This window comes from Pseudoalteromonas lipolytica (assembly GCF_001306915.1).
GTDB classification, from domain to species: domain Bacteria; phylum Pseudomonadota; class Gammaproteobacteria; order Enterobacterales; family Alteromonadaceae; genus Pseudoalteromonas; species Pseudoalteromonas simplex.
Genome location: NZ_LJTC01000010.1, coordinates 114,518 through 171,823, shown reverse-complemented (window position 1 = coordinate 171,823; position 57,306 = coordinate 114,518). Strand labels below are relative to the sequence as shown.

Annotated in this window: 59 protein-coding genes and 1 tRNA gene (2 of these 60 only partly in view); 38 read left to right on the top strand and 22 right to left on the bottom strand. The window is 40.1% G+C overall.

Annotated elements, in window-relative coordinates; genetic code table 11:
• On the bottom strand, positions 1 to 854 hold the 5' portion of the coding sequence (gene pyk, locus AOG27_RS15640) for a pyruvate kinase (RefSeq protein WP_054553939.1). Its footprint begins 580 nt before the window's first position; 854 of the gene's 1,434 nt are visible here — the first part of the coding sequence; it begins with the start codon at positions 852 to 854; the stop codon falls past the left edge of the window.
• A 424-nt stretch (positions 855 to 1,278) separates the two neighbouring features.
• On the opposite strand from pyk, the gene gndA reads away from it, so the two are divergent.
• Positions 1,279 to 2,652, top strand: a complete 1,374-nt coding sequence (gndA, locus tag AOG27_RS15630; RefSeq protein WP_054553937.1) for an NADP-dependent phosphogluconate dehydrogenase — start codon at positions 1,279 to 1,281, stop codon at positions 2,650 to 2,652.
• Between the two features lie 54 nt (positions 2,653 to 2,706).
• Here gndA and ansA read toward each other — a convergent pair whose 3' ends face one another.
• Both ansA and sppA read right to left on the bottom strand, forming a co-directional pair.
• On the bottom strand, positions 2,707 to 3,717 hold the full coding sequence (gene ansA / locus AOG27_RS15625) for an asparaginase (protein WP_054553936.1): 1,011 nt from the start codon (positions 3,715 to 3,717) through the stop codon (positions 2,707 to 2,709).
• A 59-nt stretch (positions 3,718 to 3,776) separates the two neighbouring features.
• Entirely contained in the window at positions 3,777 to 5,642 is a 1,866-nt protein-coding gene (gene sppA, locus AOG27_RS15620; protein ID WP_054553935.1) for a signal peptide peptidase SppA, read from the bottom strand.
• A 199-nt stretch (positions 5,643 to 5,841) separates the two neighbouring features.
• Between sppA and AOG27_RS15615 the strand changes: the two genes are divergently transcribed.
• The 7 genes from AOG27_RS15615 (at position 5,842) to AOG27_RS15585 (ending at position 11,073) form a co-directional block, all read left to right on the top strand.
• Positions 5,842 to 7,803 (top strand): FAD-dependent oxidoreductase, encoded by a 1,962-nt coding sequence (locus AOG27_RS15615; RefSeq protein WP_054553934.1) that lies wholly within the window; start codon positions 5,842 to 5,844, stop codon positions 7,801 to 7,803.
• Between the two features lie 61 nt (positions 7,804 to 7,864).
• On the top strand, positions 7,865 to 8,575 hold the full coding sequence (locus AOG27_RS15610) for a DoxX family protein (RefSeq protein WP_054553943.1): 711 nt from the start codon (positions 7,865 to 7,867) through the stop codon (positions 8,573 to 8,575).
• Positions 8,576 to 8,638: 63 nt separating this feature from the next.
• A complete protein-coding gene (locus AOG27_RS15605) occupies positions 8,639 to 9,187 on the top strand; it encodes an NAD(P)H nitroreductase (protein ID WP_054553933.1) in 549 nt (182 codons plus the stop codon).
• 199 nt (positions 9,188 to 9,386) lie between these two features.
• Positions 9,387 to 9,764 (top strand): hypothetical protein, encoded by a 378-nt coding sequence (locus AOG27_RS15600; RefSeq protein ID WP_054553932.1) that lies wholly within the window; start codon positions 9,387 to 9,389, stop codon positions 9,762 to 9,764.
• Between the two features lie 73 nt (positions 9,765 to 9,837).
• Positions 9,838 to 9,928, top strand: a tRNA-Ser gene (locus tag AOG27_RS15595).
• A 52-nt stretch (positions 9,929 to 9,980) separates the two neighbouring features.
• On the top strand, positions 9,981 to 10,382 hold the full coding sequence (locus AOG27_RS15590) for a hypothetical protein (RefSeq protein ID WP_054553931.1): 402 nt from the start codon (positions 9,981 to 9,983) through the stop codon (positions 10,380 to 10,382).
• 73 nt (positions 10,383 to 10,455) lie between these two features.
• A complete protein-coding gene (locus tag AOG27_RS15585) occupies positions 10,456 to 11,073 on the top strand; it encodes an FKBP-type peptidyl-prolyl cis-trans isomerase (protein WP_054553930.1) in 618 nt (205 codons plus the stop codon).
• 68 nt (positions 11,074 to 11,141) lie between these two features.
• On the opposite strand, the gene fur is transcribed toward AOG27_RS15585, so the two are convergent.
• From fur to AOG27_RS15560, 5 genes are all read right to left on the bottom strand, one after another.
• Positions 11,142 to 11,585: a ferric iron uptake transcriptional regulator gene (fur, locus tag AOG27_RS15580; protein ID WP_054553929.1), complete on the bottom strand. Its 444-nt coding sequence runs from the start codon at positions 11,583 to 11,585 to the stop codon at positions 11,142 to 11,144.
• 190 nt (positions 11,586 to 11,775) lie between these two features.
• The gene (fldA, locus tag AOG27_RS15575; RefSeq protein ID WP_054553928.1) at positions 11,776 to 12,303 is read right to left on the bottom strand and encodes a flavodoxin FldA; all 528 of its coding nucleotides are present in this window, start codon (positions 12,301 to 12,303) and stop codon (positions 11,776 to 11,778) included.
• A gap of 14 nt (positions 12,304 to 12,317) precedes the next feature.
• Positions 12,318 to 12,596, bottom strand: a complete 279-nt coding sequence (ybfE, locus tag AOG27_RS15570; RefSeq protein WP_004586673.1) for a LexA regulated protein — start codon at positions 12,594 to 12,596, stop codon at positions 12,318 to 12,320.
• A 2-nt stretch (positions 12,597 to 12,598) separates the two neighbouring features.
• Complete coding sequence (locus tag AOG27_RS15565) at positions 12,599 to 12,820, bottom strand: DUF2788 domain-containing protein (RefSeq protein ID WP_036968243.1); 222 nt, start codon at positions 12,818 to 12,820, stop codon at positions 12,599 to 12,601.
• A gap of 99 nt (positions 12,821 to 12,919) precedes the next feature.
• Positions 12,920 to 13,684, bottom strand: coding sequence for an alpha/beta fold hydrolase (locus tag AOG27_RS15560; RefSeq protein WP_054553927.1), 765 nt, complete (start codon positions 13,682 to 13,684; stop codon positions 12,920 to 12,922).
• A 131-nt stretch (positions 13,685 to 13,815) separates the two neighbouring features.
• Between AOG27_RS15560 and seqA the strand changes: the two genes are divergently transcribed.
• The 6 genes from seqA (at position 13,816) to AOG27_RS15530 (ending at position 21,245) form a co-directional block, all read left to right on the top strand.
• A complete protein-coding gene (gene seqA / locus AOG27_RS15555) occupies positions 13,816 to 14,418 on the top strand; it encodes a replication initiation negative regulator SeqA (RefSeq protein WP_054553926.1) in 603 nt (200 codons plus the stop codon).
• Between the two features lie 16 nt (positions 14,419 to 14,434).
• On the top strand, positions 14,435 to 16,072 hold the full coding sequence (gene pgm / locus AOG27_RS15550) for a phosphoglucomutase (alpha-D-glucose-1,6-bisphosphate-dependent) (protein WP_054553925.1): 1,638 nt from the start codon (positions 14,435 to 14,437) through the stop codon (positions 16,070 to 16,072).
• 79 nt (positions 16,073 to 16,151) lie between these two features.
• The gene (gene astE, locus AOG27_RS15545) at positions 16,152 to 17,207 is read left to right on the top strand and encodes a succinylglutamate desuccinylase (protein WP_054553924.1); all 1,056 of its coding nucleotides are present in this window, start codon (positions 16,152 to 16,154) and stop codon (positions 17,205 to 17,207) included.
• Between the two features lie 269 nt (positions 17,208 to 17,476).
• The gene (locus AOG27_RS15540) at positions 17,477 to 18,691 is read left to right on the top strand and encodes a thiamine pyrophosphate-dependent dehydrogenase E1 component subunit alpha (protein ID WP_054553923.1); all 1,215 of its coding nucleotides are present in this window, start codon (positions 17,477 to 17,479) and stop codon (positions 18,689 to 18,691) included.
• Entirely contained in the window at positions 18,691 to 19,668 is a 978-nt protein-coding gene (locus tag AOG27_RS15535) for an alpha-ketoacid dehydrogenase subunit beta (protein WP_054553922.1), read from the top strand. The genes AOG27_RS15540 and AOG27_RS15535 overlap by 1 nt, the downstream gene beginning before the upstream one ends.
• An 8-nt stretch (positions 19,669 to 19,676) precedes the next feature.
• On the top strand, positions 19,677 to 21,245 hold the full coding sequence (locus tag AOG27_RS15530) for a dihydrolipoyllysine-residue acetyltransferase (RefSeq protein ID WP_054553921.1): 1,569 nt from the start codon (positions 19,677 to 19,679) through the stop codon (positions 21,243 to 21,245).
• Between the two features lie 51 nt (positions 21,246 to 21,296).
• Here AOG27_RS15530 and AOG27_RS15525 read toward each other — a convergent pair whose 3' ends face one another.
• Positions 21,297 to 22,469, bottom strand: coding sequence for a putative manganese transporter (locus AOG27_RS15525; RefSeq protein WP_054553920.1), 1,173 nt, complete (start codon positions 22,467 to 22,469; stop codon positions 21,297 to 21,299).
• A 71-nt stretch (positions 22,470 to 22,540) separates the two neighbouring features.
• Positions 22,541 to 24,166, bottom strand: coding sequence for a M28 family metallopeptidase (locus tag AOG27_RS15520; RefSeq protein ID WP_054553919.1), 1,626 nt, complete (start codon positions 24,164 to 24,166; stop codon positions 22,541 to 22,543).
• 110 nt (positions 24,167 to 24,276) lie between these two features.
• On the opposite strand from AOG27_RS15520, the gene AOG27_RS15515 reads away from it, so the two are divergent.
• From AOG27_RS15515 to AOG27_RS15505, 3 genes are read left to right on the top strand one after another with little or no spacing between them, the layout of a single operon-like run.
• A complete protein-coding gene (locus tag AOG27_RS15515; RefSeq protein WP_054553918.1) occupies positions 24,277 to 25,089 on the top strand; it encodes a DUF3025 domain-containing protein in 813 nt (270 codons plus the stop codon).
• Positions 25,086 to 25,874: an ABC transporter ATP-binding protein gene (locus AOG27_RS15510; RefSeq protein ID WP_054553917.1), complete on the top strand. Its 789-nt coding sequence runs from the start codon at positions 25,086 to 25,088 to the stop codon at positions 25,872 to 25,874. The genes AOG27_RS15515 and AOG27_RS15510 overlap by 4 nt, the downstream gene beginning before the upstream one ends.
• Positions 25,867 to 27,075 (top strand): ABC transporter permease subunit, encoded by a 1,209-nt coding sequence (locus AOG27_RS15505; protein ID WP_054553916.1) that lies wholly within the window; start codon positions 25,867 to 25,869, stop codon positions 27,073 to 27,075. The genes AOG27_RS15510 and AOG27_RS15505 overlap by 8 nt, the downstream gene beginning before the upstream one ends.
• A gap of 49 nt (positions 27,076 to 27,124) precedes the next feature.
• On the opposite strand, the gene AOG27_RS15500 is transcribed toward AOG27_RS15505, so the two are convergent.
• The 6 genes from AOG27_RS15500 to AOG27_RS15475 all read right to left on the bottom strand — a co-directional run bounded on the left by AOG27_RS15500 (position 27,125) and on the right by AOG27_RS15475 (position 33,774).
• Positions 27,125 to 27,958, bottom strand: coding sequence for a UDP-2,3-diacylglucosamine diphosphatase (locus tag AOG27_RS15500; RefSeq protein WP_054553915.1), 834 nt, complete (start codon positions 27,956 to 27,958; stop codon positions 27,125 to 27,127).
• A 140-nt stretch (positions 27,959 to 28,098) separates the two neighbouring features.
• A complete protein-coding gene (locus AOG27_RS15495) occupies positions 28,099 to 29,823 on the bottom strand; it encodes a proline--tRNA ligase (protein ID WP_054553914.1) in 1,725 nt (574 codons plus the stop codon).
• 113 nt (positions 29,824 to 29,936) lie between these two features.
• Positions 29,937 to 30,641, bottom strand: coding sequence for a tRNA (N6-threonylcarbamoyladenosine(37)-N6)-methyltransferase TrmO (tsaA, locus tag AOG27_RS15490; protein ID WP_054553913.1), 705 nt, complete (start codon positions 30,639 to 30,641; stop codon positions 29,937 to 29,939).
• A 107-nt stretch (positions 30,642 to 30,748) separates the two neighbouring features.
• Positions 30,749 to 31,321, bottom strand: a complete 573-nt coding sequence (locus tag AOG27_RS15485; RefSeq protein WP_054553912.1) for an outer membrane beta-barrel protein — start codon at positions 31,319 to 31,321, stop codon at positions 30,749 to 30,751.
• Positions 31,322 to 31,559: 238 nt separating this feature from the next.
• Positions 31,560 to 32,024 (bottom strand): acyl-CoA thioesterase, encoded by a 465-nt coding sequence (locus AOG27_RS15480; protein WP_054553911.1) that lies wholly within the window; start codon positions 32,022 to 32,024, stop codon positions 31,560 to 31,562.
• Between the two features lie 103 nt (positions 32,025 to 32,127).
• Complete coding sequence (locus AOG27_RS15475; protein ID WP_054553910.1) at positions 32,128 to 33,774, bottom strand: electron transfer flavoprotein-ubiquinone oxidoreductase; 1,647 nt, start codon at positions 33,772 to 33,774, stop codon at positions 32,128 to 32,130.
• Positions 33,775 to 33,967: 193 nt separating this feature from the next.
• On the opposite strand from AOG27_RS15475, the gene AOG27_RS15470 reads away from it, so the two are divergent.
• Both AOG27_RS15470 and AOG27_RS15465 read left to right on the top strand, forming a co-directional pair.
• Positions 33,968 to 34,717 carry an electron transfer flavoprotein subunit beta/FixA family protein gene (locus AOG27_RS15470; RefSeq protein ID WP_054553909.1) on the top strand — a complete coding sequence of 250 codons (750 nt, stop codon included), beginning with the start codon at positions 33,968 to 33,970 and terminating at the stop codon, positions 34,715 to 34,717.
• Positions 34,718 to 35,644 (top strand): electron transfer flavoprotein subunit alpha/FixB family protein, encoded by a 927-nt coding sequence (locus AOG27_RS15465; protein ID WP_054553908.1) that lies wholly within the window; start codon positions 34,718 to 34,720, stop codon positions 35,642 to 35,644.
• 70 nt (positions 35,645 to 35,714) lie between these two features.
• Here the strand turns inward: AOG27_RS15465 and AOG27_RS15460 are convergent, their stop codons facing one another.
• On the bottom strand, positions 35,715 to 36,644 hold the full coding sequence (locus tag AOG27_RS15460) for a PstS family phosphate ABC transporter substrate-binding protein (RefSeq protein WP_054553907.1): 930 nt from the start codon (positions 36,642 to 36,644) through the stop codon (positions 35,715 to 35,717).
• Between the two features lie 150 nt (positions 36,645 to 36,794).
• Entirely contained in the window at positions 36,795 to 38,192 is a 1,398-nt protein-coding gene (gene asnS, locus AOG27_RS15455; RefSeq protein ID WP_054553906.1) for an asparagine--tRNA ligase, read from the bottom strand.
• 259 nt (positions 38,193 to 38,451) lie between these two features.
• Between asnS and AOG27_RS15450 the strand changes: the two genes are divergently transcribed.
• Positions 38,452 to 38,886: an ATP-binding protein gene (locus AOG27_RS15450; protein WP_054553905.1), complete on the top strand. Its 435-nt coding sequence runs from the start codon at positions 38,452 to 38,454 to the stop codon at positions 38,884 to 38,886.
• A gap of 297 nt (positions 38,887 to 39,183) precedes the next feature.
• On the opposite strand, the gene bioA is transcribed toward AOG27_RS15450, so the two are convergent.
• On the bottom strand, positions 39,184 to 40,476 hold the full coding sequence (gene bioA, locus AOG27_RS15445; RefSeq protein ID WP_054553904.1) for an adenosylmethionine--8-amino-7-oxononanoate transaminase: 1,293 nt from the start codon (positions 40,474 to 40,476) through the stop codon (positions 39,184 to 39,186).
• A gap of 98 nt (positions 40,477 to 40,574) precedes the next feature.
• Between bioA and bioB the strand changes: the two genes are divergently transcribed.
• From bioB to htpX, 5 genes are all read left to right on the top strand, one after another.
• Positions 40,575 to 41,615, top strand: a complete 1,041-nt coding sequence (gene bioB, locus AOG27_RS15440) for a biotin synthase BioB (protein WP_054553903.1) — start codon at positions 40,575 to 40,577, stop codon at positions 41,613 to 41,615.
• 7 nt (positions 41,616 to 41,622) lie between these two features.
• A complete protein-coding gene (locus tag AOG27_RS15435; RefSeq protein WP_054553902.1) occupies positions 41,623 to 42,756 on the top strand; it encodes an aminotransferase class I/II-fold pyridoxal phosphate-dependent enzyme in 1,134 nt (377 codons plus the stop codon).
• A complete protein-coding gene (locus tag AOG27_RS15430; RefSeq protein ID WP_054553901.1) occupies positions 42,753 to 43,544 on the top strand; it encodes a methyltransferase domain-containing protein in 792 nt (263 codons plus the stop codon). The genes AOG27_RS15435 and AOG27_RS15430 overlap by 4 nt, the downstream gene beginning before the upstream one ends.
• Positions 43,545 to 43,557: 13 nt before the next feature.
• Positions 43,558 to 44,241 carry a dethiobiotin synthase gene (bioD, locus tag AOG27_RS15425; protein ID WP_054553900.1) on the top strand — a complete coding sequence of 228 codons (684 nt, stop codon included), beginning with the start codon at positions 43,558 to 43,560 and terminating at the stop codon, positions 44,239 to 44,241.
• A gap of 174 nt (positions 44,242 to 44,415) precedes the next feature.
• On the top strand, positions 44,416 to 45,276 hold the full coding sequence (htpX, locus tag AOG27_RS15420) for a protease HtpX (protein ID WP_054553899.1): 861 nt from the start codon (positions 44,416 to 44,418) through the stop codon (positions 45,274 to 45,276).
• A 41-nt stretch (positions 45,277 to 45,317) separates the two neighbouring features.
• Here the strand turns inward: htpX and AOG27_RS15415 are convergent, their stop codons facing one another.
• Entirely contained in the window at positions 45,318 to 45,518 is a 201-nt protein-coding gene (locus AOG27_RS15415; protein WP_054553898.1) for a hypothetical protein, read from the bottom strand.
• Between the two features lie 80 nt (positions 45,519 to 45,598).
• Between AOG27_RS15415 and AOG27_RS15410 the strand changes: the two genes are divergently transcribed.
• From AOG27_RS15410 to AOG27_RS15380, 7 genes are all read left to right on the top strand, one after another.
• Positions 45,599 to 46,078 carry a GNAT family N-acetyltransferase gene (locus tag AOG27_RS15410; RefSeq protein ID WP_054553897.1) on the top strand — a complete coding sequence of 160 codons (480 nt, stop codon included), beginning with the start codon at positions 45,599 to 45,601 and terminating at the stop codon, positions 46,076 to 46,078.
• 82 nt (positions 46,079 to 46,160) lie between these two features.
• Positions 46,161 to 46,592, top strand: coding sequence for a DUF3859 domain-containing protein (locus AOG27_RS15405; protein ID WP_054553896.1), 432 nt, complete (start codon positions 46,161 to 46,163; stop codon positions 46,590 to 46,592).
• Positions 46,593 to 46,613: 21 nt separating this feature from the next.
• Entirely contained in the window at positions 46,614 to 47,024 is a 411-nt protein-coding gene (locus AOG27_RS15400) for a GFA family protein (protein WP_054553895.1), read from the top strand.
• A gap of 5 nt (positions 47,025 to 47,029) precedes the next feature.
• Complete coding sequence (locus AOG27_RS15395; RefSeq protein ID WP_054553894.1) at positions 47,030 to 47,341, top strand: antibiotic biosynthesis monooxygenase family protein; 312 nt, start codon at positions 47,030 to 47,032, stop codon at positions 47,339 to 47,341.
• A gap of 284 nt (positions 47,342 to 47,625) precedes the next feature.
• Positions 47,626 to 47,985, top strand: coding sequence for a group I truncated hemoglobin (locus tag AOG27_RS15390; RefSeq protein ID WP_054553893.1), 360 nt, complete (start codon positions 47,626 to 47,628; stop codon positions 47,983 to 47,985).
• Positions 47,976 to 48,860: a GGDEF domain-containing protein gene (locus tag AOG27_RS15385; protein WP_054553892.1), complete on the top strand. Its 885-nt coding sequence runs from the start codon at positions 47,976 to 47,978 to the stop codon at positions 48,858 to 48,860. Before AOG27_RS15390 ends, AOG27_RS15385 begins: the two co-directional genes overlap by 10 nt.
• 319 nt (positions 48,861 to 49,179) lie before the next feature.
• Positions 49,180 to 49,563, top strand: a complete 384-nt coding sequence (locus tag AOG27_RS15380; RefSeq protein WP_054553891.1) for a nuclear transport factor 2 family protein — start codon at positions 49,180 to 49,182, stop codon at positions 49,561 to 49,563.
• 65 nt (positions 49,564 to 49,628) lie between these two features.
• Here the strand turns inward: AOG27_RS15380 and AOG27_RS15375 are convergent, their stop codons facing one another.
• Positions 49,629 to 50,837, bottom strand: coding sequence for a porin (locus tag AOG27_RS15375; protein WP_054553890.1), 1,209 nt, complete (start codon positions 50,835 to 50,837; stop codon positions 49,629 to 49,631).
• 171 nt (positions 50,838 to 51,008) lie between these two features.
• Positions 51,009 to 51,530, bottom strand: coding sequence for a TetR/AcrR family transcriptional regulator (locus AOG27_RS15370; RefSeq protein WP_054553889.1), 522 nt, complete (start codon positions 51,528 to 51,530; stop codon positions 51,009 to 51,011).
• A gap of 204 nt (positions 51,531 to 51,734) precedes the next feature.
• On the opposite strand from AOG27_RS15370, the gene AOG27_RS15365 reads away from it, so the two are divergent.
• From AOG27_RS15365 to AOG27_RS15340, 6 genes are all read left to right on the top strand, one after another.
• Positions 51,735 to 53,321: an ABC-F family ATPase gene (locus AOG27_RS15365; RefSeq protein WP_082389293.1), complete on the top strand. Its 1,587-nt coding sequence runs from the start codon at positions 51,735 to 51,737 to the stop codon at positions 53,319 to 53,321.
• Positions 53,322 to 53,732: 411 nt separating this feature from the next.
• Positions 53,733 to 54,215 (top strand): 5-(carboxyamino)imidazole ribonucleotide mutase, encoded by a 483-nt coding sequence (gene purE / locus AOG27_RS15360; protein ID WP_054553887.1) that lies wholly within the window; start codon positions 53,733 to 53,735, stop codon positions 54,213 to 54,215.
• A gap of 1 nt (position 54,216) precedes the next feature.
• A complete protein-coding gene (locus AOG27_RS15355; protein ID WP_054553886.1) occupies positions 54,217 to 55,365 on the top strand; it encodes a 5-(carboxyamino)imidazole ribonucleotide synthase in 1,149 nt (382 codons plus the stop codon).
• A gap of 143 nt (positions 55,366 to 55,508) precedes the next feature.
• The gene (locus AOG27_RS15350; RefSeq protein WP_054553885.1) at positions 55,509 to 55,739 is read left to right on the top strand and encodes a DUF2798 domain-containing protein; all 231 of its coding nucleotides are present in this window, start codon (positions 55,509 to 55,511) and stop codon (positions 55,737 to 55,739) included.
• Positions 55,736 to 56,668 (top strand): YeiH family protein, encoded by a 933-nt coding sequence (locus tag AOG27_RS15345; RefSeq protein WP_054553884.1) that lies wholly within the window; start codon positions 55,736 to 55,738, stop codon positions 56,666 to 56,668. The genes AOG27_RS15350 and AOG27_RS15345 overlap by 4 nt, the downstream gene beginning before the upstream one ends.
• Before the next feature lie 35 nt (positions 56,669 to 56,703).
• Positions 56,704 to 57,306 carry the 5' portion of an endonuclease/exonuclease/phosphatase family protein gene (locus tag AOG27_RS15340; protein ID WP_419177739.1) on the top strand. 522 nt of this gene lie beyond the right edge of the window, so 603 of the gene's 1,125 nt are visible here — the first part of the coding sequence; the start codon lies at positions 56,704 to 56,706; its stop codon lies beyond the right edge, outside the window.

Genomic DNA, 57,306 nt, shown 5'->3' with positions numbered 1-57,306 from the left:
TCCATCATTTGTGTTGCAGTAACAACAGTACGGTTAAGTGAACGAGCACGGCTAATGATAAGCTTTTGTTTACCAACAAGCGCTGCATCACCAATTTCAACACCTAAGTCACCACGCGCAACCATCACTGCGTCAGAAGCAAGTACGATATCATCAATTGCTTCAACAGTTTCAACGGCTTCTGCACGTTCGATTTTTGCTAATAGTTGTGCGTTTGAGCCAGCAGCTTCTGCTAAAGAGCGAACATAACGCATGTCATCACCACTGCGTGGGAACGAAACGGCAATATAATCAACACCAATCTCAGTGGCTGTGATTAAATCTTCTTTATCTTTATCAGTGAAAGCAGGGGCTGTTAAACCACCGCCTAAACGGTTGATACCTTTGTTATTTGAAAGTACGCCACCAACAGTAACAGTTGTGTGCACTAGGTCACCGTCAACGCTATCTACCGTTAATTGGATTAAACCGTCGTTTAATAACAGTAAGTCGCCTGTTTTAACGTCGTTAGGTAGCTCTTTATAGTCGATACCTACTGCATTAACGTCGCCTTGGCCTTTTTCCATTTTCGCATCAAGGGTAAATTTTACGCCAACTTCTAGGTTTACTTTACCGTCTTTGAAGGTTGATACACGAATTTTAGGACCTTGTAAGTCTGCAAGGATAGCAACGTGTTTGCCTAAACGCTTAGCAATGCTGCGTACCGCTTCAGCGCGGTCTTTATGATCTTGTGCTACGCCATGTGAGAAGTTCAAACGAACCACATTTGCACCTGCACGAATAATTTTTTCTAGGTTGTTATCGCGATCGGTTGCCGGTCCAAGGGTCGCAACAATTTTTGTGCGTCTTAGCATCAAATTCTCCTGTGCGCTCAAATATATTAAGCGAATTGATGGTTATCTATTAAAATGTCGTGCTATAAACCTTTAATATAGGCTTATACATAAGCACAATGTAGAACTCATAAGTAAAAAATGATTGTTTTTACTTATGAGAATCTGGCTCTTTGTATTAATTATAGAGTATACAAAGTGTGAATGACGTTATTATGACACCGGTGTCAGGTAGCGTCAATACACATACCTTTTTAAAGGGTATTATAAAAATCTGGTCCGATGCCTTGGTTATTTTGATATACTGGGGGCCAACGTCGCTTCATGATTTCGATGATTTATCTCAAGTTGGCTGTCAAGCTCGCATTTTTGGGCTGCTTGGGTATAATGCGCGCGTAATTATTTTGATTAACTAACCAATAGTTGTTACCGAGGAGGACACTAAATGCAAGTTGCATTAGTAGGGTTAGGCGTTATGGGTAAAAATCTTGCCCTCAACCTGATTGAAAAAGGGCTGACATTAGTAGCTTACGATAAAAACCCAGATGCGGGTGCCGAGTTACTAAGCTGTGCGAAAGCATTAGGTTTGGCAGACCGTTTACATATTGTGTCTGATTTAAATGATATGGTTAGACGCTTAGAGCCGCCTCGTTCGATTCTTCTTTTAGTTCCTGCTGGTGAATTGGTTGATAAAGTATGTACAGAGCTTGCAGAAGCAGGTGTTGACTGTGATGACATTATCGTAGATTGCGGCAACAGTAACTACAAAGATGGCATTAGCCGTAAACTTAAATATCAAAACAAATTTGAATTTGCCACTATGGGTATTTCTGGCGGTGCAGAAGGCGCACGTCACGGTCCTGCAATGATGGCAAGTGGTTCAGAAGGCGGCTGGGAGCGTGTCGAGCCGTGGTTTGAAAAAGTAGCGGCAAGCTACAAAGGTGAGTCGTGTTTTGCACGTGTAGGCCAATCTGCAAGTGGTCACTTTGTGAAAATGGTTCATAACGGTATTGAATATGCGTTAATGCAATTAATTGCAGAAATGTATCAACTATTACGTTTAGGTACTAATCGTTCACCAAAAGAAGTGGCTGACATTTTCAATGAATGGTCTGAAGGCACTTTAAATAGCTACTTACTGTCAATTTCAAGCCATATCTTAAGCCTTGAAACGACAGAAGGCGAGCCGCTAGTTGATTTAATCGACAATAAAGTTGGCGCGAAAGGCACGGGTTTATGGACTGCACAAAATGCTCTAGAGCTTGGTATTGCAGTGCCATCACTCGTTGCGGCTGTTCAAGCACGTCACTTAACAAATACGTGTGATACGCATGCTGCTAAAGAAATGACTTACGCTGCTAAAGCAACTGATACCGTTGATTTAGACTTAGCAGAGCTAAAAGATGCATTCACATTGGCAAGTTTACTTGCTTACCGTCAAGGTTTAGCCCTTATCAAAGGTGCATCTCGTGCGCATCAGTGGAAAGTAGATCTTTCTAAAACGCTACAAACGTGGCGCGCAGGTTGTATCATCCGTGCAGATTACTTAGACAATGTCGCTGAAGGTGTAGAATTTATTGATTCTATGCAGCGTGAATCAGCAGCATTACGTAAGGTAACGGGTGCAGCAGTTGCATCTGGTCTTGCATTCCCAGTGTTAACAGCAACGCAAACTTACATTGCGACGTTAACAACACCAAGTAATGGTCACCTTGTTCAAGCACAACGTGACTACTTCGGTGAGCATGGTATTAAAACTCACAGTGGTGAGATTTGCCACTTAACAGACTTAGTTGAGATTGACGAAAAAGTTCGTTAATTATCAAAAAGCATAAAAAAGGCACCAATTGGTGCCTTTTTTGTATTTGCTGCATTAACGACTTAGCTCACCGCGCAGGTTGTCTTGCATCAAGTGACGAATTGTTTCTACTTCCAGCTTTTGACTAAATAAGTAGTGTAACTTGGTCAAACAGGCTTCTAATGTCATATCGTAGCCACTGATCACACCACAATTCAATAAGGCATTACCGGTTGCATAACCGCCCATATTAACTTGGCCTTTTAAGCACTGTGTTAGATTAACAATCACCATACCGCGTTTACTTGCATCATTAAGTATGTCTAAGAACGCCGGATCTTGCGGGGCATTACCCACGCCAAAACTTAATAACACAAGAGCTTTGATGTCGTCATTAACTAGACTTTTCACCACTTTTGGGCTGATCCCAGGATAAAGATAAAGCACACCAATAGGTTGTGGCGTGATATTCGATACCTGTAGTTCGTTATCAACATATGGGCTAAGTTGCCCTTTAATAAGTTGAATATTAATTCCTGACAGTGCTAATGGTCCAAGGTTCGGTGATGCAAAGGCATCAAAGCCATCAGCATGGGCTTTTGTTGCACGGTTACCACGGAATAACTGGTTATTAAAAAACAGGCTTACTTCAGCAATTGGGTAATTTGCGGCTAAATACATGGCATTAAGTAAGTTTACTTGGCCATCAGAACGAAGTTGCGACAATGGAATTTGTGAGCCTGTCACAATCACAGGTTTTGTCAGGTTTTCGAACATGAAAGACAAAGCAGAAGCTGTATAGGCCATAGTATCGGTACCATGCAGAACCACAAAGCCATCATAGTCTTGGTATTTACTCTTAATATCGTCAGCAATTAATTGCCAGTGGGCAGGGGACATATCTGAAGAATCAATGAGCGGGCAATATTCGTGAATATCAAACAAAGGCATTTCATCACGATTAAACTCTGCATTATTGACCACTGTTTCGGTTAAAAAACCTTCTGCCGGAACATAGCCACGGCTCGATTTTTTCATACCGATAGTACCACCCGTATAGGCGATATATATACGTTTACGTTTCATAAAAAAAGCCCAGTTAAATAACTGGGCTTAGTATACCTAAAATCGCTTAGCTAAGTAACTTATTGAATTACATTACACACTAAACAACGAGCGTAAACGCCTTGTGGATCGTTGTAATCTTTTAGATTATCGATCTCACTACTTAACTGATTAATAAGGCTTTGTAAGTTAGCTTGTGTTGCGAGTACTGATTGTGATGAATCAGACTTAGCAAAGAAGCTCTTAACAGCCGCGGTGCCAAAGATATCTTGCAGCATTTGCTCTTGTGGTGTTAATGACTGTTTGATGGTCTTAACATCATAATGATTAAGCTTAGCAAGCTCAGCTGCCGCCTTAATTGCATCTTGCTTATCGCCAAGTTTATCAACTAAACCCAGTTCTTTTGCTTGAGTTGCAATCCATACACGGCCTTGGGCAATTTTATCAACTTGCTCAGGCGTCATGTTACGTGCTTCAGCCACTACATTTAAAAAACGTTTATATGCATTTTCAACGCTCATTTGAATGATGTCTGACATTTTCTCGTCAAGTGGGCGTGCAATAGAGAAGCCAGCAAGGTCAGTTGTTGCAACACCATCTGAGTAAATACCTAATTCAGCCATGGTATTTTCAAACGTCATGAAAGTACCGAATACACCAATTGAACCTGTAATTGTGCTAGGAGCTGCCCAAATTTCATTGGCTGCAGATGCAATCCAGTAACCACCTGATGCAGCCACTGAGCTCATTGATGCGATAACCGGTTTTCCTGCTGCCTTAAGTGCTAATACTTCAGCGCGGATAACTTCAGAAGCAAACATACTACCGCCACCTGAATCGATGCGTAGTACAACGGCTTTCACTTTGTCATCAAGACGCGCTTTACGAAGTAGGGCTGCTGTTGAGTCACCACCAATTTCACCTGCTTTACGTTCACCATCAACTATGGTGCCTTTAGCTACAACGACAGCTACTTTTTCAGTAATTGGGTTATCGAACTCAACAGGCGGTTTTACCAGAGATAAATACTCACGGAAGCTTACTTGCTTAAAGGTTTTACCTGTTTCTTCTGCACCAACTAACTCAATAAGTTGCTGGCGAATTTGTTGTGATGTTTTTAAAGAATCAACCCATTGATTATTTAACGCGTACTGACCTGAGTTACCGTCAACTGCTTGCATTTTTGCAAGGTAAACATCCATATCTTCATCGAAGTTACTTTCATCGAATGGACGGCTCGCAGCAACGTCAGTTTTGTACTCGTTCCAAAGTGCAGTTAACCAAACGCTGTTCGCTTCTTTTGCCGCATCTGACATGTCATTACGAATAAATGGTTCAACCGCTGATTTATAAGTACCCACACGGAAAATATGTTGAGTCACTTTTAACTTTTCAAGCGCGTCTTTGAAGTAAAGTGGGAACATACCATAGCCTTCAATGCTCACACCACCATATGGGTGCATAGACACTTCATTGGCATGGGCAGCAATATAATATTGTGCTTGTGTATAGTAGTAGCCCGTTGCAATAACTTGCTTGCCTGCCTCTTTAAATGCATCAATTGCTTTCGTTATTTGTTTTAGCTTATTGATGTGTGCACTTGGCATTTTTTGTAGGTCAAGAAGCATAACACTGATACGATCATCTTTAGTCGCTTGGTTGATCACTTCAATGACATCATCAAGAAGAATTTCTGATGGTGCTTCTTTACCCATAGTTGCATCGTTGATTGCTGCTTCTACAGGATCAACATAGGTTTTTTCTTCAACAATAGGGCCATTTAAGTTTAGGCGTAGCACGGTTCCGTCTGCTACTTTTACTTGGTCTTCTTCACCTGTGATGGCAACAAAGAAGAGTATTACTAGTAATAGAAATAATATGTTTAGGACCAAACGGCGGGAAAAATTAATCCCGGTCCAAATGCCTTTAAATATCTTTGCTAGCAAAATAAATCCTTAATTCAGTACAGCTTAGTAGTGAACTCATCTTAGCTTAGAATAACTTTAAAATTAACTGTTAAATAGTAACAGAGTGTTTAAAACGATAATTTGCTACCGATTAATTAGCAGTGAAAAGTTGATTATTCTAAGTTATTGCCGCAGAATCTATTTCAAATAGAGGTTCGACCAGTTAACGGGGCACACAATGTTAGAACAAAAATTACAATTACCGCATACCGAACTTCGTAATCGTTTGGTTATGGGATCAATGCATACTGGCTTAGAAGAAGGCTGGCATAACCGCAAACGCTTACGTGCATTCTACGAGGCACGTGCCAAAGGCGGCACGGGTTTAATCATTACAGGTGGCTACAGCCCAAATATTCGTGGCAAGCTATCTCCGTTCGCATCAACATTTAATTCATTTTATGATGTGATCAAACACAAAGCATATACTGATGCAGTGCATCAACATGGCGGAAAAATTTGCTTACAATTATTGCATGCAGGTCGCTATGCGTATCATCCATTCAATCAAGCGCCAAGCTCAATTCAGGCACCTATTAATCCGTATAAACCTAAAGAAATGTCGTTAGGTTCAATTAAAAAAACCATCAAAGACTTTGCTAACTCAGCAAAAATGGCTGAAAAAGCAGGTTATGACGGTGTTGAAATCATGGGTTCTGAAGGTTATTTGATTAATGAATTCATGGCTAACCACACCAATAAAAGAACAGACAACTATGGTGGTAGTCTAGAAAACCGTATGCGCTTGGCTGTTGATATTGTTAAAGCTGTACGCGCTAAAGTAAGTCAAAAGTTCATTATTGTATTTCGTTTGTCTGTGATGGATTTAATTCCTAATGGATCATCGCCTGATGAAGTAAAGCAACAAGCCCTGGCACTTGAACAAGCTGGCGTTGATATCTTTAACACCGGTATTGGTTGGCACGAGGCTCGTGTACCAACGATTGCCAGTATGGTCCCAGCAGGTGCATTTAAAGAAGCATCAAAACGCTTAAAAGATACAGTATCAGTGCCAGTTATCGCGGTTAACCGTATTAACACGCCGGAAATTGCCAATGGAATTTTAGAAGCAGGCGAGTCTGATTTAATTTCGATGGCCCGTCCTTTATTAGCAGATCCAGAGTTTTTCAATAAATACGTTAATAATAAGTCTGAACAAATCAATATTTGTATTGGTTGTAATCAGGGTTGCTTAGACCATGTGTTTAAAAATAAACGTGCCACCTGTTTGGTTAACCCACAAGCGGCTTTTGAGTTAGATTACAGCCTTGAAAAAGCTCCATCTTCTCGATTAGTTCTGGTTGTGGGTGCTGGCCCTGCTGGCCTTGCTGCAAGTTGTTACTTAGCAGCGAAAGGTCACAAAGTGACTTTAATTGAACGTAAAGAACAAATGGGTGGCCAATTTAATTTAGCCATGCAAGTGCCGGGTAAAGAAGACTTTAACCATACCCTTAACTACTTTACTAATGAATTAAAGCGTTTAAATGTCGATTTACAGCTCGGTACTGAATTTACTGACAATATGCTCAATCAATACGATGATGTGGTTTTTGCAACAGGCGTACGTCCGCGCGAAGCCAAAATAGAATGCGGTGATGGCAAACGTGTATTCGCTTATGATGAAGTAATTCGTGGTGAAGTAGAACTCGGTGAGAAAATTGCGATTCTAGGTGCAGGTGGTATCGGTTTTGATATGGTTGCCTTTTTAAGTGAACACAAAGGACAAACAATTGAGCAGTTCAAAACTCAATGGGGTATTGAATGCGAAGCTAGGCCTGAAAAAGACAACCGCCAAATTTATATGCTTAAGCGAAGTGCAGGGCGTTTTGGTAGTGAACTTGGTAAAACAACGGGTTGGATCCACCGTCAAGTTGCCAAACAACACGGTGTTAAACAAATCGCTGAGTGCCAATATCTAAGCTTTGATAAGCAAGGCTTGAAGATAACGGTAAAAGGTGAAGAGCAAATTCTCGATGTTGATACTGTGATTGCTTGTATTGGTCAGGTGTCAAATACTGAAACGTTCGACAATCAAACCGAAAACGCGAAAGTACACGTTATTGGTGGCGCAAAACTAGCTGCTGCTATCGATGCTAAACGTGCTATTTTTGAAGCGTTACAAGTCGCTCGTAAAATTTAATTGAAAGAAAACTAGAAAACGTGCGGTCTGTGTGATTAATCTATTTAGTCACGAGACCGCTATGTTGAACACACACCTAATACCCCTTTACCAACACACCTTAAAGAAACTGCAGTTTTTAGATGGACTACCGAGTCTATTAATTCGCTTGATTTTAGCCCCAGTGATGATCATTGCAGGCTTTAATAAGCTTGCTTTAAGCGGTGATGTTACTCATCTTTATCAATACTTTTTAGCATCTGAAGATATTGTTGCATGGTTTGGAAATAGTGACTGGGGTTTAGGCCTACCCATGCCCTCTATATTGGCCTTTTTAGCTGCATGGACTGAGTTTTTAGGGGGGATCTTTATATTATTGGGTTTATTTACTCGTTTAACCGCAATTCCTTTGATGATCACCATGCTGGTTGCAGCGACAACAGTACATGCCAGTAATGGCTGGTTTGCTGTAACACCTACCGATGCCAGCACCAGCCCAGCGAGAGTACTCAATTGGCTTGCAATACCTGGTAGTGAAGCTAGCCTAGTTAATTCTGATGAAGCCAGCGAAAGATTAACCAAAATGCGTGAGTTGCTAGAAACGCATGGTTATACAGAGTACCTTTATGCGAAAGGGAAACCTGTGATCTTAAATAATGGTATTGAGTTTTCTGCCATATATTTTGTTATGTTATTGAGTTTATTTTTTACAGGGGGTGGTCGTTACGTTAGTTTAGATTATTGGTTAACTAGAAAAGTATCGAATAGCTTTCTTGCTCATAAAGATAAATGATAAGCTTGGGTTTTCTGCCCCGATTATTAAGGGGCGTCGTACTTAAGCATTTACGGAATATTCATGGACGCTTTAACGCTATTACAAACTCGACAATCAGATCCTCGCCTTATCGCACCTGGACCTACTGCAGAACAACTTGAAATTATTAAGCGAGCGGCCATTAAAGTGCCTGATCATGGCTGTATTGCGCCTTGGCGATTTATTGTCGTTGAAGGCGATGCACGTAATAAATTAGGCGATATCTATCATCATGCCGCTGTTGCTGAAAACCAAGATGATAGAACCATTGAGCGCGCTAAAGAACTACCGCTGCGATCTCCGATGATGATTATTGCCATTGCAGATGTAACTGAAAACCCAAAAGTGCCACGTATTGAACAAGTACAAAGTGCAGGCTGCGCTGTACTTGCAATGCAACAAGCGGCATTCGCCCAAGGTTTAGGGGGTATTTGGCGCACAGGTTATTTTGCACAAAGCCCAGCTGTTAAAGCGGCACTCGGTTGTAAAGAACAAGATGAGATTGTTGGTTACCTCTATTTAGGTACTCCAGAAATAGACATTAAAAAACCTATCAGACACAAGCCAGAGACGTTTTTTGAGAATTTATAAATAGTAGGAACTTTTTTGCAGTTAAGCAGTCAGACACTATTAAGCTTACTTATGTTAGTTTTTTTAGATTTAGCTTAGCTGTAAGAAGCGCACGGATGCAAAAAACGAAATAATTCTTCTTCAGTGTGTTTTTTAATCGGTTATTTTTTGTTAACGTATGGAAAGTCTTAAAAAAATAACGATAAAGAAGACGAGAACAATGGGAAACTTATTTTTACGTGAAAAAGAAAATTGGTTCGCTTGGTCAATTTGGGGCTTAGTTGGCGCTGTTGTCACATTTTTTGTTGCCATGTCTACAAAACAACCTCATTACCTTGGCTTGTCTGCTGTAGTGGTATTACTTTTATTGACATGGTGGATGCAAAGCACTAAACGTTTCGATTTCGGCCGCGCTTTTAAAATTTGTTGCTACGTTTTAACGATCACCTGCTTACCCGCCTTCGCATTAGTTATTGTACCGAGTTATAACCTCAATAAAATTGACGTAATAGTGCAGGGCTCAGGTTTTGCAATTGTTAGTTTAATTGTTTGTTTAGTTTGCTCTTTAATCGCAAAGCGTCCGAAGCAGTACTATTAAAAATACTTTTTTAAAGTTTTTTACATTTAAGGCTTTACAACGAACGCAGTAAACACTATTATGCGCGCCGTACGGAGAGATGGCAGAGTGGTCGAATGCACCGGTCTTGAAAACCGGCAGGGGTTTGTAGCCCCTCTAGGGTTCAAATCCCTATCTCTCCACCATTATTTAGAAAAACCGCCTTTAGGGCGGTTTTTTGCTATCTGGAGATAAGTAATGTCAGCAAGCGAGTCTTCTTCTACACTAATGCGCATTGTTAAACATGTTCTGCTTTGGTGTATCTTTTCTTATTTTTATCACAGCGGGATCAATGTACTTGTAGCTATGGCCCATGATGCGCAGCCTGATTACGGGCTAATATCTTCAATCGCTTATGGTATTGGGTTTAATGTGTTAGTAGGGCACCTTATTGGCAAATACGACAAGCATTGGCCTGTCATTGCTGCATGTGTGATTTCTACTGTGGGTCTTATTGCTGTGCCTTTAATTATGTTAGGCAAAGATGGTTTAATGAGCGGCTTTTTTATTGCTTCGATGATCGCTACATTACCTGTTGCGACATTTGTAATTGATAAAATAAAGCAGCGAATTAGTGCAAACACTGAGCAAACGCAGTAAAACTAGGCGATATTCGTTGTTTTTTTATGTTAATATGAGCACGTCTTTTAACTAAATAAACGTGAATTAAAACATGTCAGATAATTTTACAACAGACGCTGAAAAAGCAAGTTACGGTATTGGTTTACAAATGGGTGAGCAATTAAAAGCGAATCCATTCGAAGGTTTAAACTTAAATTCTGTATTTGAAGGTATGAAAGACGCATACACTGGTAATGATTTCCAAGTTGAAATCCCAGCAATTCAAGCAGCTTTTGAGAAAATCAACGCTGAGATCCAAGCTCGTCGTGAAGAAGAAGCTAAAGTTCTTGCAGCTGAAGGTATTGCATTCTTAGAAGAAAATGCAAAACGTCCTGAAGTAACAGTAACTGAATCAGGTCTTCAATACGAAGTACTTACTGCAGGCGATGGTGAAAAACCAACTGCAGATTCAACAATCCGTGCACACTACCATGGTACACTAATCAACGGTACAGTATTTGACAGCTCATACGAGCGTGGTCAACCAGCTGAATTCCCAGTTGGTGGTGTAATCAAAGGTTGGACTGAAGCAGTGCAAATGATGGGTACTGGTTCTAAGTGGCGTTTATACGTACCACACGAACTTGCTTACGGTGAGCGCGGTGCTGGTGCAGCAATCGCTCCTTTCTCAACGTTAATCTTTGACGTTGAGCTATTAGAAATCATCTAATCGATTTCAAATAGACATAAAAAAACCTGCTTAAAGCAGGTTTTTTTATGTCTGAAACAAATAGCTAATTAGCTATTTGTTTCAGCGTATTCTTTACACGCAGCAGTGTCTTCACATTCACCATATAGGTAAAGAGAGTGGTTAGTCAGTTTAATACCATTCTCTGTTGCGATTTCTTCTTGACGACGTTCAATAGTATCGTCTTCAAACTCAACAACCTTACCACATTTTAGGCACACTAAGTGGTCATGGTGAGTGCTACCTGATAATTCAAATACTGACTTGCCGCCTTCGAAGTGGTGGCGAGATACAATACCTGCATCATCAAATTGGTTAAGAACACGGTAGACAGTTGCAAGACCAATCTCTTCGCCTTTGTCTAAAAGAATTTTATAGACATCTTCAGCGCTGATGTGTTGGTTGTCTGGAGATTGCAGAATCTCTAAAATTTTAATACGCGGCAGAGTTACTTTTAACCCTGCTTTTTTTAATTCCAAGTTGTGATCAGTCATTCAATCTGTCTCAATTTTATTTAGTTATACTAGGCATCATCAAGATGCACACGACACATTAGCAACTATTAGAATAACGTGCCTAGTTACTAAGTGCAAAGAACAATTCGTCTATTTGCCGATTTTTCAAACAAAAATGAACTGGTTGTGCATCTTTACATCAGCTAGTAAATGCGAGTAGTACTTGTTATTAATCAGCAAGTTCCGCTAAACACATTTCGTCATAAACCTGAGCACACCAGTCTTTAACACGCTTTTCAGTAAGCTCTGGTTGACGATCTTCATCAATACCAAGGCCAACAAAATTGCTGTCATCTACGAGTGCTTTTGAAGCTTCAAAGTCGTAGCCTTCAGTTGACCAATGGCCCACTACGATTGCGCCACGCTCAGTAACGATATCGTTGATCATGCCCATTGCATCTAAGAAGTACTCTGCATAGTCTTCTTGGTCACCGCAGCCGAAAATAGCAACAAGTTTACCTTCGAAGTCAACTTCTTCTAATTCAGGGAAAAAATCATCCCAGTCACATTGAGCTTCACCGTAGTACCAAGTTGGAATACCGAATAACAATAAATCGAATTCAGCAATCTCTTCTTTAGAACTTTTTGCAATGTCGTGAACAGCTACAAGCTTTTTACCTAATTCTTTTTGAATCATTTTAGCTACGTGTTCAGTATTGCCTGTGTCACTTCCGAAAAAAATACCTACGCTTGACATGGATTTAAAACCTTCTATCTATCAATAGCCAATCTTTCTTGTAAAATTGTTTCAATCAACGCGCTACGGCTAATATTCTGCGCATCTGCCATATCGCTTAATGCTTGATATAACTGTGATGAAACCTTAAATTCTACACGCTTTAAACCACGTGCTTTATCTCGCTTTATTTGATTACGTTTATTTACTTTTAATTGCATATCGCGAGGTAGGGGATTTGTTTTCGGCCTACCTGGACGCTTTTCGTATTCAAATAAATCGGGTGTTGTTCTATCTGTTTCTGACTTTGCCATGTCTAGCCCACACCTGCGCCTTGCCAGAAGACTTGAATAAGTCCTTTCGCTATAAACCCAGAACAGCCTAAAAATAGCACTAACCAAACGATGTATCGGCCAAATCGTGGTACATCACCTTTTTTAAGGACGTCTTGAATTGCCATTCCAATAAAAAAGAAAATACCGGCTAAGCCAAAATACAACCCTAAGGTATCAAATTCGTTAATTAACTGACTGACCATCAACGTATAAACCTTTAAATTAAACGGCGCGTACTATATCACACAAATTTGTAATAATTTAGTGCGCACGATCAAAAACAGCGAATTTAATCAGCTCTATTAATGAGCTAAAAAATCGCTGATTGCTTTATTAACAGCAAGTGGTTTTTGGGCATGTAGCCAGTGACCAGCACTATGAATAATTTTTGCTTTTGCATTAGGGAACAACGCCATAATAGCAGGGCGGTGCTCTGCTAAAATGTAGTCAGAATCATTACCTTTAATGAACAAAGTATCACATAAACAAGAATCATTTTCACTAACTTGCGCTAAAATATTTTCATATTGCTGGTATAAAACAGCTAAATTAAAGCGCCATTGATAGTGACCTTCATCATTTTTAGCAAAGCTTTTTAATAAAAATTGACGTACGCCCATTTCCTCAATGTGCTTGGCAAGTATTTCATCAGCCGATTTTCTATCTTTGATATTAGACTGTGCAACTTCGTTTAGGCCTGCAAAAATGGCACTGTGGCGAGGGTTATTAGCAACAGGAGAAATATCTAACACGACAAGCTTATCGATAAGTGAAGGGTGATTAAGTGCTAATTGCATGGCCACTTTGCCACCCATTGAATGACCTATGATGTGCGCTTTACTAATAGTTAGATGTTCAAGTAACTCACTGACATCTTTAGCCATAGCATGATAATTCATGGTATCGCTATGGAATGATTTACCGTGGTTACGTAAATCGATATTCGTTACACGATAATTTTCAGCTAATGCTTTTGCGATTACATTGAGGTTTTCAAGTGAGCCAAACAAACCGTGGATCAATACAACGTCTGAACCTTGACCCATTTGTTGGTAGTTTAATAGCATTTTCAACTCCTAATTTTAATGGCAGTATTTTGCCTAGTGAAATTACAAAATGCAAAACATAGAGAATTGCTGCGAGCTTAGGTATAATCATTGAGAACTTTTAAAATGTGACCCGTAAAGACAGGAATAACATGAAAAAAATCGACATAGACGACGAGTTATATCAATACATTGCAAGCAACACGCAAAGTATTGGTGAAAGTGCATCAACCATTTTGCGTCGTTTATTAAACCTCTCTGATGGCACCAATGCCCCAGTTGAAACAACTACTAAAACTGAACAAGAAACCCCAGTTGTTGAAGTACAAGAACAAGCAGAACAAGAATCAAGCCCTGAACCAAGCAACGAAAATGTTGAAGAGGCTGCAGAAACTGTCACAGCATCGACACAAGTGAAAGGTAATGTGTTTAATGTATTAAACAAAGAAGAGCTGGCAATGCAAAAAGGTGTTGTTGGTCGATTCTTATTTATACTTGCTGCTTTATATAGAACGCATAAAAAAGATTTTGCTAACGTGCTTGAAATTAAAGGCCGTGATCGAGTTTATTTTGCCACAAGCAAAGAAGCACTTCTGGAGAGCGGTAGCAGCATGAATCCAAAAAATATCACTGATACTGAGTATTGGGTGATGACAAATTCAAATACAACCAGAAAAAAAATGATGCTTCACGAAGTAGCACTGTGCTTAGGTTACAGCGCAGATGAAGCAGAAAAAATTCGTGATTACTTATAATCCATAAGGAAATAATATGGCGATTCATCCAGATGCAGGTAAACCTGCACCGCAATCAAGCTTAGTGAATGTACCAAAACTGATCTCGGCTTATTACTTAAATGAACCAGACCTAGAACAAAACCCAGAGCATTGTGTTGCTTTTGGTACATCTGGCCATCGTGGTTGTTCGTTCGATGTAAAATTTAATGAATCGCATATTTTAGCGATCACTCAAGCAATTTGTGATTACCGTAAAGAAAACAATATTTTTGGCCCACTTTTCTTAGGTAAAGATACACATGCATTGAGTGAAGCGGCTTTTAACTCTGCTATTGAAGTACTTGTTGCAAACGAAGTGCAAGTCATTGCACAAGAAAATGACGATTACACGCCAACGCCGGTAATCAGTCATGCTGTTGTTTGCCATAACAAAGAAAATCCAAATGAACTTGCTGATGGTATTGTGGTAACACCTTCACATAACCCGCCAGAAGACGGTGGTTTTAAATATAACCCGCCAAATGGTGGCCCTGCAGATACTGATGTTACTAAGTGGATTGAAGATAGAGCAAATCAATTACTTTTAGAAGACTTAGTTGAAGTTGAGTTATTTCCGTATGCTAAAGCATCACGTTCTGGTTTTATTAAGTACCAAGACTTAATTACCCCTTATGTTGATGACTTAGTTAATATCGTTAATCTAAAAGCAATTAGCGATGCGAAAATCAAAATTGGTGTGGATCCACTGGGTGGCTCTGGCATCAACTTTTGGCCAGTCATTGCAGAAAAATATAATTTAGACTTAACGGTCGTAAATGAGTCTGTTGATCCAACATTCTCGTTCATGCCTTTAGATAAAGACGGCAAAATCCGTATGGATTGTTCATCACCTTATGCAATGACAAACCTTATTGCATTAAAAGATGACTATGATATCGGTATTGGTAACGACCCTGATTATGACCGCCATGGTATTGTTACCCCTGACGGCTTAATGAATCCAAATCACTTTTTAGCAGTTGCAATTGACTACTTATTAAATAACCGCGAATGGTCAAAAGAGGTCGCAATTGGTAAAACGCTGGTATCGAGCGGCATGATTGATAAAGTGGTTGCACGTAATAACCGCGAAGTAAAAGAAGTACCGGTAGGCTTTAAATGGTTTGTTGAAGGCTTAAGCAAAGGTACCCTTGCTTTTGGTGGTGAAGAAAGTGCAGGGGCGTCATTCTTACGCTTTGATGGTACAGTTTGGAACACTGATAAAGATGGTTTCATCTTAGGTCTACTTGCTGCAGAGATTTTAGCTGTAACAGGTAAAACACCATCACAGCTTTATAAAGAACTTGAGCAAGAGTTCGGTGCGCCTATTTATAAACGTATTGATGCGCCAGCTAATGCAGAACAAAAATCACGTTTAAAAGCGTTATCAGCGGATGATGTAACTGCAAGTACCTTAGCGGGTGATGCCATTACGCAAAAACTAACCCATGCTCCTGGTAATAACGCTGCTATCGGCGGTTTAAAAGTTGTTACTGAAAACGGTTGGTTTGCTGCACGCCCATCTGGCACTGAAGACATCTATAAAATTTACCTTGAATCATTCAAAGGTGAAGAACATTTAGCATTATTAGAAAAAGAAGCGAAAAAGCTGGTTGATTCAGTAATTAGCTAATTCCTCTTTTACCTATTAAAACGGCTGAGTTTCTCAGCCGTTTTTGTATTCTACTCTCACGCATTTTTAGGATAGAACAATGAGCTATTCAACTCCTTTATATCTCGAACAATTAAAAAGTACTGGCGACTTTTTAACCCTGACTCGTAACAATGAATTTTCACTTGAGCCAACGTCATTCACCCTTGAAAACGGTACTGATGTCACTGTTCACGACACGGGTATCATTGAGTTTCAACCTGCGCAGCAGACAAACAAAGATATTGTACTGTCAAGTGCGGTACATGGTAACGAAACTGCGCCAATTGAAATCTGCGATCAATTAATCAAGTCAATCGTTGCAGAACAACTTACCTTGCAGCAGCGTGTACTGTTTATTTATGGTAATCCTAAATCTATTAATATCGGTAAGCGTTTTGTAGATGAAAACTTAAACCGTTTGTTTAATGGTCATCATACTGTAGAAGGCATTGCTTCAAACCCTGAGCGAGTTCGTGCAAAGCTACTTGAAGACGTGGTTACTGATTTCTTTGCTAGAGGCAACCAGGACAGTGAGCGTTTTCATTATGATCTTCACACAGCAATTCGTGGCTCTAAAAATGAAAAGTTTGCAGTCTATCCTTTCTTACATGGTAAACCGTGGAAAAAATCACAACTGCAATTTTTACTTAGCTGTGGCGTAAACACGGTATTAATGATGAAATCAGCGGCAACTACCTTCAGTTACTACTCGTCGTTTGTACATGGAGCTGACTCATTTACGGTAGAACTTGGCCAAGTAAAACCATTTGGCGAAAACGACATGTCGCGATTTGAGAAAACCAAACAAACCTTAATTGCATTAATTAGTCAAAAATCCATTGAATATAAAGAATTCAATGCAGAAGATTTCGAGTTGTTTTCTGTATATAGAACAATAAACCGTACTTGCGAAGACTTTAGTTTTCCATTTGCTGATGATGTGGAAAATTTCACCGGTTTCGCAAAGGGCGAATTAATGGCAACTGATGGTCAGACCAGATATGAAGCGGAAGTAGACGGTGAAGCTATTATCTTCCCAAACGCTGATGTAGCCTTAGGTCAGCGCGCTTTGCTTACCGTTATTCCAATGCAAGTTGATAGCAACTTTATTTAAAATCTCTGCATTAACACCCATCTAAATTTAGTTAACTATATGACTATAAAGAATTTATCTTGTTGTATAGTTAACTTTCCATGCGTTTTTAGCCATTTGTCATCTATTCGTCTATGATTAGTTGAATAACAACTTACGTTAACGTAAAGTGACGGCAGTTTAATTTAATTAGATTGAATATTGCGCAAACTTTATCCTTACAGCTCATGCTGATAAAAATATAATTAAGGGCAGTAGCGTAGGTTTCTGACAACGAAATAAGGTAGGTTATGAGTAATCCAAATAACGTATCGCTAAACATTAATCATGAACTGTCATTTATTGATGGTCACGCATTAACGATCCCTACATTAAGTATTCTTAATGAGGAAGGCGACATCTACGAAGGTGCAACCGCACCTGATATCGACAAAGCAACGGCAATCCGTCTATATGAAACAATGCGTTTTATTAGAGCACTTGATGAGCGTATGCAAGCAGCACAGCGTCAAGGCCGTGTTAGCTTTTATATGCAATGTCTAGGCGAAGAAGCGGCTGTAACAGCATCAGCTGCAGCGCTTGATCAAAACGATATGATCATGGCCCAATACCGTGAGCAAGCAGCTTTACGTTATCGTGGTTTTAGCCTTGACCAATTCATGAATCAAATGTTCTCAAATGAAAAAGATTTGGGTAAAGGTCGCCAAATGCCAATTCACTATGGCTCACGCGAACTTAACTACATGACTATTTCATCACCGCTTGGTACACAAATTCCACAAGCAACAGGTTATGCATATGGTCAAAAAGTTCGTCATATTGATGCCCAAACCGGTGAGTTAAACAGCACTATTGATAACATCACTATTTGTTACTTTGGTGAAGGCGCTGCGTCTGAAGGTGATTTCCATGCTGGTTTAAATATGGCCGCAGTTCATGAAGCACCGGTAATTTTCTTTGCTCGTAACAATGGTTATGCGATTTCTACACCTGCTGATGAGCAATTTAAAGGTGATGGTATTGCATCACGTGGTGTTGGCTATGGCATTAAAACAATTCGTGTTGATGGTGCTGATGCACTTGCTGTTTATGCAGCAACTAAAAAAGCCCGTGAAATTGCAACGACTAAAGGTGAACCTGTTTTAATTGAATCGATTGCCTATCGTCTTGGCGCTCACTCAACCAGTGACGACCCTAGTGGCTATCGTACAAAAGATGAAGAAGCAAAACATAAAGGCTGTCCAATCGAGCGTTTCCGTAAGTGGTTATTAAAACAAGGTTGGTTAGATGAAGCGCAAGACGCGAAAGACAAAGAAACAATTCGTGAAGAAATTTTAGCGGCTCTTAAACGCGCTGAAAAAGTAGCAAAACCAGCATTAGAAGACCTTATTTCTGATGTGTATGATAAGCCAATCCCATCACTGCAAAAACAATATGAAGAACTAAAAGAGCACATTTTGCAGCATCCTGATGCTTATCCAACAACTGCAGGGAGATTAAAGTAATGGCTAAAATGAACATGCTTCATGCAATTAACTCTGCCCTTGATATCACCATGGCAGAGCATCCAAATGCATGTATTTTTGGTGAAGACGTTGGTTATTTTGGTGGTGTATTCCGCGCTACATCTGGCTTACAAGAAAAATATGGTAAGCATCGTGTGTTCAATACTCCGTTAACTGAGCAAGGTATTTTAGGTTTTGCTAATGGTTTAGCGGCGTTCGGTGCCCCTGCATTAGCTGAAATTCAATTTGCTGATTATATTTTCCCTGCATTTGACCAAATCGTGAATGAATCAGCTAAATTCCGTTACCGTAGTGGTAATGAATTTAATGTTGGCAATTTAACAATCCGTACACCATACGGTGGTGGTATTGCAGGTGGTTTATATCACTCACAATCACCAGAAGCTTATTTTGCTCACACACCTGGTTTAAAGTTAGTTGTGCCACGTAACCCATACCAAGCTAAAGGTTTGCTTCGTGCATCAATTAAAGATGATAACCCTGTTATTTTCTTTGAGCCGAAACGTTTATACCGTGCTTCAACAGGTGAAGTGCCAGAAGAAGATTACAGCATCGAGCTTGGTAAAGCTGAAATCGTTCAAGAAGGCACTGATGTCACTGTACTTGCTTGGGGTGCTCAGATGGAAATCATCGAAGACGCCGCTAAAAAAGCTGCAGAGCAAGGTATTAGCTGTGAAGTGATCGACTTACGTACCATTTTACCATGGGATGTTGAGACCATTGCTAAATCAGTGACTAAAACAGGTCGTTTAGTGGTAAGCCACGAGGCACCAATCACGAATGGTTTTGGTGCAGAGATCGTTGCAACAATTCAACAAGAGTGTTTCTTACACCTTGAATCGCCAATTACTCGCGTGTGTGGTTTAGATACGCCATACCCATTAGCACTTGAAAAAGAATATGTACCGGATGCACTTAAAGTGCTTGCTGCGATCAAGCAATCAGTAGAGTTTTAGGAGTCAGTATGTCTAAAGATTTTATCTTGCCAGATATCGGCGAAGGCATCGTAGAGTGTGAAATTGTTGAATGGTTAGTTGCAGAAGGCGATTCTGTAAAAGAAGACCAGCCTATTTGTGATGTTATGACCGACAAGGCGCTTGTGCAAATTCCTGCTGTTCATGATGGTGTGATCAGTAAGCTCTATTATGCAAAAGGGGATATTGCGAAAGTACATGCACCATTATTTGCAATGGATGTTGATGGCGAAGCACCAACACAAAGTGAAGAAGTTCAAGCTCCTGCAGCAACTGAAGCATCATCTGAGGCTGGTGAGCACTTAGAAGATTTCATATTACCCGATATCGGTGAAGGGATCGTTGAGTGTGAAATCGTTGAGTGGTTAGTAAATGAAGGCGATGAAATCGTTGAAGACCAAGCTGTTTGTGATGTAATGACAGACAAAGCATTGGTGCAAATTCCGGCTAAATACACAGGTAAAGTTGAAAAGCTTTATTATCAAAAAGGTGATATTGCTGCAGTTCACAGCCCATTATTCCAAATGAGCATTGCCGGCCAAAGTGCAGAGCCAGATGTAAGTTCTGCGGTAGTTAAAGCACAAACAAATGCAGCAACTAAACCTTCGCAGAAGCCTGCGACTTCGGCAAACTCTAGCAAACAACTTAATAAGAAAGCGGTTGCTTCACCTGCTGTTCGTCGTAAAGCCCGCGAACTTGATGTTGATTTAACGCAAGTGCCAGGCTCTGGTAAAAATGGCCGTATTTACAAACAAGATATCGAAGATTTCTTGAATGAAACACCAAGCCAAGCAGCATCACAACAAGCTGCGCAAAAAGCGGCAGAGCCTGTATCAACGGTGGTGTCTTCTGGTGGCAGTCGCGTAGAGCCTATTAAAGGCATTAAAGCGGCAATGGCTAAGCAAATGGTTGCTTCAGTTTCGACAATTCCTCACTTTACTTTCTGTGATGAAATTGACCTCACTAAACTAATTGCAATGCGCAGTGAGCTCAAAGAGCAGTATAAGCAGCAGGGTGTTAAGCTCACTATGATGCCGTTCTTTATCAAAGCACTGTCGTTAGCGATTAAGCAATTCCCAGTACTAAACTCGCAAGTAAATGATGATTGCAGCGAGCTAACTTACTTTGATGATCATAACATCGGTATGGCGGTTGATTCTAAGATTGGTTTACTTGTACCAAACATTAAATCATGCCAGTCAAAGAGTATCGTAGATGTTGCAAACGAAGTGACCCGCTTAACTGAAGCAGCACGTGATGGTCGTGTTTCACCGGATGATTTGAAAGGCGGCACTATTAGCATTTCTAACATCGGTGCGATTGGCGGCACAATTGCAACCCCGATCATCAATAAACCTGAGGTAGCGATTGTTGCTTTAGGTAAACTGCAGCATTTACCTCGCTTTGATGCACAAGGTAATGTGATTTCAGCAGCAATTATGCAAGTAAGCTGGTCTGGAGACCACCGAGTTATTGATGGCGGAACAATTGCACGCTTCAATAACTTATGGAAGTCTTATTTAGAAGATCCTGCAAAAATGATGATGGCGATGAGCTAAATCAGTAAGCATTAAAAAACCAGCCTCGGCTGGTTTTTTTAATGCTAAGGATTATATGCCGTAAAAATACAACCCATAACCGAGTAACAGCGCTGGAATTGTTGAATACACCGTCGCGATTAAGGCCGCTTTTGGCGCTAATGCGATAGCTGGGAATAGGGCATCGCCGTCATTTGAAATTGCATTGGCTGCCATCGCACTAAATGGAATAATACCTTGAATATAGAGTGTCATCACGACGATTTGTGGCCCGCAGCCGGGTAATAAGCCAATAGCCACAGCCACCAGCGGTGCAAGATAAGCATACTCAGAAAACCACGCTGTTAAATCAACACCAACTAGGTTAACGAGAATTTCAAACAGCATAAAACTGGCAACAACCCAGGCCGTAACAAAGTGCGTGTCCATTAACACTTTCGTGAGTTTTGAAGGAGGTGTGCAAGGTGCTTCTTCACTGGTTACTTGCTTATAACTGCTGCCTTTAGAAGACAGTGCCCACACAACCACAGTGAACAGGGCCATGATTGAGCCAAACACAGTAATGCCATCATTAATACCACTGCCAAATACACTTAAGTCGGTATTGGTGGCGATAACAAAAGCAACAATCAAGCTCGGTACTAAAGCAAATTTCCATACTGGTCGGCTAAACTTTAACGCTTTTGGTTGGCATTGTGGCTGCTCGTTGTATTCGCTAGCCTCATCAGGCTGAAATTTATCTGGGCTATGAAATGTATTAACTAATTGACCACTAATAACGCCTACAGCAACACCTATTAACATCATTAATAAGCCATCAAGCGGACGGGTTGCTAAAAGTAAAAAGGCGGCATCACCCATGGTTGCGGTTAAGACAGCAACAACAGAGCCAAAGCTAGCCTGCTTTTTAGTAAATTGGGTTACCACAATAATGGCACCCCCACAGCCAGGTAAAGCACCTAAAATTGAGGCAAAACTCACCTCTAGAATACCTGATTTAGCGCGTAGATAGCTCAGCTGTAACTGAGGAAGTTTATCAATAAGGTAGTAATAGATTAATAAGGTGGCTGCAACAAATACAGATACTTGAAAAAAAGCATCACTTAGCGCTTGTAGGGTGAATTCTCGGCTTGCAGGTACCGCTAAAGAAATTAGTAATAAAAGGGGTAAAAATAAGCGTTTATTGTCCGTAATGTAACACCTCGCTTTATGGGGAATAAACCTCGTTTGTGTTAGTGAGAGCATACAGTGCAACCTTAAAATTAATCAGGTTACACTGTAGTACGATTTTAAATGAAAATCAATCTCATTTGTATCTATTTGCGTTGGAACTCAGAAGTGGCATTCCAGGTCGGCCATTCTTTTCGTTCTGAGATATCAAAACCTACTTGATAGAATAACTGAAGGTCCTGAACGGCACCTGATAAATCCCATTCATCACGGTAACGGTCGCAAGGCTGATGATAACAACCACGAAGCACTAGGCTCATACGCTTACGGTAATTTGCCGTTTCTTCATCAAGGGCTTCACTACCACCACCGGCATACATTGCAGGTACACCCATGTTTGCAAATGCAAAGTGATCAGAGCGGTAGTAACCACCTGAAGACGGTTTAGGGTCGCCAGATACTGTACGGCCTTGCGCTTTAGCAGCTGTTTCTAGTAGGCTATCCATTTCAGATTTGCCAATACCAACAACACTAATGTCTTTTACTTTACCTAATAGGTTTAAGCTATCCATATTGATGTTTGCAACCGTTTGTGATGCTGGGATCACTGGATTTGCAGCATAATATTTCGAGCCAAGTAAACCTTGTTCTTCAGCAGTAACGGCTAAGAAAGTCATTGAACGGCTAGGGTGCTCAGGTAAGGTAGCGAATGCTTCAGCAACTTCGATTAAGCCAGCAGTACCCGTAGCATTATCGTGGGCGCCATTATAGATTTGGTCGCCTTTGCGGGTTTTATCAGTACCAAGGTGATCCCAGTGAGCTGAATAAATGATGTGCTCATCAGGCTTTTCGCTACCCGGTAACGTCGCGATAAAGTTATACGAAATTGATTTTTTAATTGTGTTATTTACTTCAACACTTGCAGTTAGGTCGCCCATATCAACATGGTAAGCGCCTTTTGCCGCATTCGCTTTCATGGTATCGAAATCTAAGCCTGCTTTTGTGAAAAGCTCTTTAGCAACATCAGTTGTTACCCAGCCTTCGACAGCAACACGGTCCATGTTGTTATTTTCTTTTTGGAAACCAAATTGCTCACCGCTCCAAGAGTTTTCAACAACTGACCATGGGTAAGAAGCCGGTGCTGTTTCGTGGATGATAATCGCACCTGCTGCACCTTGACGGCTTGCTTCTTCATATTTGTATGTCCAACGACCGTAATAGGTCATGGCATCGCCGGTGAATAAATCAGGGTTTTTCGTCGCAAAACCAGGATCGTTTACCAGCATAACAACGGTTTTGCCTTTAACATCTAGGCCTTCGTAGTCGTTCCAGTTGTACTCTGGTGCATTAACACCGTAACCAACGAATACTAATTCAGAATCTTTAATGCTTTGCTTAGCACTAATACGGCTACTACCCATTACCATATCTTTTTTGTATTGGTAATCTTTGCCGCCAATAGTAAGTACCATGTCTGAATCAGCTTCTAGTGAAACAAGCGGTACTTCTTGTAAGAAGCTATCACCGTTACCCGGCTCAAAACCCAATGCTTTAAACTGGTCGGTTAAATAGGCAAGCGTTAGCTCTTCACCTTTCGATGATGGTGCACGGCCACCGAACTCATCAGAGGCAAGCACTTTAATGTGTTCTGCTAGTTGCTCTGAGTTAATGCTTTGATAGGCTTTTTCGACATCACTTGATGTGATACTTGTTGAAGCACAGCCCGCAAGAATAGCACTTGCAAGGACTGTCATTGGAAAATAGCGTTTCATAATAGCTCTTTTTTTGTTTTATGGTGACGTTAGTATATGAGGTTCTATTAATGAGAACCAGTTTTTACGGTAAACTACCCACAATACATCAATAAGTTAAAAAATAAGCAATGAAACGATTTACTGCTCCCGAGCAATGGTCAACGCAATACCTTACAACGGGTGCCTTTAGTGACCTAGCAACGCTATTTAATATTGATAAACTCTCAGATTGGCCATCTTGCCAGTGGTTTAATCAATATCTAAATGCGAAAACTACACAGGGCAAAGCCATAACCTTTGTTGAAGATGAAAAGTTTGCCGATGAAACCCGTTATTATGAGCAAATCATATTTGAGACAGGGCAAGTACCAACAAGACAACAAAATTGGCATGACCTTTTTGGTGGCTTTATTTGGTGTTTATTCCCAAAAACCAAAGCGCTGATTAATCATCAGCACATTGAAGAAATTAAACTGCATGGTCTAAAAGAGCGTAGTAAACACCGAAACGCACTGACCTTATTTGATGAATGTGGCGTGGTGCTGGCAATTACTGAACAAAGCTGGCAGCAGCAATTACGCGACCACCAATGGCAGCAAGCCTTTGTAGAACAGCGTGAACAGTGGGGTAAAAGCATTAGACCATTTATGTTTGGCCATGCTAACTACGAAATGCTCACACAGCCTTATATTGGTTTAACGGGGAAAGCATTATTTGTAATTGTTCCTGATGACATATTTTGTAAAGATTTAACCGAGCAATATGCGTATCTAGATCAACGTCTTTATGAGATGATTAAGCATGATGATTGTTTGCGTGATAACAAAAATTTATCACCCTTACCCTTGTTAGGCGTACCGGGATGGTGGACTGACAATGAAAATCCAGAATTTTACAGTAACACTGATTACTTTAGACCGAAACGAAGGAAACGCACATGATTGAAGTGGCAGGGCTTAAAAAGAAGTTTAAGCTAACAAAAGATCATAAAAAAAATAAAACGGACAACGTAGACCCCCGTGAAGATAAAGAATTTTTTCATTCTGTAAGAGACGTCAGCTTTCAATGTAACAAAGGTGAAGTACTCGGGTTACTCGGCCCAAATGGTGCCGGTAAAACAACCACCCTTAGAATGATTTCAACAGCCTTAAAACCAGATGAAGGCAGCATTACCATCTCTGGTCACGATATCGTTAAAAAGCCATTAGTTGGCCGCAAATCAATTGGATTTCTGTCAGGTAGTACTGGCTTGTATGGGCGTTTAACAGTTAAAGAAAACGTTGAATACTTTGCCCGTTTACATGGCATGAGTAAAAAAGCGGTCGCCGCTCGTTGTGATGAGCTATTCACCTTACTTGATATGCACAGCTTTATTGATAAACGCGCCGAAAACCTTTCAACAGGTATGAAGCAAAAAGCCAATATTGCCCGTGCTGTTGTTCATCATCCTGATGTGGTTATTCTTGATGAACCGACAACTGGTTTAGATATTATGACTACGCAAACCGTCATTAACTTTATTCGCGGCCTTAAAGAGCAGGGCACACCAGTTATTTTCTCAACGCACCATTTAGATGAAGTTGCCTTACTGTGTGACCGTGTTGCAGTGATAAACCAAGGAATTAGTTGCTTTGATGGCACCTTAGATGAGTTTAAACAAACAGGTCAAAGTGAAGAATTAAACCAAGCGTTTATGAATATTTTAACGGAGAGCCGTAATGTTTGAAGTATTTAAAAAGGAATTAAAAGAGCTATTACGTGACCGTAAAACATTGATTTTCGTTGTTGCACTACCGGTTGCTATCTTCCCACTGTTATTTGCTGTTATGGCCTTTATTAGTTCACAAGCGGCGTTAGAGGCAGAACAAGAGGTCCATACTTACGCTATTATCAATGGTAATTACGCGCAAGATTTTACAGATAAGGTGTTTTACCATAAGAGCTTTGCTTTATATAAAGGCGACGAAACCTTTAATACGGTAGAAGATCTCACTAAAGCGGTAAAAGCAGGTACCATAGACATGGGTATCTATTTACCGTCGGACGCTAAGCAAACGTTAGATGATGCAAAGCAAAGTGAATGGCAAGTTGTGTATAACGACGCAAAAGCAATTAACTTCCTATTTGACCGTGTAAAAGAACTGGCAAAAGAATATGGCGATACGCTGCGTACAAACAAACTATTAAGCTTTGGTGTATCAGAAGAGCAGCAAGCCGCTATTATCGAGCCTATTAAAGTGGTGAAGGTCGACACTGCAGATAAACGTGAAAATCTGGGTGAGAAAATTGGTGGGTTTATTCCTTATCTACTTATTCCTCTGGTATTGATGGGCGCAACGTACCCGGCGATTGATTTAGGAGCTGGTGAAAAAGAGCGTGGTACGCTCGAAACCTTGTTACTTACACCAATCACCCGTACACAGCTGGTGTTAGGTAAGTTTGTAACCTTACTTGCTTCTTCTATTGCAACAACCACCATTACCGTACTCAGTATGGGTGTGTGGATATCAGTGGCCATTGCATTTGTAGATTTAGCCGTTGTTAAAAACGCATTTAGCTCTTTAACTGTATTAGATTTAGGGCTTATTTTTGTGCTGTTATTACCTATTGCTGCAATCTTCTCATCATTAGCGTTGGCTATTTCTATCTATGCGCGAACCTTTAAAGAAGCACAAAACTACATGGCACCACTTAGCATGGGTGTAATTTTTCCAATTATGGTTGCCTTAATGCCTAATGTTGAGCTTACGAGCAAAACAGCATTTATTCCTGTGACAAATGTAGCTCTGGCAATCAAAGAAATCATTAAAGGTACAGTTGATTACACACTCGTGGGTTTAATTTTCTTAGCGACAGTCATAGTGGCAGGTGCATTACTTGCGTTTTGTGTTAAATGGTTCAATAAAGAAGATGTACTATTTAGATAGTAAATTACAATAAATTTAAGCCCCGAGTAGGGGCTTTTTACGTTTAGGTCTAGGCTGCATCTTGGTTTTTATCATAAGCAGTCTTTGGTGTAAGTTTGCTAATGTCTGCCGAGTGAATCACTTTTTTAGTTTCACTCCAGTGCAATAACTCTATACGCCCAGAGCTGTTCTCTACTAATGCAGTGCAGTTTTCAATCCAGTCGCCATCATTGCAATATAAAATTCCATCAACCACTTTAACAGCTGGGTGATGAATGTGCCCGCAAATGATGCCATCGACGGCTTGTTTTTTTGCTTCGTGGATGGCCGCTTTTTCAAATGCATCAATAGCTTCACGTGCTTTATGCACGCGTGCTTTGATCCAAGAGGCCAATGACCAATAATTACCGCCAAATAAACGCCGAATGCGATTAGTCCAGCGATTTAAAAATAATAAAAAATCATATCCTGCATCGCCTGCAATACTGATTAATTTGTTGTAGCGCGTTGCTGAGTCAAAATCGTCGCCATGCAAAAGTAAAAAACGTTTGTTGGCTTTAGTGGTATGAATATATTGCTTGTGTACTTCGATACCGAATAATGAATCATTAGCATAATGGCGAAAGGTTTCGTCGTGGTTACCCGGTATATAGATCACTCGTGTGCCATCTTTCGCTTTTTGTTGAATAAGCGCAAGTACATCATAATGACTAGGATGCCAAAAAAACTGTCGTTTCATTGACCATAAATCGACAATATCACCGACCAAATACAGAACATCGCATTCAATGGCATTTAAAAAATCTAGTAAATACTGCGCTTGGCAGTCTTTATAACCTAAGTGAACGTCGGAAATCCAAACGGCAGGATAGTGGGTTTTACTACTGCAAGTGGTGTTATTCATGGCATTTACTCATGGTGTAATAAAGTAAATGCTAGGCAGAATCAATGACAGTTAAAAGACGCTTTAGCGAAACATCTATGACAATTAATAAAACAAAAAACCGCCGAAGCGGTTTTTTAAATTTTGTAGAGCTGAGTTAATTAGCCTTTAACAAGTGTGGCAATTTCAGAAGCGGCACTATCTAAATCAAGCATTAGCTTTTCGCCAGTATGGCGGTTTTTAAGCTCAACCTTGTTTTCATCAAGGTTACGCTCACCAATTACTAATGTGAAAGGCACACCTAGTAATTCCATATCGTTAAACATAACACCTGGGCGCTCTTTACGGTCATCAAACAACACGTCTAAACCGGCATCTTTCAAGCCTTTGTAAAGGTTATCTGCAATGTCAGGAATACGATGAGACTTATGCATGTTCATTGGCACAATCGCTAAATCAAAAGGCGCAATAGGTTGCGGCCATTTAATACCGTATTGGTCATTGTTTTGCTCAATAGCGGCAGCTACGATACGTGATACACCAATACCGTAACAACCCATTGTCATTACTTGATTTTTACCTGTTTCACTTAATACGCCTGCTTTCATTGCTTCTGAGTATTTAGTACCAAGTTGGAAAATATGACCTACTTCAATACCACGTTTGATTTGCAGTGAACCTTGACCACATGGGCTTGGGTCGCCTTCAACGATATTACGGATATCAGCCACTTCGTAGTTTTCTACATCGCGATCCCAGTTGATACCGCTGAAATGTTCACCATCTTTATTAGCACCTGCTACAAAGTCAGCCATAACGTTAGCTGTGCGATCAACAATGATTGGCATTGATAGACCGACTGGGCCTAATGAACCTGGTTTTGCGCCAATAGCAGCAACGATGTCTTCTTCTTTTGCCATTTCAAGCGGTGAGTCTACAAGCGGATGCTTCTCAGCTTTTAACTCGTTTAATTCATGGTCGCCACGTAATACAAGGGCAACTAAACCACGTTGTTCGTTTTCATCTGGTGCGCCATACACGATTAATGTTTTCACGCCGCGATGAGGTTTAACACCATAGTGCTCTTTAAGCTCAGCAATAGATTTTGCATCAGGCGTTGGGAACGCTTTTAACTCTTTACTTGCTGCTGGGCGCTCTTCAGTCGGTGCTAATGCTTCTGCTTTTTCGATATTTGCAGCGTAATCACTTGCATCACTAAATGCGATTGCATCTTCGCCTGATTCTGCAAGTACATGGAACTCATGTGAAACGCTACCACCGATAGAGCCGGTATCCGCGATAACAGGGCGGTAATCAAGACCAAGGCGCTCGAAGATGTTGCAGTATGCTTTGTGCATTACTTGGTATGTTTTCTCTAAACACTCATCACTTAAGTGAAAAGAGTACGCATCTTTCATGGTAAATTCACGGGCACGCATCACACCAAAACGAGGGCGAACTTCGTCACGAACTTTTGTTTGTACTTGGTAAAGAGTAAGCGGTAATTGCTTATAAGAGCTCACTTCTTTACGTACAAAATCTGTGATCACTTCTTCGTGTGTTGGGCCAAGTGCAAATGGGCGGTTGTGACGGTCATTAATACGCAGTAATTCAGGGCCGAATTGTTCCCAACGACCAGACTCTTCCCAAAGATCAGCTGGTTGAATAATAGGCATTAACATTTCGATAGCGCCTGCTTTATCCATTTCTTCACGTACGATGTTTTCTACTTTTTTAAGTACGCGTAGACCAGAGGGCAACCATGTATACAAACCCGACGCAACGCGGCGGATCATGCCTGCTCGTAGCATTAATTGATGAGAAACAATTTCTGCATCAGACGGAGTTTCTTTAAGTGTTGCGAGTATATATTGACTGGTACGCATCTTTATTCCAAGTAGTGTTAAAATTATTATCGTTTACTCAAGACGTTTGAGTAATAACAAGGCGCTAAGTTTACCAGTGGAAGCACTGACACTAAAGCGCTATATGCTAAAAACTAGCATTTTTCAATGCTGGTCACTGTATTATGATTGTCCTGAACATGCCACCTAATATTAAAATCATATAAGGTCATGCCGTAGCTTTGCTCTGAGTCACGTTGCTTTTTATAAGCTGGGCGAGGATCTTGCTTTAATACATTGCTTATAAACGCTTTTAATTCAGGTTGCTCAGTTTGCTTTGCAATAAAAGCAAGCGCTTCTTCACTAAACTCAACGCTCATATCGGTTTCTGGTCTGGTATCGGCAAAACCTGCGGTGGCATCGGTCATTGCGTCGGAGTAGGGCAAATATGGCTTAATGTCTAAAATAGGTGTGCCATCGAGTAAATCGATACCTGAAAGCAATAAGCTTAATTGACCATTTTTATATTCAATGCCTTCAAGTTTTACAGCACTCATGCCTATAGCATTTGGGCGAAAGGTTGCACGTGTTGCAAATACACCTTTACGTTCATTACCGCCTAGGCGAGGGGGTCTCACCATTGCTGAGTAACCTTTATCTGCGGTTTCATGAAATCTAAATAACAGCCAAATATGGCTAAATTCATCGAGGCCGCGTACAAACTCTTCACGATTAAAATCGCTGCTGAATACCAGCTTTGCTTTAGCCTCAGGAACCAAACGAGGTTGGCGAGGTATGGCAAACTTTTGTTTATAAGGAGATTGAATATGGCCGACGGCAGTTAATTGGTATTCGCTCATTGTGCATTGTCGTTAAGAAAATCTGCCGACATTTTACATGCATTACATGCAAACACAAAAAAGGCAGTCGAGACTGCCTTTTAAATATTTGGACTGTATAGTCTAAATTAAAACATGTATTGGAATGATACAGACGCAACGTCCATATCTGGGTCAATATCATCTTCTAATTTATAGCGCTCATACTCTAAACGTACTTGCATGTTTGTTGTGAAAGCATATTCTACACCTGCACCATAAAATACATCACCGCCATCAGAGTCAGCACTGATGCTGCCAAGCTCGCCTAGGTCTTGCTTAATTTCAGCATCCCACTCTAGCCAACCACCTTTGGCATAAACAGAAAAGCTATCTGTAATTGGGGCTGCTAAGCGTGCTGCTAGTGAAACACCGTCAATTTCAGCTTTAGAATCGATATCGCTTACTTCATCAAAATTTTGATAGGCAAGTTCAAGGCTTAAGTACTTGTTAAACTGAGTACCAATATAGCCTTTTAGCATTTGTGAATCGTCATCGAAGTCAGTGTCATTTTCACTGTCTTCAAACTCAAAAGAATATTGGCCGTAGCCGATACCGGTATAAATACGCGGAGAATCCATTTCGGTAATATCTGCATGTGCAGCATTATTAAAACCTAGTAGTGCTAAAGAAAGTGCAGAAAGTGAAATTGCTTTAATCATTTAATAGCTCCTTTATAAAATAAATAAACGAATGTTTCGCGTCATTCACAAGGAGTATTGCAATGGCAATGCCAAGCTGAAAATAAAGCCTAAAGTATTGTTTTTAGGCTTCATTAAGTGGTTTTTTAAACAGTTTGTTGAAACTGTAATCAGGCATTCAGTTTGGCAGTCGTAACAATTTCAGGGTGCTCTGTAGAAGTTACTAGGTACAGTTTATATTTTTTGTTGCTTTAAGTTTTTATGCTTTTTGTAAAAGGGTTTCTGTTTCTATCGCGATCTCCTTCATTTTAATCGCATAGTTTTCAATTTTCTTTTCATCGTCTGTCACTGCAGTATATGAAGGTACTTCGATTGGGTAGCCTGCTTCATCCATCGCTATAAAACTAATAACACAATGATTGGTTTCAACTAGGTTCTGGGTTTTAGGGTCGCCGCAGCGTACTTGAATGAAGATTTGCATGCTGGTTTTACCTGTGTGGGCAATACTAGCTTTCACTTCGACTATTTGGCCAACCAAAATAGGGCGCTGAAACTTTACACCCGCAACTGAGACAGTTACGCAGTAATGACCGCTCCAACCTGCAGCACAGGCGTAACCAGCTTGGTCAATCCACTTCATTACCACACCACCATGAACCTTACCGCCAAAATTGACATCAGTAGGTTCAGCTAAAAAACGAAAGGTTACACTTGAAGACGGCATACTTTACTCACTTTTATAAAACACGACACTTTCAGCATAGCCTAAAAAAGGGGCCGAAGCCCCTGCAATTTAGGATAAATTTTAATTAAATGAGTAACGTGCGTTACATATTAGGGTAGTTTGGCCCGCCAGCACCTTCAGGTGTTACCCAAGTAATGTTTTGACTTGGATCTTTTATGTCGCAGGTTTTACAGTGCACACAATTTTGTGAGTTGATCACAAACTCTTTTTCACCTTCAACCTCTTGTACTTCGTAAACACCCGCAGGGCAGTAGCGTTGTGCTGGTTCATCGAATTTAGGTAAATTCACTGTAATAGGAATCGAGTTATCTTTTAACTTTAAATGGCATGGCTGCGATTCTTCATGATTGGTATTTGATAAAAACACCGATGAAAGTTTATCGAAGCTAAGTTTGCCGTCTGCTTTCGGGTAATCGATTTTTTCGGCCTGATCAGCTGCAACTAATGTGGCATGATCTGGCATGTTATCTTCAAAGTTAAACGGTAAGCTGCCACCAAATAGGTTTTGATCGATTGTGTTATAAGCACCGCCTAAGAACTTACCCAGTTTGTGCATAACAGGGCCAAAGTTACGTGATTGATAAAGCTCTTTGTACGCCCAGCTTTGTTCAAAAGCTGATTTATATTCTACTAAATCGGCATTTTCTTTACCGTCGCTAAGGGCTGCAACGATTACATCAGCGGCAACCATGCCCGATTTCATGGCTGTGTGGTTACCTTTAATCTTGGCAAAGTTCAATGTGCCGGCATCACAACCCACAAGTAAACCACCCGGGAAGTGCATTTTCGGTAATGAACGCAGGCCACCTTTGGCGATTGCTCTTGCACCATAGGCTATACGTTCTCCGCCTTCTAAAACATCTTTAAAGACAGGGTGATGTTTCATGCGTTGGAATTCATCAAACGGGCTTAAATGTGGGTTTGAATAATTAAGATCGACAATTAAGCCAACCACAACCTGATTGTTGTCGCTGTGATACATAAATGCACCACCACTGGTATCACCAGTTAGCGGCCAGCCTGTGCCATGTACTACTGTGCCTTCTTTGTGTTTTTTCGGGTCGATTTGCCAAATTTCTTTGAATCCTAAACCGTAATGCTGTGGTGATGCATCTTTATCAAGGGCAAAGTGTTTGATTAGCTCTTTACCTAAATGACCGCGACAGCCTTCAGCAAATACGGTGTATTTTGCTCTAAGCTCCATACCAGGCATGTAACCATCTTTTTCGTTGCCGTCTTTATCAAGGCCCATATCGCCAGTGATAATGCCTTTCACTGTTTCGTCTTCAATAATCAAAGAATGAGCACTAAAGCCAGGGAATATTTCTACCCCTAAGTTTTCCGCTTGCTCTGCTAAAAAGCGACATACATTACCCATAGAGACAATGTAATTGCCTTCGTTATGGAATGTTTTAGGGCTAGCAAAGTGGGGGATGCTGGTGGCTTTTTCACTGTTATTGAACCAATAAATATCATCTTGCGTTACTTTAGTGGTAACTGGTGCGCCTAATGACTGCCAATCAGGTAATAATTCATCCAGCGCTTTGGTTTCGAAAACCGCACCCGATAAAATGTGTGCGCCCACCTCAGAGCCTTTTTCTACCACACAGATCATTAATTCTTGTTGTTTTTCTTGTGCTTGTTGAGCCAATCTAATCGCAGTTGATAAACCTGCTGGGCCTGCGCCTACGATGACTACATCAAATTCCATGGTTTCGCGTTCGACCATATAAACCTCTTCTCGGTGACGGACCTGCTGTAAAGAACCTTATTTCATACTTGCAAATGAAACGTTACAGGCTGTGAATACTTTAAGGTTATTTTAGGTTGACGTTTACGTCAACAGGAAGTAGTCTGAATTCATAAAATAAATAAGTTGACGCCAAGGTCAACTTTGAGAACACACAATTGATGGAGTCACGATGAAAGTCCTCGTTCCAATTAAAAGAGTAATTGACTACAACGTCAAAGCACGCGTTAAAGCCGATAAAACGGATGTTGATCTAGCTAATGTAAAAATGGCGATGAACCCGTTTTGTGAAATTGCAATTGAAGAAGCTATTCGTTTAAAAGAAGCAGGGACGGCCACTGAGGTTGTTGCTGTGACTATTGGTAATAAATCATCTCAAGAGCAATTACGTACGGCATTAGCACTCGGTGCTGATAAAGCCATTCATATTGAAACAGAAGAAAAGCTTGAGTCTTTACATGTTGCTAAATTACTGAGCAAGATTGTAGAGCAAGAATCACCTGAGCTGGTTATTTTAGGTAAGCAATCGATTGACTCTGACAACAATCAAACCGGTCAAATGCTTGCTGCTTTAACGGGTCGGGGCCAAGGCACCTTTGCATCTAAAGTCGATATTCAAGCGGGTACCGTTAATGTAACACGTGAAGTAGACGGTGGCTTGCAAACAGTTGCTCTTAAACTTCCTGCTATCGTAACCACAGACTTACGTTTAAATGAACCACGCTATGCTTCATTGCCAAACATTATGAAGGCAAAACGCAAGCCTCTTGATGTAATTGCTGCTGACAGCCTAGGTGTAGACCTTGCGCCTCGCGTACAGCTGGTAGAAGTAAATGAGCCAGAAAAACGCAGTGGCGGCATCATCGTAGAAGATGTAGCAACATTGGTAGAAAAGTTAAAAACAGAAGCGAAGGTGATCTAAATGAAAACATTAGTGATAGCCGAACACGATAAAGGTGTTCTAAAGCCTGAAACGAATAAAACGATTACTGCTGCTGTTAAACTAGGCTTTGATGTAGATTTACTACTTGCAGGCGAAAACTTATCAGCAATGAGTGAACAAGCAGCATCAATTGCAGGTGTTAGTAACGTACTTATTGCCGATGATGCAGCTTATGCTAATCAACTTGCAGAAAACCTAGCTGATCTAGTTTTATCTTTAGCTGATAACTATTCACACATTGTCGCAAGCGCAACAACAACGGGTAAAAACTTTATGCCACGTGTTGCTGCACTTTTAGATGTTGCGCAAATCTCTGAAATCATCGATGTGATTGATGCAGATACTTTTAAGCGTCCTATTTATGCAGGTAATGCAATTGCGACAGTTAAATCACTAGATAGCAAAAAAGTGATTACTGTTCGTGCAAGTAGCTTTGATATTGCACAAGAGCAAGCGCCAGTAGCTGTAACGAGTGTTACTGGTAAAGGTTCTGTTGGTCTGAGTGAGTTTGTATCAGAAGAACAAACTGAATCAGAACGTCCTGAGCTTACTGCAGCACCTGTGGTTATTTCAGGTGGTCGTGGTATGCAAAATGGTGAAAACTTTGCGTTATTAAATGGTATTGCCGATAAACTAGGTGCAGCGATTGGTGCTTCACGTGCTGCTGTTGATGCGGGCTTTGTACCAAACGATATGCAAGTCGGTCAAACAGGTAAAATTGTTGCGCCAGATTTATATATTGCTGTGGGTATTAGTGGTGCGATTCAACACTTAGCGGGTATGAAAGACTCAAAGGTGATTGTTGCCATCAACAAAGACCCTGATGCGCCAATTTTCCAAGTTGCTGACTATGGTTTAGTTGCTGATTTATTTGATGTGTTACCAGAGCTTGAAAGCGCTCTGTAATTCATAACGATTCTGGTTGTTAAAAGCTGTTCACCTTTTTAGGTGCGCAGCTTTTTTTATATTTACGAAGCTATTTTACTGGAAGGTAGCCAATATCGAGCATTTTTTGATGTATCTTTTTTGACTTTATAAATACAGCTAATTTGTCACCTATTTTCTTTGAACGCGGTGATTGTGTATTAACTATCAATACCAATGGGCGAACAAAAGCGTATTCTCCACTTTGAATTGTTTCGATAGACGGGCTAACGCCATCAATTGCTAATAAACTCACTTTATTTATTCTTCTATCGTTTTCAAGCTTGGTTATTGCTCCATATGAATCATAAGCAATAGCATTTTGTATTCGTTGCACAATTCCCAGCGCTTGATTAAATTGATCGTATAATTCAACTTTTTGTTCAGAAAATAGGCCTCTATTTCCAGCATTTTTTAGGCGAATAAAATTACTGTCTGGTTCTTTGATGTAATCAAGCTGTAAATACTCTAAAAACACATCAAAACTGCCGTGCGTTGTGCCTTTGCTGAAAAGCAAAATCTCATCATTTTTACTACTAAGTTTCGGAGTATGCGGAGAAACATCTGACCACTTAGTGAGCTTACCCTGATATATAGCACTGAGTGTACTAGTTGATAACTCATTGATATTGAGGTTTTTATTTACAAAAAAAGTGATCGCATCTTGTGCTAAAACAATTTGCCGTAAAAAGGGCCATCTTTGCTGTTCATCTTTGGTGAGGTATCGGGAGCTTGTGCCAATATCGATGACATTATCTGCAATTGCGATAATTCCTTTATCGCTACCCATAGGTCTTATTTGTATACTATTACCAAATTCTTGACTTAATTCGCTCTTAAGATCTATTAATAATGTAGAAACAGAAGTTGATCCTGCAATAAAAATAGGTTTTGCGTTTAAGTCTTCTTCTAGTGCCGTGACTTTGCATGCGATTAATGATGAGGTTACTAGTAAAATGGTCTGAATAGCGCGAAAGTGCATAATAAAATGAGCTCTTAATTATTAGACTACTTTCAATATAGGCTATTTATTTATGTTTGCTAAATCTCTACCAGATTTTTTATATATTATAGTGTGTTAGCAATAAAAAAGCCGCTCGAAAGCGGCTTTTTTATTGTATAGCGTTGCTTATTAGTAAGTCGCGCTACCTTTTGTACGTGGGAAAGCGATAACGTCACGTACGTTACCCATACCGGTAACATATGCAACTAAACGCTCAAAACCTAGACCAAAACCTGAGTGCGGTACAGTGCCGTATTTACGTAGGTCGCGGTACCAGCTGTAATCTTCTTTGTTTAAGCCCATTTCTTCTAGACGCTTATCTAATACATCTAGACGCTCTTCACGTTGAGAACCACCGATGATTTCACCAATACCTGGTGCAACTACGTCCATTGCAGCGACTGTTTTACCGTCTTCGTTTTGACGCATGTAGAAGGCTTTAATATCACGCGGGTAGTTTTTAATAACTACTGGCGCATTAAAGTGCTCTTCAGCAAGGTAACGTTCGTGCTCAGATTGTAAATCTACACCCCATTCAACAGGGTATTCGAATTTCTTGCCACACGCTTTTAAGATTTCGATAGCATCTGTGTAATCAACTTGTGCGAAATCTTTAGTTACGAACTCTTCTAAGCGTGAGATAGCTGTTTTCTCAACACGTTGTGCAAAGAATTCCATATCGTCACGACGCTCAGTTAATACTGCATTGAAAACATATTTCAGCATGTCTTCAGCAAGTTTTGCGATATCTTCTAAATCTGCGAATGCAACTTCAGGTTCAACCATCCAAAACTCTGCTAAGTGACGAGATGTGTTTGAGTTTTCAGCACGGAAAGTCGGGCCAAAAGTATAGATTTTTGACATTGCAGATGCGTATGTCTCACCATTTAACTGACCAGATACTGTTAAGAATGCTTCTTTACCGAAGAAATCTTCACTGTAATCGATGTCGCCTTTATCTGTGCGTGGCAAGTTTTGCATATCTAAAGTAGATACACGGAACATTTCACCGGCGCCTTCACAGTCACTAGCAGTGATGATAGGTGTGCTGATCCAGTAGTAGCCTTGCTCGTGATAAAAACGGTGAATCGCTTGTGCTAAACAGTTACGTACACGTGTTACCGCGCCCATGATGTTAGTACGAGGGCGAAGGTGTGCGTGCTCACGTAAATATTCAATGCTGTGACGTTTCGCAGACATAGGGTAGGTGTCTGGATTCTCAACCCAACCTAATACTTCTACAGAGTTAGCTTGGATTTCGAAAGACTGACCTTGACCTGCAGATGGCACAAGAACGCCGGTTACAGATACAGAACAACCTGCAGTTAAACGTGTTACTTCATCATAATTATTGAGTGAATTAGGTACCACCGCTTGAATAGGATCAAAACACGAACCGTCATGAACGGCTAAAAATGAAATTCCTGCTTTTGAATCGCGGCGTGTACGGATCCAGCCTTTTACTGTTACTTGGCTGTCTACCGCAACCTTGCCTTTTAATAGCTCTGAAATCGCTAAATGGCTCATCTTCACTCCAATGATATAAGTTGCCTAATATAATAATGCTGTGCATTGCACTTGAATCGACTATCTTACCCTCGTAAATCAAATAAAAAAACTATTGTGACGCACTCTTTAGTAGTTTTTCTTCAATTGAGTAAAATAGCAGCAATATTTAGCGTAAAATTTGCGTTTATTTAAATTCTCGCTGCGCTAATTGGTTATTTTGTGGCATCATTAACAATTACTGTCCTTTAGTCTTTAATTAAATTGTATAACAGGTGCTATGAAACAAGTTTTTATTCTTCGCGGCTTACCAGGCTCAGGTAAATCATATTATGCACAAAGCCTAGCTGATGAGTTGGTAGCTGGTAACGAAAGTGATTATGTCGTGTGCGCAACAGATGATTATTTTTACAATAGCGAAGGTGAGTATCAATTTGATAAGTACAAATTACCTGAGTATCACAATTTAAATCTTGCACGCTTTATTAATGCCTTAGCAGAAGAAATTCCGTTAGTAATTGTTGATAACACTAATATTAAAAAATGGGAATTTATCGCCTACGCACAAGCGGCTACTGCACTGGGTTATCAAGTAAAAGAAGTGATCGTTGGTGAAATTAAAGATAAATCATTACAGCATCTTTACGCTAAGCGCTGCGAACATAAAGTACCGCTTCGAATGATAAGTAAAATGGCTTATATGTTTGAATGGTAAAGTTTAAAGAAAAGGAAGCATCAGCTTCCCTAGAGGGCGTGTTGACCTTTGTGGATTAAAATTTGTTCACTCTAGGGGCGATTTAATCGCGGCGCGAGATTTGTAACCTAGTGGGCTAAGTAAAAATCGAGCAACAAAGAGTTAATCGCCCCTAGGAAGAACCCGAAGGGCAGCGCGTGTTTGGCATTGATGCTGCGTTATCGCCTATTTATGTGGAACAACCACACTACATAGGCTCTGCCTTGCCTAAATACCAAACACACTGCTGCAAAATTAATCACAAAGGGTCAACACGCCCTAATACGCCTGCTGTTCTATGGCTGCATAAATAGCACTGCATAACTTAGTTAAGCTTTGTTCGTCGCTTATGTAAGGCGGCATCAAATAAATTAATTTAGCAAACGGGCGTATCCACACACCTTGCTCGATAAAAAAGCGTTGAATTTTTGCTACATCTACACTTCGCTTAAGCTCAACAACACCAATTGCCCCCAATGTCCGCACATCAACGACTGCATCAAGTTGCTTACACTTTGCAAGCTGGGTTGTTAGAACATCATTTATATGTTCAATTTGCTCTTGCCAAGGTTGCTCGAGCAGTAAATCAATACTCGCACAGGCTGTAGCACAGGCAAGCGGGTTACCCATAAAAGTTGGGCCATGCATTAATACGCCGGCTTCACCTTCACTAATGCCAACAGCGACGTTGCTGGTGGTTAATGTTGCTGATAGGGTCATCATGCCGCCCGTTAATGCTTTGCCAATACATAAAATATCAGGCTCTATGTTGGCGTGCTCAACAGCAAACAAGGTGCCGGTGCGGCCAAAGCCTGTGGCGATTTCATCACAAATAAGTAAAACATCATATTTATCACACAGAATGCGTAGGTGCTTTAAGTAATCAGGGTGGTAAAAATTCATGCCCCCAGCATTTTGAACTATGGGTTCAATGATAAATGCCGCAACATCTTGGTGGTGAGCTGCAAAGTAGCTTTCAAGCGTATCAGCTTCAGCAGGGCTAAACTCGCCATTAAATTTAGCATTCGGCGCAGGTACAAAAACATGTTCAGGTAAAAATCCTGAGTACATACTGTGCATTGAATTAACCGGATCGCAAACGCTCATCGCCGCAAAGGTATCGCCATGGTAGCCCTTAAGCGGCGTCATTAATTTTTGTTTACTGGTGTAACCTTGGCTAAGCCAGTACTGCAAGGCCATTTTTATGGCAACTTCAACACTCACAGAGCCACTGTCGGCTAAGAACACCTTATCGAGTGACTCAGGTGTGATACTGACTAGCTTTTTACATAGCTCAACAGCGGGCTCGTGAGTTAAACCACCAAACATGACATGACTCATTTTGCTAACTTGCTGGGTGATTGCTTCATTTAAAACAGGATGGCAGTAACCATGGATGGCACTCCACCAAGAGGCCATACCATCTATTAGGCTTTCGCCTGTTTCTAAGAAAATACGATTTGCATTGGCATGACTGACTGGGTAAACGGGAAGGGGCTGAGTCATAGAAGTATAAGGGTGCCAAATATGCTCACGATCAAAATCTAAATCTATTGGTTGTTTATTAATCATATGTAAACTTTATATCACTTCGATTCGTTGACAATGTTACGTCAAGTCGTAGACTAAGCCAATCTAACCGTCCCAATAATTTAAAAAAAGAGACTATTATGGAGCACGCAGTTGTCCGTCACGATTGGACTCACCAAGAAGTAAAAGCATTATTCGAAATGCCGTTCAATGATTTGTTATTTAAAGCGGCCAGTGTGCATCGTGAAAACTTCAATCCAAATGAAGTACAAATTTCTACTTTGTTATCGATTAAAACTGGTGCTTGCCCAGAAGATTGCAAATATTGTCCTCAGTCAGGTCATTATAAAACAGACTTAGACCGTGAACGCCTTATGGAAGTCGAAAAAGTGGTTGAGCAAGCGCGTGTAGCCAAAGAAAAAGGCGCAACACGTTTTTGTATGGGTGCTGCGTGGTCTGATCCGAAAGAACGTGACATGCCTTATATTTCAAAAATGGTAAAAGAGGTTAAAGAGCTCGGCCTTGAAACCTGTATGACCCTTGGCATGCTAGATAACGAAAAAGCTCATGCATTAAAAGACGCGGGCCTTGATTATTACAACCATAACCTAGATACATCACCTGAGTATTACCAGCAGATCATTACAACACGTACTTACCAAGACCGTTTAAACACCATCGATAACGTGCGCGATGCCGGCATGAAAGTGTGCTCTGGTGGTATTGTTGGTATGGGCGAGCAGGCTGCTGATCGTTTTGGTTTATTAATGCAATTAGCTAATTTGCCGCAGCAGCCAGAGAGTGTGCCAATTAATATGTTGGTTAAGGTTAAAGGCACGCCACTTGAAGATGTAGAAGACTTAGATCATTTTGAGTTTATTCGTACCATTGCTGTTGCACGTATCATGATGCCTAAAAGCTATGTTCGTTTATCTGCTGGCCGTACGGCGATGAATGAACAAATGCAATCTATGTGTTTCTTTGCTGGTGCTAATTCAATTTTCTACGGTGATAAACTACTGACTACAGAAAACCCTGAAGCAGACGCTGACATGATGCTGATTAAAAAATTAGGCATGAATCCAGAAACCCGTGAAGATTACTCAGATGAAGCGGTTGCAGCATCACTTTCATCAAAGGTTGCCGATAAAGCAACATCAGAACTATTTTACGAAGCGTAATATTTAAATGGCTTTTGATTTTATTGCCGAGCATCTTGTTGACCGACATGCAGATGCATTACTGAGAAAGCGTCAACTTGTTGAGCAATCAAGCGGGCGCTTTATTCAGGTTGCAGGTAAACAGTATTTAAATTTTGCCAGTAATGACTACCTTGGTTTTGCTGATGATTTTATTGAAATTCGTGCGCAGCATCTAGGTAGCCACAGTTCAGCATTAGTGAATGGTTATAATAAACCACAACAACAGCTTGAGCAGCGTTTATGCGAGTTATTAGGCTACGAAAGTTCCATGTTATTTAATAGCGGATTTAGTGCTAATAGCAGCGTATTAAAAGCGTTGTTTCAAGATAAAAGAGTAGCGCAATCATCGGCAATTTTTCAAGATAAGCTTAATCATGCCAGCTTAATTGATGGCGGACTTCATTCTGCCGCAGCCATGGTACGCTTTAATCATAACGACCTTAGGCACTTAGAATCTCGGTTACAAAAGTCAAAAGCCAAGCATAAGCTCATAGTAAGTGAAGGGGTGTTTTCGATGGATGGCGATCAAGCCCCCATTGAAGCACTCTGTAAACTTGCTAAACAATACAATGCGTGGTTGATGATTGATGACGCCCATGGCTTTGGCGTATTAGGCGAGCTAGGCTTAGGGAGCTGTGAGGCAATCAAGCCGGATTTACTGATCATCACCTTTGGCAAAGCACTGGCAAGTAGTGGCGCTTGCCTGCTTGCATCAAAGCAAATGATTGATTACATGTTGCAGTTTAATCGCGAATACATTTATTCAACGGCGATGTCACCACTGATGGCAAGTTGTACTCTTGAGCGACTCGAAAAGTTACTAAAAGCTGATGAAAAACGCTCTCAGCTTACAGAGAATATTGCCTACTTTAGAGCACTTGCCAAAGAGCATAACTTAGCATTAATGGAATCATCAACGGCTATTCAGCCTTTAGTATTGGGCGATGCAGAACACACGCTTGCCGTTGCTAATAAGCTTAAAGGTAGAGGCGTGTGGTTAACCGCTATTCGACCACCCACGGTTCCTTTTAATACGGCACGACTAAGAGTAACCATAAGTAGCGCACATCAAGCAGACGACATAAAACAGCTTGTTGATTCGCTAGTGGAGTGTTTATGAGTGTTCAACTGCAAGTGCCTTTAAGCTTTCAGCACAGTAATAAGCTAACAACACAAACTAAGTTCTCTAATGCGGCTGCAAATTACGCGAGCCATGCTAATGTACAAAAACAAGCAGCTGCGCACTTATTTAAAATGATGGCAAGTAAACATCAGCAGGGTACTTGCCTTGATTTAGGTGCTGGGCCTTTAGTTAATACGGCAATGCTTAAAACACATTTTGATACTGTATTGGCAATGGATTTAAGTCATTCCATGCTAAGCACAGAGCAAAACCCGCGTTGTTTAAAAGTGTGTGCTGATATGGATAACCTACCATTACAGCAAAACTCCCTTGATTGTGTGTTTAGTAATTTTGCAATGCAATGGTCTGCTGATTTAGAGGCACTAATTAAAAATCTTTTTTCCGCATTAAAAGCGGGCGGTAAGGTTTATTTAAGCTGCGTGGTAGATGGATCCCTTAAAGAGATCAAACAGGCTTTTGCTTGTTTAGATGAGCAAAACCATATTAATCAGTTTCATAGTGCTAGTCACATTATTGAGTATGCAAAATTAGCAGGGTTTAAGCTCAATTTTGCAGTCGATAGATGTTATATAGATGCCTATAACTCTCCCTTAGATGCGCTGCGCTCAATAAAAGCGATTGGTGCTACCTCATTGCAAACTAAGCAAAAACGCAAAGGGTTATTAACAAGACAGGCACTTAATAGTGTTTGTAGGGCATACCCTCTGGTTGATGGGCATGCTAGAGTGAGCTATCAAGTTGTCCTTTTAGAACTAGAAAAATAGAATTAACTCAAAAATGAAAGAATTTTTTATCACGGGTACAGACACCGATGCCGGAAAAACCCATGTCACCAGTTTATTATTAAATTTACTAGCGCAACATAAACAGCGTGCGGTTGGTTTTAAACCTATTGCAGCAGGTGCCGAAGAAGCATTTGGGCAGCTAGTCAATGATGATGCATTAACCTTAATGGAAAGCTCATCAATTGGTGTTAAATACAACATTGTTAACCCCTTTACCTATGAGCCGCCCATTGCACCGCATATTGCAGCTGCCCAAGTAGGCGACAGACTAACATTTGACAAGCTCGATGCTGCTTATGCGAATGTAAAAGCACTCAATACCGATTATATTCTTACAGAAGGTGCAGGCGGTTGGTGTTTACCTATCAACGAAACCGATTTACTCTGCGATTGGGTTAAATCACAAAACCTTGATGTTGTTCTAGTCGTAGGCATGAAGCTTGGTTGCCTTAATCACGCACTATTGACAGCTGCTCATTTTAAAGCGCTTGGTGTAAATTGTGTGGGTTGGATTGCAAATCATGTAGACCCAAACATGCGTGAACAAGAGGCCAATTTAGAAACTTTAAAATCAGCATTACCTTTCCCGCTTTTGGCGATTAGTCCATATACAGACGGCACCCCTAAATTAAAAATTTACAAAACCTTACTTGAAATTTTATCTATCAACCCATAATAATTGAGTTGTTACTTTTGACATACTCTGTCACAATTGGTTGCAATTAGTTCCTTGCAACCAATTGCATAAGCCCTAAACTGAGTTGGTAGAACACCCAGATAATTTTATTAACTAACGATTTTTAACCATGTCGTTAGTTAATACAATTGGTATGTTTATTCTGAGGTTTTTATGAAGCGTGTATTTTTGTTTCTACTGACTAACTTAGCGGTAATGCTAGTGTTAGGTATTGTGTTGTCTATTTTGATGAGCGTACTGGGTATTAGCCATCGCAGTTTAGGCGGCATTTTAGTTATTTCAACGGTGTTTGGTTTTGGTGGCTCGTTTATTTCGTTATTTATGTCGAAATGGATGGCAAAAAAATCAACCGGTGCACATGTTATTGAACAGCCTCGTTCTGAAACAGAACAATGGTTAGTTTCTACGGTAGCATCGCAAGCTAAAAAAGCAGGTATCGCGATGCCAGAAGTGGCTATTTACGATAGCCCTGAAATGAACGCATTTGCGACCGGCCCAAGTAAGAACAACTCGCTGGTGGCTGTGAGCACAGGTTTATTACACAACATGAACCAAGATCAAGCTGAGGCGGTATTGGCTCATGAGGTGTCACACATTGCAAATGGTGACATGGTAACGCTTACTCTTATTCAAGGTGTAGTGAATACCTTTGTTATCTTTATGGCGAAAGTATTGGCAGGTATTGTTGATAACTTCCTTAATAGTGATGAAGAAGAGGGCGGGAGTAGCTGGACATACTTCTTGTTCGATATGATTTTCCAAATGTTATTTGGTGTTCTAGCAAGTGTGATTGTTGCTTACTATAGCCGTAAACGCGAATTCTCTGCGGATGCCGGTGCAGCTAAACTAGTAGGTGCAGATAAAATGCGTAGCGCCCTTGAGCGTTTAAAACAAAACCACCCATCACAACTAGAAGGTTCAATGATGGCATTTGGTATTGCAAGCGGTAAAGGTGTTGCCGAGTTATTCTCATCGCACCCACCACTTGATGAGCGTATTAACGCATTACGTTAATTTAAAACACGAAAAAGCCAGCTTGATGCTGGCTTTTTTTATTATTGGTTTTTCTCTCGCTCGAGTTGTTGTGGCAACAATACCTCAACAATTTCACGGGCCGGTAAGGTATACCTTACACCATCAAACATCACAGAAGTATGTTCATCAATACTGGTGATCCCTGTTAAGGTCCAGCCTTCACCGCGCTCTTTACAGTAAACTGTAGTGGTAGGTTGAATTACTTTAAATTCTTCACTCATCGAACTTAATCTAATTGCTTGAAATTGCGTTTATAGTAAGACAATAATGCCAGCTCATAAAGCAAAAAGAAGAAATTAACGTGTCTAGCCACGATGACTTAGCCTTTGACTTACGCCCAATTCGTCATAGAGATTGCCAAGCGATATGGAATATTTTAAAAGAACCGCAAGTACAAACGTTTAATGATTACGGAGCTGACATAACGAAAGGTGACGTGTACGACTTTATTCAAGGCGACATAGAACGTTTTTATAATCAACAAGGCATTCGTTTAGTTATTGTTTTACGAAGTAGTGGGCAGGTTATTGGCAGCGTAGGCATATTTAACATAATTGACGGGCAGGGCATGTTGGGGTTTGAGTTGTCGTCACAATACTTTGGCAAAGGAATAATGCAAAAGGTACTAGATATGCTATTTGAAAAACTCACGACCTTTGTACCTGCTCCCATAAACAGTGTGTTAGCTTTAGTTAACCAAAATAACAGCGCCAGTATTAAACTTTTAACTAAATGTGGTTTTCAACAACATGACTCGCACTGGGTAAAGCACGTTAGCTAATTACTATAATAGTACAATCTTGTTCTGCTAGAGTTGCTACTATAAAATAGCGCCTTATTTTAAAAAAGGAGCGCTTGCAGCTATGGCAAAAGCCAAACCAATTACCAGTATTGAAAGTTACGGCATTTACAGTCATTGGGATGCAAAAGAGAAAGACCTGCCTCAAATTACCGAATTTACAACAGACGTTCCTGCACAGTTAGATATTGAATTTGGCTTTATAGTTAACATTAAAAAGGCCAAAGGACAAAAAATTAAATTTTGCGTTTACCACCCAGATATTCCGGATGAAGATGGCGAGATCATGCCACCGTTTGAGGGCGAACAGTACGTTAAAACAAACGATTGGCAGTTTTATTTAGGTGATACGATATGGGCACCTGTTGACAATAAAGTAGGTATTTGGCGCATGACTATTGAGTTAAATGGCCATATAATCGCTGATAAATCCTTTAACTTATTAAAGGAAGCCGAAGGCACTGCCACTGAATTTTGGAAGCATCGCGGTTATTAATCTTTAAACCTGAGAGGGACTATGTATCAAGGAAGTTGTTTGTGCAGCAAAGTAAAAGTAACTATTGCTGGTGGCATAGACTCAATTATTCATTGTCATTGTTCTTTATGTCGTAAAAACTCAGGCACAGCCTACGCAACCAATGGCTTTATTCAACGAGATGGTTTTAACCTCACTGAAGGAAAGCTGCATCTAAGTGCGTTTGAATTTAAACCCGGCAGAATTCGTTATTTTTGTAGCTGTTGTGGTTCGCCTATTTATAGCGAGAATAAAGATGACCCAAGCCGCTTACGTATTCGCTTAGGTTTATTAGATAGCGATATAAATGAGCGCCCGATCAGCCATAACTTTGTAAGCTCTAAAGCAAATTGGGATACGTTTAACAAAGAAATCCCATGTTATGATGGTTTTGAACCAAGTAGAGGGAAGTAACAGCCATGATAGCGAATACACCAAAACCGCCATATTACGCCGTGATTTTTACGAATACCTTATCAGATGATACCGCCGGTTATGAAGAAGTGGCTAATAGAATGGTAGAACTCGCAGAGCAACAACCTGGGTATTTAGGTATGGAGTCTGTTCGTGATGGTATGGGTATTACGGTGTCGTATTGGCAAAACTTAGATGCGATAAAAGCCTGGAAACAAAACGTTGAGCACTTAAACGCCCAACAGCTCGGCAAAGACAAATGGTACAGCGCCTTTACAACGCGTATTGCTAAAGTAGAACGTGATTATTCATTGTAATAGCCATTAATCATAAAAAGAACACATCATACTGTTTTGAAGTTTATTTCAATCTCGGCAAATATCTTTGAATTTAAGATTTTTAAATCAACAGATGGTGTGTAAGAGGGGCTATTAATATTCACGTGCAACAAATGAGAATAATCCCATTATTTGCTTATTCAAAAATGCAAAATCTCTTTTCCTTTCTATAATTTAAATATCAATAGCTTGCAGACTTTCTTGTCATCTTTTGTGGTGCCTTATTAGTTACTTAAATATTTATCGATAATACAGGACTCGATGTGGAATCTTCTTTGTTTATCAAATACGGTGGTTTTTCTCGAATTTATAAAGTCATAGAAAAGTTTTATGACAATATTTTGAAGTCAGAAACCCTTAATGCTCATTTTAAACATACCAACATGGAAAGGTTAATTCATCATCAAACAAGTTTTATCTCATCTTTAATGGGTGGACCTGATTACATCAGTGATGAACAGCTAGCACAAGCCCATAAAAATTTAGGTATTAATCTTAAAGATTGGCAAGAAATGATAAATATCTTGTCGCTTACATTTTCTGAACAAGGAATATCAGAAGACGACGCGAAGCAAGTCATAGCTAAGCTTGAAACAAAACGAGACTTTATCGTATGTCATTAGAACAAAACAACGCGGATTATTCTGTTTTAAATTATTTGCAGTTACCTGTCGTTGTTTTGTCGGCTAATGAACACAAGGTAGTATTTCAAAACAACTCATTTCAACTTGTTGCACAGCATTATCTAGATGCATCGAACAATCCAACTAACAGAAGCTTATTACAATTAATTATTTCGAAATTATTAGAAAATGATACAGATAAGCTTGAAGTGGAAATTAATGATGCTTCATATCGTCATATTTTTAGATTTACTGCCAATGTAGTCGGTGAGCACGTCATTGTTGAAGGTGAGGATATAACCGAACTTAAGAGAAACCAGTTTTTGTTTAACCGAACAAACACTCTCTTAGAAGACTACAGTAAGCAAATGTTTGAACTTGCTCATACTGACCAATTAACAAATGTCCCAAATAGGCGAGCCTTGTTTGCAAAATTCAGTCAGTTACAATCAAAACATGAAGAATTTAGTTGTACTGTTTCACTTATCGATCTTGATCACTTTAAGCGTTTTAATGATTCATTTGGCCATGATTTTGGCGACCAAGTATTAGTCACCTTTGCGAAGCATGTAAAAGATAGCATTGATGATACGTGTTATTTTGCAAGACTTGGCGGTGAAGAGTTTTGCCTTATTCAAATAAACATTAAAGACACGTTTTGTTTTGCCAATACAGAAAAACTACTTCAAACAACTAAGACCATAAAGCTAATGACACCTGATAATTCAAATATAGGCATGTCGTTTAGCGCAGGTGTTGCTGTGTATGGTAAAGACGGCATTTCACTTGATGAGCTTTTGAATAATGCTGATAAAGCACTTTATATTGCTAAAGAGAATGGCCGTTCGCGTGTAGTAAATTTTGAAGGTGCTTAAAGTGCTAGTTTGGTTTACTGGTACTGAATACATTTTAGATTCGCTTAAAGATTAATAGTTTACTTTTCTGCTAACACATACCTATTCCAACATACGTAACATATAAGCTATTTCATAAAGTGAAGTGTAACCGTCATTCGTTTTTATCGGAAATTTGAACGCTCCATTGCTAACTTTTCTGGCTAGTTATCAGTTAATAGCTCTGGTAGAAATAGAATATTCAGAAAAGGAACTATTATGCTTTAGTAAAATGTGTAATTAGCTTGTCTTACATTTCTTAAATACAAGCATAATCAACAAATTTGTGAAGAGGTGCTAAATGTCGGTTGATTTAGAATTAAATAAGAGAAATGCTATTGAGTTTTACAAAACCGCTTATCTAGGAAATCCATCTCTAGCGGTTGAAAAGTATGTAGGCGAAGTATACATACAACATAATCCTTTAGTTGGTGATGGAACAGCCTCATTCATTACCTATTTTGAAAAAATGCATAATGAATATCCAGATAAGAAAATTGATTTTGTTCGTGCTATAGCAGAATGTAATCTTGTTGCGCTTCATACTCACCAAATATGGCCTGGTAATGACCAATATGTCACTATGGATTTCTTTCGGTTTGATGAAAATGGCAAGATTGTTGAACACTGGGATTCAATACAACAGATCCCACAAGAGACTTTGAATGGTAACTCAATGTATTGAATATGTACGTAAGTGATTTATCGCGAGTTTAAAGCCCACAATAGTGGGCTTAGTGTTTATCGTAACTACAAAGTGTAATTAAAACCGATAGCTATACCGTCATCTTCGGTTTGAGACATCTGTGTTTCTTGCTCTGCGTCATTACTTGAAAAGTCACTAAAATCCTTACGAGCTTCGATATATAAAATGGTATCTTCAGCCATAAAGTAGTGCACACCTAAAACTGCAAATTGGCGTTTAAACACATCTTCAGGGTCGGCATTAAAATTAGGCTGAATAACATAGTCACTACCTGCATCAAATACGTTATAGGCAACAAAAGTACGAATGTCATTATCAAAGCGATAACTTAGAATTGACTCTAAACCAACGGCATCTTTGATTAAGCGTCCTAAGTTGTCGGTGTCGTGGTTTTCGTTTTTATTTATATTTGCTGATGCATACCAGCCTGGTTTATAAAAATCACCATAAGTAACACCAACACCATAGATAAGATCTGTAACGAGTTGATCGCGACCGTTTGCATAAACAATATCAAATTCACCTCGGTTAACCCCTGCAGTAAATTTTAAATTATTTGTTGCATTGTAGGTGATAGCCGCACCATAGGTTGAATTAAACTCTACTCTTTGAGCTGCGGCATTACCTTGATTAAATAACAGTTCACATGAACTTCGTGATATGTCTGCAATGTCGCAGGTATAAAAGTCATCTGATTTTAGTTGCGCTTGTAGGGCAAGATGAAATTTTCCCCACGTATTACGATACTGTAGTACTTTATCACCGCGACCAGTACCATTTACTGCACCGTCATCTTTATTGTAGGTATAAACACCCGCGGCGTTACCATCCCACACTAAACTGTAGTTGGTGTTATAAACAACGTCATACCATGCACCCCATTGTTTGCCTAATGTAATTTGACCATAGTCTTCATGTTTAAGGCCAACATAGCCAAGTCGGTTATATAAAAACTCATCTTGAATCGATTCAAAGCGATTATTATAAATAATGTCACTACTACCAACAGGGTTTACACCCCATTCTAATAATGCCAAGGCTTGCCAGCTATTTTTTAATTGACGCTTAAAATCTAAATTGATTCGTGATGCACCATTAACTACTTCTGTTTCACCTTGTGTATTAATAACCCTTGCATCTATAAAGCCACCTATAGTGACACTATTGGTTTGATCGTTGTAGATCTCGATGGCATTCGCTGTAGGCATGCTTATCATGCCCGCAACAAAAAAGGCAGCGTGTGTTCTTTTCATAATGTACCTTGATTAAATATTGTCCCTAATAGGTATAATTTAGTTAAGAGTCGGAGATTATCAAAGCTAAAATTGGGTCAAAAGTGAAAAATTATCATGCAACAAACCTTGTTTGAGGAAAAATTATTCACTTTAGGTTCACAATATCGAATTATCAATGAGTTAGTGAGCTTAAAATATAGACACTTTCTGACTCAGCGTTCTCAGCATCAATTTTGTATTCGGAGTTTCAGCGCCTAAGCCATACAATAAGGTCATAAAATAGCAGTCGAGTAATATAGCAGCTTTAACTTTATTAAATTGGGGTTGATCGGCAAATACTAATGATTGAATTAGTTCCATGTGTTGTTGTTGAAAGGTTTTGCAGAACAAGCGTTGGCTAAAAAGCACTTTATAAAAGCGGTGATGTAAACAGTAAAATTGATAAAAGTATTGAGCATAATGATTGATTTTAAGACGAGGAGGGCGGTGAATGTCGGTTTCTTTGGCAAGTTCTAATACGTCATGAAACCTTAGATCAAGACATGCTTCTAAAATCGCAATTTTACTATCAAAATGTTTAAACAAAGTACCGATTGCAATACCACAAGTAGAAGATATTTGCCGTGTAGAGGTTTCATTGAATCCATGTTTAGAAAAAAGTTGCCAAGCAACATTTAAAATATGCTGATGTGTCTTATCGTAATTACCCATAGCTAATATCTTAATTTTTAAAGTTAAATTTAAAAGTGAGCGCGTTCACTAATAAAAGTGAGCGTGTTCACTAAATGTAGACCTAACAATTTCAGTTGTAAATTGAGGAATTGATTTAACTAATCTTTCATGGCGTGCCAAGCGGCTTTAGTTTAAAATTGCCCGCAGTTTCGTTTTACTTTTTACCCGCTGGAGGGTACCGCTATCATTAGTACAGCTAATATCACCATGCAATTTGGTGCTAAACCTTTATTCGAAAATATTTCAGCAAAATTTGGCGATGGTAACCGTTACGGTTTAATCGGTGCGAATGGCTGTGGTAAATCAACCTTCATGAAAATCCTAAGTGGTGAACTAGAGCCATCTTCAGGCAATGTTAGCACAGATCCAAACGAGCGTATTGCTAAACTAAACCAAGACCAGTTTGCTTACGAAGAGTTTTCTGTAATCGACACAGTAATCATGGGTCATAAAGAGCTGTGGGAAGTAAAAAAAGAGCGTGACCGTATTTACAGCTTACCTGAGATGAGCGAAGAAGACGGTATGCGTGTAGCAGACCTAGAAACTGAGTTTGCCGAAATGGATGGTTACTCAGCAGAAGCAAAAGCGGGTGAGTTACTAATTGGTGTAGGTATTGGCACAGAGCAACACTACGGCCCTATGTCTGAAATCGCACCGGGTTTTAAACTACGAGTGTTACTTGCACAAGTGCTGTTCTCTGATCCAGATATCATGCTTCTGGATGAGCCTACCAATAACTTGGATATTTACACCATCAAATGGTTAGAAGACGTGTTAAACCAGCGCGACTGTACCATGATCATCATTTCGCACGACCGTCACTTCTTAAACTCAGTTTGTACACACATGGCCGACATCGATTACGGTGAGCTTCGTATTTACCCAGGTAATTACGATGAGTACATGTTTGCTGCAACGCAAGCTCGTGAGCGTCTACTAAGCGAAAATGCCAAGAAGAAAAGCCAAATTGCCGAACTTCAACAGTTCGTATCGCGCTTCTCTGCGAACGCTTCAAAAGCAAAGCAAGCCACATCACGTGCTAAACAAATTGATAAAATTCAGCTTGAAGAAGTTAAAGCATCTTCTCGTCAAAGCCCGTTTATTCGTTTTGAGCAAGAAAAGCAGTTATTCCGTAATGCCTTAGAGCTAACAAATTTAACGCAAGGCTTTGAAGAAACACTATTCACTGGCCTTGAAGGCCTAGTTGAAGTAGGCGAGCGCATTGCAATTATCGGTGAGAACGGTGTTGGTAAAACCACACTATTAAATACCCTTGCTGGTCGTTTAGCACCAAAACAAGGTGAATTTAAATGGTCTGATAACGCTAATATCGGTTACTACGCACAAGACCATGCTGACGAGTTCGAACAAGACATGAACTTATTCCAGTGGATGGAACAATGGCAACAAGAAGGTGACGACGAGCAAGTTGTTCGTAGTTTCTTAGGTCGTATGCTGTTTTCACAAAACGATATCAAAAAGTCAGTAAAAGTGATTTCAGGCGGTGAGCAAGGCCGTATGCTGTTTGGCAAAATTATGATGCATAAACCAAACATCTTATTAATGGATGAGCCAACCAACCACATGGATATGGAATCTATCGAAGCGCTTAACTTAGCACTTGAAGCATACGAAGGGACATTATTGTTCGTATCACACGATAGACAATTTGTATCATCACTAGCTAACCGTATTTGGGAAATCAAAGACGGCAAAGTTATCGACTTTAAAGGTACATACACTGAGTACCTAGCAAGCAAAGAAGCTTAATTAGTTGATGAGTGATTAAAAGCCATGCATGTCATGGCTTTTTTGTGCTTCTAGAGTCGTATCTTGATGTGAGTTAGGGGATATACCCAAACCACATCAAGATACAGAATTCAGCGTTTCACAGGTGCTTAATATCAAGGCGTTACTTTGTAGAAATGGCAGTCCCTTTTAAGAAGTAACAACGATGAGAGTGAGTGCCTGTGAAGCGCCCAACGGGTTGGTTTAAAAGCGATTTATACTGCGTTATCGATTTTAACAATAGAACCACTATTATTTGCAATCAATGCCTTGCCTAAATCGCTTTTAATTCCAACTGAAACTCGCATCTTGATGTGGTTTGGGTATATAATACCGCCACAAAATAAGGACAAAAGTCCGCTTTTTAGAAAACTATTTAACTGAGGTGTATTTATGACTGTTGGCATTATTATGGGTTCCAAATCAGACTGGCCAACGATGGAACATGCGGCGTTAATGCTAGAAAAATTCGGCATTGAATACGAAACTAAAGTTGTTTCTGCTCACCGTACCCCTCAATTACTTGCTGACTATGCAAGCTCAGCTGCAGATCGCGGCATTAAAATTATTATTGCAGGTGCCGGTGGTGCTGCGCACTTACCAGGTATGGCTGCGGCGTTTACATCACTGCCAGTTTTAGGTGTGCCAGTTAAGTCTAAAACACTTAATGGTGTAGATTCGTTATTATCTATCTGCCAAATGCCTAAAGGTGTTGCGGTCGGTACATTGGCTATCGGTGAAGCGGGTGCTGCAAATGCTGGCCTTTTAGCGGCACAAATTTTAGGTTGCCAACAGCCTGAAATCTTCGCAAAAGTTGAAGCTTTCCGTAAAGAACAAACAGACACTATCTTAGCTAACCCTAATCCTGCAGAGTAATATGAATATTCTAATTTTAGGTGCAGGTCAGTTAGCTCGCATGATGAGCTTAGCGGGTGCACCGCTTGATTTAAATGTTGTTGCCTACGATGTGGGTAGTGAAAAAATCATTCATCCATTAACTGGTGAAGTTCATAACAGCACATTACAACAAGCTATTGATAACGCAGACGCAATTACAGCAGAGTTTGAACACATTCCTGATGATGTACTTACATTATGTTGTCAAAGCAATAAGTTTTATCCGGGTAAAGCGGCAATTAAAACAGGTGGCGACCGCGCACTTGAAAAAGCATTACTTGATAAAACAAATGTTGAATGCGCGCCTTACCAATTAATTACAGAAAAAGCGCACCTTGTTGCTGCTGTAGAGCGTTTAGGCAAGCCGCTTGTGATCAAAACTTGCCAAGCGGGTTACGATGGTAAAGGGCAATGGCGCTTAAAGTCTGATGATCAAATTGACCAAATCTGGTCAGAAATGGCAGATTTCATAGCATCAGGCACTGAAAGTGCGCCGCATTCTATTATCGCTGAAAAGATGATCCCATTTGACCGCGAAGTATCTATCATTGGTGCTCGCGACAAAGCGGGTAACACCGTTATTTATCCATTGACTGAAAACCAACACACCAATGGTGTACTTACGCTTTCAGTTGCTGGTAAAGAAAAAGCAGCAATTCAAGAACAAGCAGAGCTTGCTTTTAACAAGCTTGCGCAAGAGCTTGACTATGTGGGTGTATTAGCAATTGAGTTTTTTGATGTACAAGGTACGTTATTAGTTAACGAAATTGCGCCACGCGTTCATAACTCTGGTCACTGGACACAGCAGGGTACACATTGCTCACAGTTCGAAAACCACATGCGCGCTGTTGCAGGTTTACCATTAGGTAGTACAGCGTGTCTTCGTCCTACTGCTATGATCAACGTACTTGGTCAGCCTTCAATCCCACACTCAGTACTGGCAACGCAAGACGTTACAAGTCACTGGTATGGTAAAACGGCTAAACCAGGTCGTAAGATGGGTCATATCAATGTATCGGCCGATAACCTTCACCAATTAGGTGAACGTTTAGCGGCACTGGCTGAAATTCTACCAGAGCAAGACTACCCAGGAGTTGCTGATACAAGCACTCAACTTATTTTAAACTAATCAGTTTAAATTCTAAAAGCCGAGTTTATCTCGGCTTTTTAATTACCCGCAAACTTCGCTAATTTTGTACCTCTTGTCTCAAAGCACTTGCGTCAGGGTCATCTTGCTATAGACTAATATTTTTATATTAATATTAGATCGTTATGTTACATCCTCGATTAAGAACAGTCGTATTTGCGTTCTTTATGGCGCTGTTTATGTCTGGATTTATGTCTTTAGTGATCAGCATTTTTAACGTTGGTTTAATCGATAACATTGCAACCATTTGGCTTAAAGCATGGGCTTTTGCATTTTGTGTGGCGTTTCCTACTGTTATATTTGTTGCACCTGTGGTGCATAAGCTAACCAATAAACTTATCAGAGCACCGTTGTGATAGCCGAACGCCCAAAGCAGTTTCTATTTATTGCACTATTTTTAGTATCAGCATTACCATTTGTTGGCTCTGCTACGGCACTTGTCGTCGGTGCTTTATTTGCCATGATATTAGGCAACCCATTTGCTTTGCAGTCACAAAAAATAAGTAAATGGATGCTAAAGTTGGCGGTGATTGGCTTAGGCTTTGCTGTTGATTTTAATCAAGTTATAGAAGTAGGTCGCAGCTCTATTGTGCTTACTATTGTTAGTATTACCGCTATTATTGGCCTTGGTGAAATTTTATCTCAGTTATTTAAGTTAAATAAAAACACCGGTGTACTTATTTCTTTTGGTACCGCCATTTGTGGTGGTAGCGCCATTGCAGCAATGGCGCCGGTTATAAAGGCAAAAGATCACGAAGTAGCTATATCACTCGCTGTGGTGTTTTTATTAAACGCCCTTGGCTTAGTGTTATTCCCAATGATTGGTCATTACTTTGGCCTGACTGAGCAACAATTCGGTGTTTGGGCTGCACTTGCTATTCACGACACCAGTAGTGTAGTGGGGGCTTCCGCTGCGTATGGCGCATCAGCACTTGCTATTGCCACAACCATTAAACTAACTAGAGCGATGTGGATAATCCCTTATACAAGCATTGCGGGTGTGTTTTGGAAATCAGACGAAAAAGCCAGTATCCCATTGTTTATATTTGGCTTTTTAGCGGCGGCACTGATTAATTCAAGCTTTCCTGAATATCAAGCATTGTGGCATGCACTTAATGTTGGTGCTAAACAAGTGTTAGTAATGACCTTATTTTTGATTGGTAGTGGTTTATCTATTTCAGTCTTAAAACAAGCGGGCATTAAACCTTTTATCATGGCGATGATCTTATGGATCATTGTCACCAGTATTATTTTACTACTTATAGTAGACGGATTTATTTCATGAAAAACGCTTTATTAACTTCTTCAATAGCACTGGCCATGGGCCTTTTTGCTAACAATATATCGGCGGCTGATTTACGTGTTGCTACCTTTAATGTGAGTATGGATGCCACTAACTATGCTAAAAAAGGCGAAGCAATAGATAAAGATGCTCTAAGTAAAGCATTAGCCAGTAACCACCAGCAAATTCGTAACATTGCCGAAATTATTCAGCGCGTAAGACCTGATGTAATTTTACTCAATGAGTTTGATTATATTGATGCCGACAAAGGCATTAACGTATTTCGTAAAAACTACCTGCAAGTATCGCAAAATAAGCAAGTTGCCATCGATTACCCGTATTACTTTATTGCACCTGTTAACACTGGTTTACCTACTGAGTTCGACCTAGATAACGATGGTGTAAAGGGGCATTACAAAGGCGACGCACACGGCTTTGGCTTCTTTGAGGGGCATTATGCAATGGCAGTATTGTCGCGCTACCCAATCGATTTAGATAAAGCGCGTACATTACAAACATTCAAATACAAAGATATGCCAAATGCACAAATGCCTGTCGACCCCAAAACAGGTAAAAACTGGTATTCAGCTGAAGAGTGGCAAGCAATTCACCTAAGTTCTAAGTCTTTTTGGGATTTACCA

Bases quoted from the DNA above. Each gene is read 5' to 3' on its own strand.
- AOG27_RS15525 (WP_054553920.1), bottom strand. From the start codon at position 22,469: ATGCTCTCACTAACACAAACGAGGTTTATTCCCCATAAAGCGAGGTGT.
- AOG27_RS15540 (WP_054553923.1), top strand. From the start codon at position 17,477: ATGAGTAATCCAAATAACGTATCGCTAAACATTAATCATGAACTGTCA.
- AOG27_RS15600 (WP_054553932.1), top strand. From the start codon at position 9,387: ATGGGAAACTTATTTTTACGTGAAAAAGAAAATTGGTTCGCTTGGTCA.
- AOG27_RS15350 (WP_054553885.1), top strand. From the start codon at position 55,509: ATGTTACATCCTCGATTAAGAACAGTCGTATTTGCGTTCTTTATGGCG.
- AOG27_RS15515 (WP_054553918.1), top strand. From the start codon at position 24,277: ATGAAACGATTTACTGCTCCCGAGCAATGGTCAACGCAATACCTTACA.
- AOG27_RS15530 (WP_054553921.1), top strand. From the start codon at position 19,677: ATGTCTAAAGATTTTATCTTGCCAGATATCGGCGAAGGCATCGTAGAG.
- AOG27_RS15370 (WP_054553889.1), bottom strand. From the start codon at position 51,530: ATGGGTAATTACGATAAGACACATCAGCATATTTTAAATGTTGCTTGG.
- AOG27_RS15480 (WP_054553911.1), bottom strand. From the start codon at position 32,024: ATGCCGTCTTCAAGTGTAACCTTTCGTTTTTTAGCTGAACCTACTGAT.
- AOG27_RS15375 (WP_054553890.1), bottom strand. From the start codon at position 50,837: ATGAAAAGAACACACGCTGCCTTTTTTGTTGCGGGCATGATAAGCATG.
- AOG27_RS15380 (WP_054553891.1), top strand. From the start codon at position 49,180: ATGTCGGTTGATTTAGAATTAAATAAGAGAAATGCTATTGAGTTTTAC.
- AOG27_RS15520 (WP_054553919.1), bottom strand. From the start codon at position 24,166: ATGAAACGCTATTTTCCAATGACAGTCCTTGCAAGTGCTATTCTTGCG.
- AOG27_RS15505 (WP_054553916.1), top strand. From the start codon at position 25,867: ATGTTTGAAGTATTTAAAAAGGAATTAAAAGAGCTATTACGTGACCGT.
- AOG27_RS15355 (WP_054553886.1), top strand. From the start codon at position 54,217: ATGAATATTCTAATTTTAGGTGCAGGTCAGTTAGCTCGCATGATGAGC.
- ansA (WP_054553936.1), bottom strand. From the start codon at position 3,717: ATGAAACGTAAACGTATATATATCGCCTATACGGGTGGTACTATCGGT.
- AOG27_RS15495 (WP_054553914.1), bottom strand. From the start codon at position 29,823: ATGCGTACCAGTCAATATATACTCGCAACACTTAAAGAAACTCCGTCT.
- ybfE (WP_004586673.1), bottom strand. From the start codon at position 12,596: ATGGCAAAGTCAGAAACAGATAGAACAACACCCGATTTATTTGAATAC.
- AOG27_RS15565 (WP_036968243.1), bottom strand. From the start codon at position 12,820: ATGGTCAGTCAGTTAATTAACGAATTTGATACCTTAGGGTTGTATTTT.
- bioB (WP_054553903.1), top strand. From the start codon at position 40,575: ATGGAGCACGCAGTTGTCCGTCACGATTGGACTCACCAAGAAGTAAAA.
- bioA (WP_054553904.1), bottom strand. From the start codon at position 40,476: ATGATTAATAAACAACCAATAGATTTAGATTTTGATCGTGAGCATATT.
- bioD (WP_054553900.1), top strand. From the start codon at position 43,558: ATGAAAGAATTTTTTATCACGGGTACAGACACCGATGCCGGAAAAACC.
- htpX (WP_054553899.1), top strand. From the start codon at position 44,416: ATGAAGCGTGTATTTTTGTTTCTACTGACTAACTTAGCGGTAATGCTA.
- AOG27_RS15590 (WP_054553931.1), top strand. From the start codon at position 9,981: ATGTCAGCAAGCGAGTCTTCTTCTACACTAATGCGCATTGTTAAACAT.
- AOG27_RS15500 (WP_054553915.1), bottom strand. From the start codon at position 27,958: ATGAATAACACCACTTGCAGTAGTAAAACCCACTATCCTGCCGTTTGG.
- seqA (WP_054553926.1), top strand. From the start codon at position 13,816: ATGAAAAAAATCGACATAGACGACGAGTTATATCAATACATTGCAAGC.
- AOG27_RS15585 (WP_054553930.1), top strand. From the start codon at position 10,456: ATGTCAGATAATTTTACAACAGACGCTGAAAAAGCAAGTTACGGTATT.
- AOG27_RS15395 (WP_054553894.1), top strand. From the start codon at position 47,030: ATGATAGCGAATACACCAAAACCGCCATATTACGCCGTGATTTTTACG.
- AOG27_RS15510 (WP_054553917.1), top strand. From the start codon at position 25,086: ATGATTGAAGTGGCAGGGCTTAAAAAGAAGTTTAAGCTAACAAAAGAT.
- fldA (WP_054553928.1), bottom strand. From the start codon at position 12,303: ATGTCAAGCGTAGGTATTTTTTTCGGAAGTGACACAGGCAATACTGAA.
- AOG27_RS15560 (WP_054553927.1), bottom strand. From the start codon at position 13,684: ATGCTATTAAACTACCAACAAATGGGTCAAGGTTCAGACGTTGTATTG.
- AOG27_RS15385 (WP_054553892.1), top strand. From the start codon at position 47,976: ATGTCATTAGAACAAAACAACGCGGATTATTCTGTTTTAAATTATTTG.
- AOG27_RS15475 (WP_054553910.1), bottom strand. From the start codon at position 33,774: ATGGTCGAACGCGAAACCATGGAATTTGATGTAGTCATCGTAGGCGCA.
- AOG27_RS15605 (WP_054553933.1), top strand. From the start codon at position 8,639: ATGGACGCTTTAACGCTATTACAAACTCGACAATCAGATCCTCGCCTT.
- AOG27_RS15430 (WP_054553901.1), top strand. From the start codon at position 42,753: ATGAGTGTTCAACTGCAAGTGCCTTTAAGCTTTCAGCACAGTAATAAG.
- AOG27_RS15485 (WP_054553912.1), bottom strand. From the start codon at position 31,321: ATGATTAAAGCAATTTCACTTTCTGCACTTTCTTTAGCACTACTAGGT.
- fur (WP_054553929.1), bottom strand. From the start codon at position 11,585: ATGACTGATCACAACTTGGAATTAAAAAAAGCAGGGTTAAAAGTAACT.
- AOG27_RS15435 (WP_054553902.1), top strand. From the start codon at position 41,623: ATGGCTTTTGATTTTATTGCCGAGCATCTTGTTGACCGACATGCAGAT.
- astE (WP_054553924.1), top strand. From the start codon at position 16,152: ATGAGCTATTCAACTCCTTTATATCTCGAACAATTAAAAAGTACTGGC.
- AOG27_RS15470 (WP_054553909.1), top strand. From the start codon at position 33,968: ATGAAAGTCCTCGTTCCAATTAAAAGAGTAATTGACTACAACGTCAAA.
- AOG27_RS15405 (WP_054553896.1), top strand. From the start codon at position 46,161: ATGGCAAAAGCCAAACCAATTACCAGTATTGAAAGTTACGGCATTTAC.
- pgm (WP_054553925.1), top strand. From the start codon at position 14,435: ATGGCGATTCATCCAGATGCAGGTAAACCTGCACCGCAATCAAGCTTA.
- gndA (WP_054553937.1), top strand. From the start codon at position 1,279: ATGCAAGTTGCATTAGTAGGGTTAGGCGTTATGGGTAAAAATCTTGCC.
- AOG27_RS15400 (WP_054553895.1), top strand. From the start codon at position 46,614: ATGTATCAAGGAAGTTGTTTGTGCAGCAAAGTAAAAGTAACTATTGCT.
- purE (WP_054553887.1), top strand. From the start codon at position 53,733: ATGACTGTTGGCATTATTATGGGTTCCAAATCAGACTGGCCAACGATG.
- AOG27_RS15615 (WP_054553934.1), top strand. From the start codon at position 5,842: ATGTTAGAACAAAAATTACAATTACCGCATACCGAACTTCGTAATCGT.
- tsaA (WP_054553913.1), bottom strand. From the start codon at position 30,641: ATGAGCGAATACCAATTAACTGCCGTCGGCCATATTCAATCTCCTTAT.
- AOG27_RS15610 (WP_054553943.1), top strand. From the start codon at position 7,865: ATGTTGAACACACACCTAATACCCCTTTACCAACACACCTTAAAGAAA.
- AOG27_RS15465 (WP_054553908.1), top strand. From the start codon at position 34,718: ATGAAAACATTAGTGATAGCCGAACACGATAAAGGTGTTCTAAAGCCT.
- AOG27_RS15460 (WP_054553907.1), bottom strand. From the start codon at position 36,644: ATGCACTTTCGCGCTATTCAGACCATTTTACTAGTAACCTCATCATTA.
- AOG27_RS15415 (WP_054553898.1), bottom strand. From the start codon at position 45,518: ATGAGTGAAGAATTTAAAGTAATTCAACCTACCACTACAGTTTACTGT.
- asnS (WP_054553906.1), bottom strand. From the start codon at position 38,192: ATGAGCCATTTAGCGATTTCAGAGCTATTAAAAGGCAAGGTTGCGGTA.
- AOG27_RS15450 (WP_054553905.1), top strand. From the start codon at position 38,452: ATGAAACAAGTTTTTATTCTTCGCGGCTTACCAGGCTCAGGTAAATCA.
- AOG27_RS15535 (WP_054553922.1), top strand. From the start codon at position 18,691: ATGGCTAAAATGAACATGCTTCATGCAATTAACTCTGCCCTTGATATC.